The sequence below is a fragment of the Caballeronia sp. ATUFL_F2_KS9A genome (genome assembly GCF_023630765.1).
Lineage (GTDB): Bacteria > Pseudomonadota > Gammaproteobacteria > Burkholderiales > Burkholderiaceae > Caballeronia > Caballeronia zhejiangensis.
In genome coordinates, this window is sequence record NZ_JALQEK010000020.1 from 1 (window position 1) to 54,942 (window position 54,942).

57 protein-coding genes (1 of these 57 only partly in view) are annotated in these 54,942 nt (G+C 63.5%); 23 read left to right on the top strand and 34 right to left on the bottom strand.

What is annotated here, in order from left to right; genetic code table 11:
* The first annotated feature begins 149 nt into the window (after positions 1-149).
* The 3 genes from NCS67_RS12050 (at position 150) to NCS67_RS12060 (ending at position 2,474) form a co-directional block, all read left to right on the top strand.
* Entirely contained in the window at positions 150-950 is an 801-nt protein-coding gene (locus tag NCS67_RS12050) for a DUF1835 domain-containing protein (RefSeq protein ID WP_034473234.1), read from the top strand.
* Positions 951-983: 33 nt separating this feature from the next.
* Complete coding sequence (locus NCS67_RS12055; RefSeq protein ID WP_008352714.1) at positions 984-1,589, top strand: TetR/AcrR family transcriptional regulator; 606 nt, start codon at positions 984-986, stop codon at positions 1,587-1,589.
* A gap of 288 nt (positions 1,590-1,877) precedes the next feature.
* Positions 1,878-2,474, top strand: a complete 597-nt coding sequence (locus tag NCS67_RS12060) for a GNAT family N-acetyltransferase (RefSeq protein WP_235366314.1) — start codon at positions 1,878-1,880, stop codon at positions 2,472-2,474.
* Between the two features lie 75 nt (positions 2,475-2,549).
* On the opposite strand, the gene NCS67_RS12065 is transcribed toward NCS67_RS12060, so the two are convergent.
* A complete protein-coding gene (locus NCS67_RS12065; RefSeq protein WP_008352710.1) occupies positions 2,550-3,053 on the bottom strand; it encodes an Lrp/AsnC family transcriptional regulator in 504 nt (167 codons plus the stop codon).
* A 145-nt stretch (positions 3,054-3,198) separates the two neighbouring features.
* On the opposite strand from NCS67_RS12065, the gene hppD reads away from it, so the two are divergent.
* Complete coding sequence (gene hppD, locus NCS67_RS12070) at positions 3,199-4,302, top strand: 4-hydroxyphenylpyruvate dioxygenase (RefSeq protein WP_250435286.1); 1,104 nt, start codon at positions 3,199-3,201, stop codon at positions 4,300-4,302.
* Between the two features lie 94 nt (positions 4,303-4,396).
* Here the strand turns inward: hppD and NCS67_RS12075 are convergent, their stop codons facing one another.
* Positions 4,397-4,606 carry a hypothetical protein gene (locus NCS67_RS12075; RefSeq protein WP_008352707.1) on the bottom strand — a complete coding sequence of 70 codons (210 nt, stop codon included), beginning with the start codon at positions 4,604-4,606 and terminating at the stop codon, positions 4,397-4,399.
* Positions 4,607-4,951: 345 nt separating this feature from the next.
* Between NCS67_RS12075 and NCS67_RS12080 the strand changes: the two genes are divergently transcribed.
* The gene (locus tag NCS67_RS12080; protein WP_250435287.1) at positions 4,952-8,527 is read left to right on the top strand and encodes an indolepyruvate ferredoxin oxidoreductase family protein; all 3,576 of its coding nucleotides are present in this window, start codon (positions 4,952-4,954) and stop codon (positions 8,525-8,527) included.
* A gap of 69 nt (positions 8,528-8,596) precedes the next feature.
* Here the strand turns inward: NCS67_RS12080 and NCS67_RS12085 are convergent, their stop codons facing one another.
* Complete coding sequence (locus NCS67_RS12085) at positions 8,597-10,870, bottom strand: NADP-dependent malic enzyme (RefSeq protein ID WP_034473239.1); 2,274 nt, start codon at positions 10,868-10,870, stop codon at positions 8,597-8,599.
* Between the two features lie 251 nt (positions 10,871-11,121).
* The gene (locus tag NCS67_RS12090; protein WP_250435327.1) at positions 11,122-12,363 is read right to left on the bottom strand and encodes an MFS transporter; all 1,242 of its coding nucleotides are present in this window, start codon (positions 12,361-12,363) and stop codon (positions 11,122-11,124) included.
* Between the two features lie 321 nt (positions 12,364-12,684).
* Between NCS67_RS12090 and NCS67_RS12095 the strand changes: the two genes are divergently transcribed.
* A complete protein-coding gene (locus tag NCS67_RS12095; RefSeq protein WP_008352701.1) occupies positions 12,685-13,371 on the top strand; it encodes an orotate phosphoribosyltransferase in 687 nt (228 codons plus the stop codon).
* Positions 13,372-13,453: 82 nt separating this feature from the next.
* Here the strand turns inward: NCS67_RS12095 and NCS67_RS12100 are convergent, their stop codons facing one another.
* Complete coding sequence (locus NCS67_RS12100) at positions 13,454-14,167, bottom strand: response regulator (protein WP_008352699.1); 714 nt, start codon at positions 14,165-14,167, stop codon at positions 13,454-13,456.
* 292 nt (positions 14,168-14,459) lie between these two features.
* On the opposite strand from NCS67_RS12100, the gene NCS67_RS12105 reads away from it, so the two are divergent.
* The 3 genes from NCS67_RS12105 (at position 14,460) to argC (ending at position 16,791) form a co-directional block, all read left to right on the top strand.
* Positions 14,460-15,050 carry a YbhB/YbcL family Raf kinase inhibitor-like protein gene (locus NCS67_RS12105; protein ID WP_008352697.1) on the top strand — a complete coding sequence of 197 codons (591 nt, stop codon included), beginning with the start codon at positions 14,460-14,462 and terminating at the stop codon, positions 15,048-15,050.
* A 126-nt stretch (positions 15,051-15,176) separates the two neighbouring features.
* Positions 15,177-15,791 (top strand): flavodoxin family protein, encoded by a 615-nt coding sequence (locus NCS67_RS12110; RefSeq protein WP_008352694.1) that lies wholly within the window; start codon positions 15,177-15,179, stop codon positions 15,789-15,791.
* Positions 15,792-15,837: 46 nt separating this feature from the next.
* Positions 15,838-16,791, top strand: coding sequence for an N-acetyl-gamma-glutamyl-phosphate reductase (gene argC / locus NCS67_RS12115; RefSeq protein ID WP_008352692.1), 954 nt, complete (start codon positions 15,838-15,840; stop codon positions 16,789-16,791).
* Between the two features lie 235 nt (positions 16,792-17,026).
* Here the strand turns inward: argC and NCS67_RS12120 are convergent, their stop codons facing one another.
* From NCS67_RS12120 to NCS67_RS12135, 4 genes are all read right to left on the bottom strand, one after another.
* On the bottom strand, positions 17,027-17,392 hold the full coding sequence (locus tag NCS67_RS12120; protein ID WP_008352689.1) for a response regulator: 366 nt from the start codon (positions 17,390-17,392) through the stop codon (positions 17,027-17,029).
* A 7-nt stretch (positions 17,393-17,399) separates the two neighbouring features.
* Positions 17,400-17,840 carry a hypothetical protein gene (locus tag NCS67_RS12125; protein ID WP_034473244.1) on the bottom strand — a complete coding sequence of 147 codons (441 nt, stop codon included), beginning with the start codon at positions 17,838-17,840 and terminating at the stop codon, positions 17,400-17,402.
* Positions 17,841-17,992: 152 nt separating this feature from the next.
* On the bottom strand, positions 17,993-18,622 hold the full coding sequence (locus tag NCS67_RS12130; protein WP_250435288.1) for a LysE family translocator: 630 nt from the start codon (positions 18,620-18,622) through the stop codon (positions 17,993-17,995).
* Between the two features lie 68 nt (positions 18,623-18,690).
* Positions 18,691-19,686, bottom strand: coding sequence for an NAD(P)-dependent oxidoreductase (locus NCS67_RS12135; RefSeq protein WP_279613006.1), 996 nt, complete (start codon positions 19,684-19,686; stop codon positions 18,691-18,693).
* On the opposite strand from NCS67_RS12135, the gene NCS67_RS12140 reads away from it, so the two are divergent.
* Positions 19,685-20,440, top strand: coding sequence for a Mut7-C RNAse domain-containing protein (locus NCS67_RS12140; protein WP_250435329.1), 756 nt, complete (start codon positions 19,685-19,687; stop codon positions 20,438-20,440). The two genes, NCS67_RS12135 and NCS67_RS12140, sit on opposite strands and share 2 nt — an antisense overlap.
* 9 nt (positions 20,441-20,449) lie before the next feature.
* On the top strand, positions 20,450-20,758 hold the full coding sequence (locus tag NCS67_RS12145; protein ID WP_175979598.1) for a hypothetical protein: 309 nt from the start codon (positions 20,450-20,452) through the stop codon (positions 20,756-20,758).
* 48 nt (positions 20,759-20,806) lie between these two features.
* On the opposite strand, the gene NCS67_RS12150 is transcribed toward NCS67_RS12145, so the two are convergent.
* The 6 genes from NCS67_RS12150 to NCS67_RS12175 all read right to left on the bottom strand — a co-directional run bounded on the left by NCS67_RS12150 (position 20,807) and on the right by NCS67_RS12175 (position 25,640).
* On the bottom strand, positions 20,807-20,962 hold the full coding sequence (locus tag NCS67_RS12150; protein ID WP_250435289.1) for a type II toxin-antitoxin system YoeB family toxin: 156 nt from the start codon (positions 20,960-20,962) through the stop codon (positions 20,807-20,809).
* An 11-nt stretch (positions 20,963-20,973) separates the two neighbouring features.
* The gene (locus tag NCS67_RS12155; protein ID WP_250435290.1) at positions 20,974-21,261 is read right to left on the bottom strand and encodes a hypothetical protein; all 288 of its coding nucleotides are present in this window, start codon (positions 21,259-21,261) and stop codon (positions 20,974-20,976) included.
* Between the two features lie 205 nt (positions 21,262-21,466).
* Positions 21,467-22,756: an MFS transporter gene (locus NCS67_RS12160; RefSeq protein ID WP_250435291.1), complete on the bottom strand. Its 1,290-nt coding sequence runs from the start codon at positions 22,754-22,756 to the stop codon at positions 21,467-21,469.
* A 170-nt stretch (positions 22,757-22,926) separates the two neighbouring features.
* A complete protein-coding gene (locus NCS67_RS12165) occupies positions 22,927-23,244 on the bottom strand; it encodes a high-potential iron-sulfur protein (protein ID WP_250435292.1) in 318 nt (105 codons plus the stop codon).
* A gap of 132 nt (positions 23,245-23,376) precedes the next feature.
* Entirely contained in the window at positions 23,377-24,477 is a 1,101-nt protein-coding gene (locus NCS67_RS12170; protein ID WP_175979601.1) for an NAD(P)/FAD-dependent oxidoreductase, read from the bottom strand.
* Between the two features lie 185 nt (positions 24,478-24,662).
* Positions 24,663-25,640 (bottom strand): AAA family ATPase, encoded by a 978-nt coding sequence (locus NCS67_RS12175; protein WP_008352674.1) that lies wholly within the window; start codon positions 25,638-25,640, stop codon positions 24,663-24,665.
* 330 nt (positions 25,641-25,970) lie between these two features.
* Between NCS67_RS12175 and NCS67_RS12180 the strand changes: the two genes are divergently transcribed.
* Both NCS67_RS12180 and NCS67_RS12185 read left to right on the top strand, forming a co-directional pair.
* A complete protein-coding gene (locus NCS67_RS12180; RefSeq protein ID WP_250435293.1) occupies positions 25,971-26,492 on the top strand; it encodes a hypothetical protein in 522 nt (173 codons plus the stop codon).
* 50 nt (positions 26,493-26,542) lie between these two features.
* Positions 26,543-27,349, top strand: a complete 807-nt coding sequence (locus tag NCS67_RS12185; RefSeq protein WP_008352672.1) for an endonuclease/exonuclease/phosphatase family protein — start codon at positions 26,543-26,545, stop codon at positions 27,347-27,349.
* A gap of 6 nt (positions 27,350-27,355) precedes the next feature.
* Here the strand turns inward: NCS67_RS12185 and NCS67_RS12190 are convergent, their stop codons facing one another.
* Positions 27,356-27,751 (bottom strand): response regulator, encoded by a 396-nt coding sequence (locus tag NCS67_RS12190; RefSeq protein WP_008352671.1) that lies wholly within the window; start codon positions 27,749-27,751, stop codon positions 27,356-27,358.
* 189 nt (positions 27,752-27,940) lie between these two features.
* Between NCS67_RS12190 and NCS67_RS12195 the strand changes: the two genes are divergently transcribed.
* Positions 27,941-28,537 carry an alpha-ketoglutarate-dependent dioxygenase AlkB family protein gene (locus NCS67_RS12195; RefSeq protein ID WP_175979604.1) on the top strand — a complete coding sequence of 199 codons (597 nt, stop codon included), beginning with the start codon at positions 27,941-27,943 and terminating at the stop codon, positions 28,535-28,537.
* Positions 28,538-28,543: 6 nt separating this feature from the next.
* Here NCS67_RS12195 and NCS67_RS12200 read toward each other — a convergent pair whose 3' ends face one another.
* Complete coding sequence (locus NCS67_RS12200) at positions 28,544-28,933, bottom strand: RidA family protein (RefSeq protein ID WP_008352667.1); 390 nt, start codon at positions 28,931-28,933, stop codon at positions 28,544-28,546.
* A gap of 129 nt (positions 28,934-29,062) precedes the next feature.
* On the opposite strand from NCS67_RS12200, the gene NCS67_RS12205 reads away from it, so the two are divergent.
* The gene (locus NCS67_RS12205) at positions 29,063-29,557 is read left to right on the top strand and encodes an MgtC/SapB family protein (RefSeq protein WP_051996639.1); all 495 of its coding nucleotides are present in this window, start codon (positions 29,063-29,065) and stop codon (positions 29,555-29,557) included.
* On the opposite strand, the gene NCS67_RS12210 is transcribed toward NCS67_RS12205, so the two are convergent.
* The 3 genes from NCS67_RS12210 to arsC all read right to left on the bottom strand — a co-directional run bounded on the left by NCS67_RS12210 (position 29,554) and on the right by arsC (position 31,811).
* The gene (locus NCS67_RS12210; protein ID WP_250435294.1) at positions 29,554-30,726 is read right to left on the bottom strand and encodes a GGDEF domain-containing protein; all 1,173 of its coding nucleotides are present in this window, start codon (positions 30,724-30,726) and stop codon (positions 29,554-29,556) included. The two genes, NCS67_RS12205 and NCS67_RS12210, sit on opposite strands and share 4 nt — an antisense overlap.
* Before the next feature lie 246 nt (positions 30,727-30,972).
* Entirely contained in the window at positions 30,973-31,263 is a 291-nt protein-coding gene (locus tag NCS67_RS12215) for a hypothetical protein (protein WP_008352663.1), read from the bottom strand.
* Positions 31,264-31,388: 125 nt separating this feature from the next.
* Complete coding sequence (arsC, locus tag NCS67_RS12220; protein WP_008352660.1) at positions 31,389-31,811, bottom strand: arsenate reductase (glutaredoxin); 423 nt, start codon at positions 31,809-31,811, stop codon at positions 31,389-31,391.
* 408 nt (positions 31,812-32,219) lie between these two features.
* Between arsC and NCS67_RS12225 the strand changes: the two genes are divergently transcribed.
* Entirely contained in the window at positions 32,220-32,522 is a 303-nt protein-coding gene (locus tag NCS67_RS12225; protein ID WP_250435296.1) for a hypothetical protein, read from the top strand.
* A 202-nt stretch (positions 32,523-32,724) separates the two neighbouring features.
* Positions 32,725-33,540: a DUF72 domain-containing protein gene (locus NCS67_RS12230; protein ID WP_250435298.1), complete on the top strand. Its 816-nt coding sequence runs from the start codon at positions 32,725-32,727 to the stop codon at positions 33,538-33,540.
* A 7-nt stretch (positions 33,541-33,547) separates the two neighbouring features.
* Here the strand turns inward: NCS67_RS12230 and gudD are convergent, their stop codons facing one another.
* The 4 genes from gudD to garL all read right to left on the bottom strand — a co-directional run bounded on the left by gudD (position 33,548) and on the right by garL (position 38,244).
* The gene (gudD, locus tag NCS67_RS12235) at positions 33,548-34,879 is read right to left on the bottom strand and encodes a glucarate dehydratase (RefSeq protein WP_008352656.1); all 1,332 of its coding nucleotides are present in this window, start codon (positions 34,877-34,879) and stop codon (positions 33,548-33,550) included.
* A gap of 35 nt (positions 34,880-34,914) precedes the next feature.
* The gene (locus NCS67_RS12240) at positions 34,915-36,249 is read right to left on the bottom strand and encodes an MFS transporter (protein WP_502801854.1); all 1,335 of its coding nucleotides are present in this window, start codon (positions 36,247-36,249) and stop codon (positions 34,915-34,917) included.
* A gap of 265 nt (positions 36,250-36,514) precedes the next feature.
* A complete protein-coding gene (locus tag NCS67_RS12245; protein WP_268811673.1) occupies positions 36,515-37,525 on the bottom strand; it encodes a 2-hydroxy-3-oxopropionate reductase in 1,011 nt (336 codons plus the stop codon).
* The gene (gene garL / locus NCS67_RS12250) at positions 37,459-38,244 is read right to left on the bottom strand and encodes a 2-dehydro-3-deoxyglucarate aldolase (protein WP_175979608.1); all 786 of its coding nucleotides are present in this window, start codon (positions 38,242-38,244) and stop codon (positions 37,459-37,461) included. Before garL ends, NCS67_RS12245 begins: the two co-directional genes overlap by 67 nt.
* Positions 38,245-38,625: 381 nt before the next feature.
* On the opposite strand from garL, the gene NCS67_RS12255 reads away from it, so the two are divergent.
* Positions 38,626-39,327, top strand: coding sequence for a FadR/GntR family transcriptional regulator (locus NCS67_RS12255; RefSeq protein ID WP_239295474.1), 702 nt, complete (start codon positions 38,626-38,628; stop codon positions 39,325-39,327).
* A 280-nt stretch (positions 39,328-39,607) separates the two neighbouring features.
* The gene (gene chrA / locus NCS67_RS12260; protein WP_175979610.1) at positions 39,608-40,813 is read left to right on the top strand and encodes a chromate efflux transporter; all 1,206 of its coding nucleotides are present in this window, start codon (positions 39,608-39,610) and stop codon (positions 40,811-40,813) included.
* A 62-nt stretch (positions 40,814-40,875) separates the two neighbouring features.
* Here chrA and glmS read toward each other — a convergent pair whose 3' ends face one another.
* The 5 genes from glmS to NCS67_RS12285 form a co-directional block, all read right to left on the bottom strand.
* Positions 40,876-42,693 (bottom strand): glutamine--fructose-6-phosphate transaminase (isomerizing), encoded by a 1,818-nt coding sequence (glmS, locus tag NCS67_RS12265; RefSeq protein ID WP_034473249.1) that lies wholly within the window; start codon positions 42,691-42,693, stop codon positions 40,876-40,878.
* Positions 42,694-42,775: 82 nt separating this feature from the next.
* Positions 42,776-44,137, bottom strand: coding sequence for a bifunctional UDP-N-acetylglucosamine diphosphorylase/glucosamine-1-phosphate N-acetyltransferase GlmU (gene glmU / locus NCS67_RS12270; RefSeq protein WP_008352645.1), 1,362 nt, complete (start codon positions 44,135-44,137; stop codon positions 42,776-42,778).
* A gap of 96 nt (positions 44,138-44,233) precedes the next feature.
* Complete coding sequence (gene ttcA, locus NCS67_RS12275) at positions 44,234-45,205, bottom strand: tRNA 2-thiocytidine(32) synthetase TtcA (RefSeq protein WP_175979612.1); 972 nt, start codon at positions 45,203-45,205, stop codon at positions 44,234-44,236.
* Entirely contained in the window at positions 45,202-45,603 is a 402-nt protein-coding gene (locus tag NCS67_RS12280; RefSeq protein WP_008352641.1) for a dihydroneopterin aldolase, read from the bottom strand. The genes ttcA and NCS67_RS12280 overlap by 4 nt, the downstream gene beginning before the upstream one ends.
* A gap of 27 nt (positions 45,604-45,630) precedes the next feature.
* Entirely contained in the window at positions 45,631-46,473 is an 843-nt protein-coding gene (locus NCS67_RS12285; RefSeq protein ID WP_250435300.1) for an SDR family oxidoreductase, read from the bottom strand.
* A 13-nt stretch (positions 46,474-46,486) separates the two neighbouring features.
* On the opposite strand from NCS67_RS12285, the gene NCS67_RS12290 reads away from it, so the two are divergent.
* Together NCS67_RS12290 and NCS67_RS12295 are read left to right on the top strand one after the other, a co-directional pair.
* Complete coding sequence (locus tag NCS67_RS12290) at positions 46,487-47,692, top strand: class I SAM-dependent methyltransferase (protein ID WP_250435302.1); 1,206 nt, start codon at positions 46,487-46,489, stop codon at positions 47,690-47,692.
* Positions 47,693-47,702: 10 nt separating this feature from the next.
* Positions 47,703-47,897 carry a DUF2905 domain-containing protein gene (locus tag NCS67_RS12295; protein WP_008352638.1) on the top strand — a complete coding sequence of 65 codons (195 nt, stop codon included), beginning with the start codon at positions 47,703-47,705 and terminating at the stop codon, positions 47,895-47,897.
* 740 nt (positions 47,898-48,637) lie between these two features.
* Here NCS67_RS12295 and NCS67_RS12300 read toward each other — a convergent pair.
* From NCS67_RS12300 to NCS67_RS12315, 4 genes are all read right to left on the bottom strand, one after another.
* A complete protein-coding gene (locus NCS67_RS12300) occupies positions 48,638-49,873 on the bottom strand; it encodes a multifunctional CCA addition/repair protein (protein WP_008352637.1) in 1,236 nt (411 codons plus the stop codon).
* Positions 49,870-50,490, bottom strand: a complete 621-nt coding sequence (locus NCS67_RS12305; RefSeq protein WP_008352636.1) for a glutathione S-transferase family protein — start codon at positions 50,488-50,490, stop codon at positions 49,870-49,872. The genes NCS67_RS12300 and NCS67_RS12305 overlap by 4 nt, the downstream gene beginning before the upstream one ends.
* 18 nt (positions 50,491-50,508) lie before the next feature.
* Entirely contained in the window at positions 50,509-51,465 is a 957-nt protein-coding gene (locus tag NCS67_RS12310) for a complex I NDUFA9 subunit family protein (RefSeq protein ID WP_008352635.1), read from the bottom strand.
* 121 nt (positions 51,466-51,586) lie between these two features.
* Complete coding sequence (locus tag NCS67_RS12315) at positions 51,587-53,554, bottom strand: lytic transglycosylase domain-containing protein (protein ID WP_250435304.1); 1,968 nt, start codon at positions 53,552-53,554, stop codon at positions 51,587-51,589.
* A 19-nt stretch (positions 53,555-53,573) separates the two neighbouring features.
* On the opposite strand from NCS67_RS12315, the gene NCS67_RS12320 reads away from it, so the two are divergent.
* A complete protein-coding gene (locus NCS67_RS12320) occupies positions 53,574-54,203 on the top strand; it encodes a 5-formyltetrahydrofolate cyclo-ligase (protein ID WP_250435305.1) in 630 nt (209 codons plus the stop codon).
* On the opposite strand, the gene NCS67_RS12325 is transcribed toward NCS67_RS12320, so the two are convergent.
* On the bottom strand, positions 54,200-54,712 hold the full coding sequence (locus NCS67_RS12325; protein ID WP_008352632.1) for a winged helix DNA-binding protein: 513 nt from the start codon (positions 54,710-54,712) through the stop codon (positions 54,200-54,202). The two genes, NCS67_RS12320 and NCS67_RS12325, sit on opposite strands and share 4 nt — an antisense overlap.
* A 182-nt stretch (positions 54,713-54,894) precedes the next feature.
* Between NCS67_RS12325 and pxpB the strand changes: the two genes are divergently transcribed.
* Positions 54,895-54,942, top strand: partial view of a 5-oxoprolinase subunit PxpB gene (gene pxpB, locus NCS67_RS12330; protein WP_008352630.1) — the 5' portion only. Its footprint extends 606 nt past the window's final position; 48 of the gene's 654 nt are visible here — the first part of the coding sequence; the start codon lies at positions 54,895-54,897; its stop codon lies off the right edge, out of view.

Consider the following 54,942-nt stretch of genomic DNA (forward strand, 5'->3'; position numbering starts at 1 on the left):
TTCGTGCTGACCTGCCAGTGCCATCCGGTGAGCGAGCGCGTGGTTGTGAGCTTCGACGAGCGGTAAGCGACGTCCCGCCGGCATTCGATTCGCGTAAACTAGGATCGCTCACCCGAGCGGTCCTTTCGTCTTTCCGGCAGCCGACACCGATGAACACGATTCATGTCACGAATGGCGATAGCGCGGCCCAATCGCTCACCGAAGCCCTGCTGCGCGCGGAACGCGATGAGCGCGTCATTGCGCTGCGCGACGATCTCGCTGTCGGTCCGCTTAGGGACATCGACGAATCGGTGCTCGCGCGCGCCACGTTCTGGCGTCAGATCATAACGAGCGGCATCGACTTCGAAGACGAACTCGAACAGCAACAGGCGCTCTTCACCCGCCTCGCGCGCGGCGACGGACAGATCGTCGTGTGGCACGGTCAGAGCGCGGCGGATCAGCTCACGTTGCGACGCGTCGCCTATCATCTGCGCAATGCGCCGCAGCGCCTGAACGAAGCAAAACTCACGTACGACGATCTGTCGATCGGAACCGACGACAGCGAGCCGCAACGCGTCAGCCGCGAAGACCGCGCGACGGCCGTCGGCATGTTCTCGCCGAAGCAACTGGTCGCGAAGCTGCCGACCGCCGCGCCCATTTCCGTGCTGCGCATCAGCCGGCTCGCGCTCGAATGGCAGGAAGCGAAGTACGCCAACGCGGAAACGCGCCGGCTGCGCGACAACATGCTCGTATCGGGAACGTGGACCGACGTCGACGAAGCGCTGCTCGATCTCGCCAGTCCAGAATGGAAGCCGGCCGCCCGCATCGCCGGCGCGGCGATGGCACAGCGCTTCGATTTCCTGCTCTCCGATGCCGTCGCGTTCTGGCGTTGCCGCGAACTCGTGATGGCGGGACGGCTTAAAATCCGCGGCACGCCGTCCGAAATCAGTCAGGCCGAACTGCGCCGCTGAATCCATATTTATAAGAACGCATTCTTCGAACACATGGCCCGTACCAAAGCGCCCGATCACGAGACGCAACGCGAACAGATCCTCGAACTCGCCGCCGCGAAATTCGCGCAGACGAGCTATCCCAGTACCTCAATGGCCGATCTCGCCGCGGCGAGCGGCACGTCGAAAGCCCGCCTCTATCACTATTACGAGAGCAAGGAAGCGATCCTCTTCGATCTGCTCGATCGCTACACGAAGCGGCTGATGCTGATCATCGCGGAGGTCGAAGGCGCGAGCCAGCGGCGCGGACTGGGCGAGCGCGAGGCGTTCGCCGAGCTCGTGCGCGCGTTCCTCGCCGAATATGAGACGTCGCACAGCCGGCACGTTGCGCTGCTGAACGACGTGAAGTATCTCGAAGAGGCGCAGCGCGAAATCGTCCTCGATCGTCAGCGCGACATCGTGGCGGCGTTCGCGCGACAACTGGCGCGCGCGTATCCGAAACGCGCGACCAAGGACAATCAGACCGCCCTCACGATGATGGTGTTCGGCATGATCAACTGGACGTTCACCTGGCTCAAGCCGGGCGGAAAGCTCGGCTACAGCGAATTCGCCGAGCAGGTCGTCGACATGATCGAAAATGGGTTAAACGTCGACCGTTAGAAAATGCTGCGGCACAACAGACTCACCGGTCGGTGAACCGTTGCGTTCACGCCAATCTGTTAAGCGACTGATTTCATTGACCTAAATTGATTTCAGCGCTCGTTTAGAACGTCACGCCTAATCGGTTTTAAGGGTTTTCCCGTACTCGCTTCTCCCAGATCGGCTAGAATTCGTTTTGCTTTGCAGCACGCTGCATGACGAATCGAAGGAGAAACGACCGTGGAACTGACTATCAACCGCACTGCCGAGCAGATCGTCGCGCACGATCAGCCGCTCAAAGACGCGCGTATGCCGGTTCTCGTCCGCGAGTTGTCTTCGGCGGATCGCGAGCGTCTCCTCACGCACTTCCTCGCGCTCGATGAAGACGACCGTCTTCTGCGGTTCGGCCAGATCGTGCCGGACCACGTCATCGAGAACTACGTGCGCAACATCAATTTCGCGGACGACAAGGTGTTCGGTGTCTTCGGCAGCGCGCTCGAATTGATCGGCGTCGGCCATCTGGCCTATCTGCCCGCCGAAGGCGACAAGCGCACCGCCGAGTTCGGCGTGTCGGTGCTCGAAAGCGCCCGCGGCCGCGGCGTCGGCTCGAAGCTCTTCGAGCGCGCCGCCATGCGCAGCCGCAACACGCACGTGTCGGTGCTCTACATGCACTGCCTGTCGCGCAACTCGACCATGATGCACATCGCGAAGAAGTCGGGCATGAAGATCGAGTACGCGTACGGCGAAGCGGACGCCTATCTGTCGCTCGCGCCGGCCGATCAGACCAGCATCATGGCCGAAATGCTCCAGGAACAAGCGGCCGTGTTCGACTACGCGATCAAGCGCCAGGCGCATCGTGCGTCGCAGGTTTTTCAGGCGTTCGTTCCGACGGCGGACGCAGCTTAACCATCATCGAGAACAGCGCGGGGTTTGCGCTGCGAGCGGGACCAGCAAGGGCGGCATCGACCGCCCTTTTTCATTTCAGCGCAACGGCAGAACCGTCGTCTCCTTGATGCGCTCCAGCGAGAAGCTCGAGCGTACGTCGATCACCGATGGATGATGCAGCAACTCGTCCTGCACGAAGCGCGAAAAGTCATCCATGTCGCGCACTTGCACGCGCAGCAGAAAGTCCATCTCGCCGGTCATCGCGTCGCACGCGACGACTTCCGGCCATGAACGCACGGCTTCGCGAAAGAGATCGCCGTGCGTCGGCGCCTTCGGCGTGCCCGCCGCGGCCTGCGTGCCGCCGCGCTTTTCCAGACGCACGTTGATATAGGCAAGCAAGCCGAGCCCGAGTTTTTTTGCGTCGAGCAACGCGACGTACCCGCGAATGACGCCGATCTCCTCCAGCCGACGGATGCGCCGCAAGCACGGACTCGGCGACAGATTCACGCGCTCGGCGATCTCCTGATTCGACAGCCGGCCATTTTCCTGAAGGATCGCAAGAATGCGGCGGTCTATCATGTCCAATTCGGGTTCGGCCATTTCATAGCTCCGGAATGCACTCGATTAGCAGTATCGTGCGCAATCTTATGGATGCGCGATTTGTTTCGCAAGTTTTTGCCATCGCCATCTGACTAAACTGTCTTTACGTCGCGCACACGCGCCGCACGCCAATCAGGAGACATGCATGACCGCAACGACTTGGGACAATCCCGTCGGCACCGACGGCTTCGAGTTCATCGAATACACCGCGCCGGATCCCGTCGCGCTCGGCAAACTGTTCGAGCAGATGGGCTTCACGGCGATCGCGAAGCATCGTCACAAGGATGTGACGCTGTATCGGCAAGGGGAAATCAACTTCATCGTGAACGCGGAGCCGGATTCCTTCGCGCAGCGCTTTGCGCGTCTGCACGGGCCGTCGATCTGCGCGATCGCATTCCGCGTCGCCGATGCCGCCAAGGCGTATCAGCGCGCGCTCGAACTCGGCGCCTGGGGTTTCGACAACAAGACCGGTCCGATGGAGCTGAATATCCCGGCGATCAAGGGCATCGGCGATTCGCTGATCTATTTCGTGGATCGCTGGCGCGGCAAGAACGGCGCGCAGCCGGGCAGCATCGGCGATATCAGCATTTACGACGTCGATTTCGAGCCGATCCCGGGCGCGGAGCAGAATCCGGTCGGCCACGGCCTCACGTATATCGATCACCTGACGCACAACGTGCATCGCGGCCGCATGGTCGAATGGGCGGAGTTCTACGAGCGGCTCTTCAACTTCCGCGAAGTGCGTTACTTCGATATCGAAGGCAAGGTGACGGCAGTGAAGTCGAAAGCGATGACCTCGCCCTGCGGCAAGATCCGCATTCCGATCAACGAGGAAGGCTCGGAGAACGCCGGCCAGATTCAGGAATATCTCGACGCGTACCGCGGCGAAGGCATTCAGCACATCGCGCTCGGCACGGGCGACATTTACGGCACCGTCGACGGACTGCGCGGCGCGAAGATCGCGCTGCTCGATACCATCGACACGTATTACGAACTCGTCGATCGTCGCGTGCCGGGGCATTGCGAATCCGTCGCGGAACTGAAAAAGCGCAAGATTCTGATCGACGGCACCAAGGACGAAATCCTGTTGCAGATCTTCACGGAGAACCAGATTGGGCCGATCTTCTTCGAGATCATTCAGCGCAAGGGCAACCAGGGCTTCGGCGAAGGCAACTTCAAGGCGCTGTTCGAATCGATCGAACTGGATCAAATGCGCCGTGGCGTGCTGAAGGACACCACCGCGAGCTAAGAAATACGAGCGGCACAAAAAAAGGGACATGAATTTCATGTCCCTTTTTCCATTCCGGCGACCCGCTTTGTCGGCGCGGACCGCGACGATCGGGTCAGCCCGCCGTCTCGTCGTCGCTGCTTTCGGATTCGCGGCGCTGTTGGGCGCCAGCCTGAACCGACTGAACGCGCACTTGCGCGACCTGTGCAACCGACGACGCCCCGAACGGCGAGGCATTATTCGCCCGTGCGCCGCCAACGGGCGCGCTAATGGCGAAAAAGGCTGCCGAAACCATCAAGAAATTCTGGATGTGGCGTTGTTTCATCGTTATCTCCTTCTAACTGCTTGCGTACAACTCGCTTTCGGAAGCCAAAACGTGCTTAAAAAGATGGCACGGGATTTCCGGAAGCGCCATTTTAGACAGGGATGAGCGGCAGGGTTCCGCAGATCGGTCGGTTTTACACGATGTAACAAAACCTTCCCGATCACGGTCAAATCGTCAAGGAATTGACGCAAAGCGCAACCAAGCGAGGAATTTTTAACGGGTTTGTCCCACTGTCTCGAAAACCCTTAGACCGGCAAACTGGAATCCCGGCCCGACCGTTCATAAGACGCGACGGCCCGAAACATGCTTTGGTGATCCCAAACCTCGGGTGGAGGAAGACACATAATGAACGCCCCGCTAGACGCAGAACAAAGAGCTTCGCTAGAAGCCGCGCTGAAGTCCGTCACGCTCGACGACAAATACACGCTCGAACGCGGCCGCGCCTACATGAGCGGCATCCAGGCGCTGGTGCGTCTGCCGATGCTCCAGCAAGAGCGCGACAAAGACGCTGGTCTCAATACGGCCGGATTCATCTCCGGTTATCGCGGTTCTCCCCTCGGTGGTCTCGATCAGTCGCTCTGGAAGGCGAAGAAGCATCTCGCCGGGCATCAGATCGTGTTTCAGCCGGGCGTGAACGAAGATCTGGCCGCCACCGCCGTGTGGGGCTCGCAGCAAGTCAACCTGTACCCGAGCGCCAAATACGACGGCGTTTTCTCGATGTGGTACGGCAAAGGTCCGGGCGTCGATCGCTCGGGCGATGTCTTCAAGCACGGCAACTCCGCTGGCTCCGCGAAGCACGGCGGCGTTCTCGTGCTCGCCGGCGACGACCATGCCGCGAAATCGTCGACGCTCGCGCATCAGTCGGAGCACATTTTCAAGGCGTGCGGACTGCCGGTGCTGTTTCCGTCGAACGTGCAGGAATATCTCGATTTCGGCCTGCACGGCTGGGCGATGTCGCGCTACTCCGGCCTGTGGGTCGCGATGAAATGCGTGACAGATGTCGTCGAGTCGTCGGCTTCGGTCGATATCGATCCGCATCGCACGCAAATCGTGCTGCCCACCGATTTCGCGATGCCCGACGGCGGCCTGAACATCCGCTGGCCCGATCCGCCGCTCGTGCAGGAAGCGCGTCTGCTCGACTACAAGTGGTACGCGGCGCTGGCCTATGTGCGTGCGAACAAGCTCGACCGCGTGGAGATCGATTCGCCGCACGCGCGCTTCGGCATCATGACCGGCGGCAAGGCGTATCTCGACGTGCGTCAGGCGCTGACCGATCTCGGCCTCGATGACGCGACGTGTTCGCAAATCGGCATTCGTCTCTACAAGGTCGGCTGCGTGTGGCCGCTGGAAGCGCAAGGCGCGCAGGAATTCGCGCGCGGGCTGGAAGAGATTCTCGTCGTCGAAGAAAAGCGCCAGATTCTCGAATACGCGATCAAGGAAGAGCTGTACAACTGGCCGGATGCCCAACGTCCGCGCGTCTACGGCAAGTTCGACGAGAAAGACGGCGCCGGCGGCGAATGGTCCGTGCCGATGGGCAACTGGCTTCTGCCCGCGCACTACGAGCTGTCGCCCGCGATCATCGCGAAGGCGATCGCCACGCGCCTCGAAAAGTTCGATCTCCCCGCCGACGTGCGTGCGCGCATCGCGACGCGCCTCGCCGTGATCGACGCGAAGGAGAAATCGCTCGCGCGGCCGCGCGTCGAGGCGGAGCGCAAGCCGTGGTTCTGCTCGGGCTGTCCGCACAATACGTCGACGAACGTGCCGGAAGGATCGCGCGCGATGGCCGGAATCGGCTGTCACTACATGACGGTCTGGATGGACCGCAACACGAGCACGTTCAGCCAGATGGGCGGCGAAGGCGTCGCGTGGGTCGGCCAGGCGCCGTTCTCGAACGACAAGCACGTCTTCGCGAATCTCGGCGACGGCACGTACTTCCATTCGGGCCTGCTCGCGATCCGCGCGGCGATCGCGGCGAAGGTGAACATCACCTACAAGATTCTTTACAACGATGCCGTCGCGATGACGGGCGGCCAGCCCGTCGACGGCGTGCTGACCGTGCCGCAGATCACGCATCAGCTCGCGGCGGAAGGCGCGGCGAAGATCGTCATCGTCACGGATGAGCCGGAGAAGTACACGGCGAACGTCGGACTCGCGCCGGGCATCGACGTGCATCATCGCGATGAACTCGACGATATCCAGCGCCAGTTGCGCGACATTCCGGGCACGTCGATCCTGATCTACGACCAGACCTGCGCCACCGAGAAACGGCGTCGCCGCAAACGCGGCGCGTTTCCCGATCCGGCGAAGCGCGTCGTCATCAACGAGGCCGTGTGCGAAGGTTGCGGCGATTGCTCGGTGAAGTCGAATTGCCTGTCGGTGGAACCGCTCGAAACCGAGTACGGCACGAAGCGGCAGATCAACCAGTCGACGTGCAACAAGGACTATTCGTGTCTGAACGGCTTCTGCCCGAGCTTCGTCACGGTGGAAGGCGGGCAGTTGAAGAAACCGAAGGCGACGAGCGTCGCGAGCGATGCGATGCCCGCCGTGCCCACGCCCGAGCTGCCGGAAATCGGGCGGCCGTATGGCGTGCTGGTGACGGGCGTCGGCGGAACGGGCGTCGTGACGATCGGCGCGCTGCTCGGCATGGCGGCGCATCTGGAGCAGAAAGGCGTCACCGTGCTCGACGTCACCGGTCTCGCGCAGAAAGGCGGCGCCGTGATGAGCCACGTGCAGATCGCGAATCGTCCTGCCGATATCCACGCGACGCGCATCGCGATGGGCGAGGCGGATCTCGTCATCGGCTGCGACGCGATCGTGACCGCGAGCAACGAATGCGGCTCGCGGATGCAGCCGGACCACACGCGTGTCGTCGTGAACAGCGCGCAAACGCCGACCGCCGAGTTCATCAAGAATCCGAACTGGAGCTTTCCGGGCGCGAGCGCCGAGGCGGATATCCGCGCGGCGGCGGGCGAGCACGTCGCGCTCGTCGATGCCAACCGCTTCGCCGTCGCGCTGATGGGCGACGCGATTTATACGAATCCGTTCGTGCTCGGGTTTGCGTGGCAGAAGGGCTGGGTGCCGCTGCGGCATGAATCGCTGGTGCGCGCGATCGAATTGAACGCGGTGCAGGTCGAGAAGAATCTCGCGGCGTTCGAATGGGGACGACGCGCGGCGCACGATCTTTCGTCGGTTACGCGGCTCGCTCACGGGACGCAAACGCAAGACGCGCCGGGCAAGATCATCGCGCTGCATACGCCGAAGGCGCTCGATACGCTCATCGACAAGCGGCTCGACTATCTCGCGAAGTATCAGAACACGGCTTATGCGGCGCGGTATGGGCGGCTGGTCGCGTCGGTGCGCGCGAAGGAAGCGGAACTCGGAACCGGTGATTATTCGTTGACGGAAGCTGTCGCGAAGAATCTTCACAAGCTCATGGCTTATAAGGACGAGTACGAAGTCGCGCGCCTGTATGCCGATCCGGTTTTCCTCGACAAGATTCGCGGGAGCTTCGAAGGCGACTGGAAGATCAAGGTGCATCTCGCGCCGCCTTCCTTGTCGAAGAAGGATTCGCATGGGCATCTGGTGAAGAAGCAGTACGGCCCGTGGATGATGTCCGCGATGCGTATTCTCGCTCGTTTCAAGTTCCTGCGCGGGACGGCGCTCGACCCGTTCGGACGCACGGAGGAGCGGAAGATGGAGCGCGCGTTGATCGGCGAATACGAAGCGCTGGTGAAGGAGCTGATCGGCGGATTGACGGCAGAGAAGCTGCCGCTCGCGATCGAACTGGCGAATCTGCCGGATTCGATGCGCGGGTATGGGCACATCAAGGAAAACAACGTGAAGGCCGCGAAGCTGAAGTGGGAGAAGTTGCTGGGACGGTGGCGCGATCCGCAGGGTGACGAAAAGCGACAAGTAGCCTGACGCGCTGGCTCAAAAAAAACGGCGATCCTTTCCGGATCGCCGTTTTTCTTTCAGCGCAGCAAATAAACCTTACTTCGCCACGCGCGCATTCGCGCTCGCCACCGCCGTCATATTGATGATCCGACGCACGGTCGCCGCCGGCGTGAGGATATGAACCGGCTTCGCGGCACCCAACAAGAACGGCCCGACCGTCACGCCTTCGCCGCTCACCATCTTGAGCAGGTTATATGTGATGTTCGCCGCCTCGACGTTCGGCATGATGAGCAGATTCGCCTCGCCATGCAGCGTCGTGCCGGGGAACGAAGCCTTGCGCACGGCTTCCGACAAAGCCGCGTCGCCGTGCATTTCACCGTCGATTTCGAGATCCGGCGCGCGCTCGGCGATCAGCTTGCGCGCTTCGGCCATCCGGCTCGCCGATGCGCTCGGCACGCTGCCGAAGTTCGAATTCGACAGCAGCGCGACCTTCGGCTGCACGCCGAAACGCTCGATCTCGCGCGCGGCGAGAATCGTCATGTCGGCGAGCTGTTCGGCCGTCGGCGTCTCATTGACGTACGTGTCGCTGATGAACAGATTGCGCCCTTGCAGCATCAGCAAGTTCATCGCCGCGAAGTTGTTGGCGCCTTCGGCCTTGCCGAGCACCTGATCGATGAACTTCAGATGATCCTGATACGTGTCGATGAGACCGCAGATCATCCCGTCCGCGTCGCCGGTATGAACCAGAATCGCGCCGATCAGCGTGTTGAACTTGCGCAGCGCGGCCTTCGCGCTTTCGGGCGTCACGCCCTGACGCGCGGCGATCTCGTGATACGCCTGCCAGCTCTTCTGATAACGCGGATCGTCTTCCGGATTCACGATCTCGAAATCGACGCCTGGCTTCAGCTTCGAGCCCATCTTCTGCAGACGCATCTCGACAACCGCCGGACGCCCGATGATGATCGGCTTCGCGATCTTCTCCAGCAGCACGAACTGCGCGGCGCGCAGCACGCGCTCGTCCTCGCCTTCCGCGAACGCGATGCGCGCCGGCGCCGCCTTCGCCGCCGCGAACACCGGGCGCATCACCATGCCCGTGCGATACACCGTCGCGCCGAGCGTCTCGCGATACGCGTCCATGTCCTTGATCGGACGCGTCGCCACGCCCGAATCCATCGCGGCTTGCGCGACAGCCGGCGCGATCTTGATGATGAGGCGCGGATCGAACGGCTTCGGAATCAGATATTCCGGACCGAATTCCAGCGAATGACCTTCGTATGCCTTCGCGACTTCATCGCCCTGATCGGTCTCTTCGGCGAGTTCCGCGATCGCGCGCACGCACGCGAGCTTCATCTCTTCGGTGATCGTCGTCGCGCCGACATCCAGCGCGCCGCGGAAGATAAACGGAAAGCACAGCACGTTGTTGACCTGGTTCGGATAGTCCGAACGGCCCGTCGCGACGATACAGTCCGGACGCACGCGCTTCGCTTCTTCCGGGCGGATTTCCGGCTCGGGATTCGCGAGCGCGAGAATCAGCGGCTTGTCGGCCATCGTCTGGACCATCTCGGCCTTCAGCACGCCCGCGCTGGAACAGCCGAGGAACACGTCGCAGCCGTGCATCGCATCGGCGAGGGTGCGCGCGTCGGTCGACGCCTGATAGCGCTCCTTCGACGCATCCAGATTGCCGCGGCCTTCGTAGATCACGCCCTTCGAATCGATCACGAGCGTGTTCGACTTCTTCAAACCCAGATGCACGAGCAGATCCAGACACGCGATCGCCGCCGCGCCCGCGCCCGAGCAGACGAGCTTCACTTCCTCGAGCTTCTTGCCGACCACTTTCAGGCCGTTGAGAATCGCCGCCGAAGCGATGATCGCCGTGCCGTGCTGATCGTCATGGAAAACGGGAATCTTCATGCGCTCGCGCAGCTTCTTCTCGATATAGAAGCATTCCGGCGCCTTGATGTCTTCGAGATTGATGCCGCCGAGCGTCGGTTCGAGCATCGCGATCGCATCGACGAGTTTGTCCGGATCGGTTTCAGCCAACTCGATGTCGAACACGTCGATGCCCGCGAACTTCTTGAACAGGCACCCTTTGCCTTCCATCACCGGCTTGGCCGCGAGCGGGCCGATGTTGCCGAGTCCCAGCACGGCCGTGCCGTTCGTCACGACGCCGACGAGATTCGCGCGCGACGTGTACTTCTGCGCGTCGAGCGGTTCGTCGTAGATCGCCATGCAAGCGGCCGCGACGCCCGGCGAATACGCGAGCGAGAGATCGAGCTGGTTGGATAGCGGCTTGGTCGGAGTAACCGAAATCTTGCCGGGGCGGGGATTCTGGTGATACGCGAGGGCGCTTTGCTTGAGTTGTTCGTCCATGATTGACCTGAGACGTTTGGGAATTATTTGAACAGGGTTCACACTGCCGTCGACCGTGCTGCAATGAATTCGGAAATGTGAATCGATGGACCAAGTATCACGGCTCGGCACGTCGGATAGACGCAACGTGCCGCTCGGAAGGATGTGACGAGCGGACGGAGCCTTGGTTTTTTTGGGACGTCCAGTGTACACCGCGCACTTGAAATGACGCGATGCAACGTTTCAGCGCAATTTCGTCCGATGAAGCACGCTCAGACGAGCTCGGCGCCGCGCTTTTCGGGGATCAGAAAGAGCGTCGCGATGACATCGAGCAGATAGATCGACGCGAGGAACGCGAGCGCGACCGCGAACGAATAGCGCGCCGCCAGCGCGCCGACCGCGACCGGTCCCAGACCGCCCACCGCGCGCCCGATGTTGAACAGCACGTTCTGCGCTGTCGCGCGCGCTTCGGTCGGATAGATTTCGGAGATCAGCGCGCCGTAGCCGCCGAGCATGCCGTTCACGAACACGCCCATCACCGCGCCGCCGATCAGCAACGCGGACGGGCTCGTCAGATTGGAGTAGACGAAGACCATCGCGACCGCGCCGATCTGATAGACGAGAAACGCGGGCTTGCGCCCGAAGCGATCCGCCGCGAGACCGAACAGCCAAATGCCGAGCGCCATGCCGAGCACGGTGGCCGCGGTCCAGAGACCGGATTTCGTGAGCGAGTAGCCGAACGTCTTCGACAGATAGCTCGGCAGCCAGATCATCAGCCCGTAATAGCCGAAGTTCTGCACCGAGCACAGAATGATGACGCCGATGCTCGCGCGCGCGGTGCGGGCGTCGTCGAAGAGACGTTTGAGCGGCAGCTTGCGGGCGCGGTTCGCTTTCGCGGCCGCGCGGCGTTCGGTGAAGAGCGCGGGTTCCTCCACATGCCGCCGCACGAAAAACGACGCCACCGCCGGCAGCAGCCCCACCGCGAACATGCCGCGCCAGCCGATCAGGGGGAGGAGCAACGGCGTGACGAGCGCGGCGGCGAGCACGCCCAGTTGCCAGCCGATTCCGACATACGACGACACGCGCGCCCGCAAACGCGCGGGCCACGCCTCGGCGACGAGCGCCATGCCGATGCCGAATTCCCCGCCCAGCCCGATCCCGGCGATGGTGCGGTAAATCAGAAGATCGCCATAGCCCTGCGCGAGCGCGCATAAACCGGTGAAGACGGCGAACACGAGAATCGTCCAGGTCAACATGCGGACGCGGCCGAAATAGTCGGACAGCATGCCGAACACGATGCCGCCCGCGACCGCGCCGGCGAGCGTCCACGTGACGAGCGCGCCGGATTGCGCGGGCGTGAGATGCAGGTCGGCGGCGATCGCGGGCAGCATGAAGCCGAGAATCAGCAGATCGAAGCCGTCCATCGCGTAGCCGAGAACGGACGCGATGAGCGCCTGCAGCGCGTGGCGCGTGGGCGCGACGCTGGAATCTTGTGTAGAGGGAACGGATGTCATCGGCGATGTGAAGTTGCGCAACGGCGCCGCGAGCTTACGCGCGAGCGGCGCGGCTTCACAACCTGCAAACAATTCGCCCCGCCTCGCCGCCTCGGGTAAAATGGCGGGCTAGCTGTGCATGGGACGGCCTTAAGGCGCCGAACTAAGGCGCCGAACTAAGGCGCCGAACTAAGGCGCCGAAGCGCCAAGTCCCGTCGACACGCGCGCAGGAAACGCCAAAAGCCATCCGAAAGGAATGCTCTTTCCGCGTCGATCCATGCGCCAGGGCCCGCGCGGCCGCCTCCCGCTTTCCAAGCGCCACACAAGTCCAAGGATTCGCCCATGACAGGCTTCGATCGCCAGACGATCTCCGACACCACCGCCAAGATGTTGCTCGAAGTGCAGGCGGTGCACTTCAACGCGGAAAAACCGTACATCTTCACGTCCGGTTGGGCGAGCCCCGTGTATATCGATTGCCGCAAGCTGATCTCCTACCCGCGCGTGCGCCGCGGCCTGATGGAGATGGCCGAAGCGACCATTCTGCGCGACGTCGGCTACGAGCAGATCGACGCGGTCGCCGGCGGCGAGACCGCTGGCATCCCGTTCGCGGCGTGGATCGCCGATCGCCTGATGGTGCCGATGCAATATGTGCGCAAGAAGCCGAAGGGCTTCGGCCGCAACGCGCAGATCGAAGGTTTGCTGACCGAAGGCCAGCGCGTGCTGCTGGTCGAGGACCTGACCACCGACAGCCGCAGCAAGATCAACTTCATCAACGCGCTGCGCACCGCGGGCGCGACGGTGAATCACTGCTTCGTGCTCTTCCACTACAACATCTTCAAGGAAAGCGTGTCCGTGCTGAAGGACATCGACGTCGATCTGCACGCGCTCGCCACATGGTGGGACGTGCTGCGCGTCGCGAAGGAACAGGGCTATTTCGAGACGAAGACGCTCGATGAAGTCGAGAAATTCCTGCATGCGCCGGCGGAATGGTCGGCCGCGCACGGCGGCGCAACTGCGGCTCCGCAATAAATATTGACAGTCGCAAGGCAATGAAAATGCAAAAAACCGCTGATTAAACTCAGCGGTTTTTTTAATTCTGCAAGCGGACGAACTAGAGCGAGTTCGGATTGGAAAGCGAGGAATCGTCGAGCGAGCCGTCGCCGGAATACGCCGACAGGTTCATTAATCCGTTGCTTTGCGCGTACTGAAACAATTCCGAATCGCGCTCGATGCCGAGTTTGCGCATCGCCGTATTCTTTTGCGTGCTGATCGTCTTGATACTGCGCCGCAATTGAGCCGCAATTTCGGTGATCGTCATGCCCGAGACGAACAGGCGCACCACTTCGAGCTCGCGCTTGGACAGGATGACGCTGCGCTGCTGCCCGCTCGCGCCGAGGCCCATGCTGTCGAGCGCGACCTTCACCGACGGCCCGAGGTATTCCTGGCCGCGCATCACGTGCTGGATCGCCCAGCCGATGTGATTCATGTCGTCGGCCTTGTTGATGATCGACATCACGCCGACCTCGCGCAAACGTTTGAGCAACGCCGGATTCTCGAGCATCGTCAGCACGACGAGTTTGACCCGCGGGAACTGCCGTCCGATGTAGCCGAGCAAGGGCATGCCGTCGCCGTACGAACCGCCGGGCATGGCGAGATCGGTGACGAGAACGTCGCAGGGAGACTTCTGAAGCAACTGGATGAGTTCGGTCGACTGACGCGCCTGCCCGACGACGTCAACCTCCGGAAACTTGTTGAGCGCCTGCGTCGCGCCGAAAAGGATCACCGGATGGTCGTCTGCGATAATGACTTTTATTCGCTGGCTCATTTAACTCTCCTGTATTTCAGTCGATTTGTTGCCGCGCGAATCTGCATCGAATTACTCATTTCTACATTCAATAGAGTCGGAAGTCGTCGCCGTCAAGGCGCTGCTTTCACTACGTCCAAACCTGCGAGCGCGCAATGCGCCATCGGTTAAGTCCCAAGGAATCCAAGCTTTAATGCTTTGTTGCAATGTTAAACTGCAAGCTGGTTCGAAGCGCATCACTGAGACAAAAAACATCGTTGCGGCCAGCGAAACGCTGCTATAACGCGCGGCGATACTGACAGGAGTTCAGCCCATGCGCCTCACCGGCCGACGCGTGAGTTCGAGTGGCCATGTCGTATCAGTACTGTTCATCGCCTTGGCGGCGGCGGTTTTTCCCATTTCGCGCGACGCTGCAGCCGATCCGGTCTTCACCGTGACCAGTACGGATCTCGCGCCGGGCAAGACTATCGGGCGCGATCTGCTTTTCGATCAATCCGAGTGCAAGGGCGGCAACCGCTCGCCGCAAATTTCCTGGCATGGCGCGCCTTCGAACGCGCGCAGCTTCGCCGTGACCATCTTCGACCCCGACGCGCCGGGGCGCGGATGGTGGCACTGGGCCGTCGCCGGCATTCCCGCCGGCACGGATCGGCTGCCGAACAACGCGAGCGCTTCGGGCGCGCTGCGCAAGCTGGGCGCCATCGAAGCGCGCAACGACTGGGACACGGACGGCTACGGCGGCCCCTGCCCGCCGCCCGGCAAGCCGCATCGCTACATCGTGACCGTGTACGCGCTCAACAGCGCCGATCTGCGCTTGCGCCAGGGCACGCCCGCACTCATGTTCGAACACGAAATCCGCACAATGGCCATCGCCAGCGCGCGACTCACCTTCACATACGGGCGATAGTCGGACGTCGAGAACCGTGCGGTCGCGCCGGTCGGTCAAAAATTGTTCTTGCTAGACTGGCCCGAACCGTCCGCACGGCGCGCCTTCGGCGTGTGCCGCCGCGCACGGACCGACCTCGGGGACACCATGCCGAACATCGTCATCGTTTATCACAGCGGCTACGGCCACACGAAGAAGGTCGCGGACGCCGTGCTCGGCGGCGCAACGGACGCCGGCGCGAACGTGAAGCTGATCGCCGTCGGCGAGCTCGACGACGCTGGCTGGGCCGAACTCGACGCCGCCGACGCCATCGTTTTCGGCGCGCCGACCTACATGGGCGGGCCGTCCGCCGATTTCAAGAAATTCGCCGATGCAAGCTCGAAACCGTGGTTCGCGCAGAAATGGAAGGACAAGATCGCGGCCGGCTTCACGAATTCGGCGCACATGAACGGCGATAAATTCCTGACGATCTCGTATTTCGTAACGCTCGCCATGCAGCACGGCATGGTCTGGGTCGGCACGGGCATGATGCCGTCGAACACGAAGGCGGCCACGCGCAACGACCTGAATTTCGTCGGCGGATTCACCGGGCTGCTCACGCAATCGCCCGCGGATGCCTCGCCGGAGGAAGCGCCGCCGATCGGCGATCTGGAGACGGCGAAGGTTTTCGGCGCGCGCGTCGCGGCTGTGACGGCGCGCTGGATCGGCGACCGCGCCGCCGTCGACAACGACGGACATCAACCCGCCTCGAATTCGCACTAAAATGTCCGTTTTGCGGCGAGCGCCCGCACGAACCAGCGAGATCGAGATGACCACGAAAGTATTTGTCGACGGACAGGAAGGCACCACCGGCCTGAAGATTTTCGAATATCTGTCGCAGCGCCGTGACATCGAGGTGTTGCGCATCGAGGATGCGAAGCGCAAGGACGTGGAGGAGCGCCGCCGGCTCATCAACGCATCGGACGTGACGTTCCTGTGCCTGCCGGATGTCGCGTCGCGCGAGTCGGTTTCGCTCGTCGCGCCGGACAACACGCGCACCGTGATGATCGACGCCAGCACGGCGTTCCGCACGCAGGACGACTGGGCGTACGGTCTGCCGGAGTTGTCGCGCGCGCAGCGTGAGCGCCTGCGCACGGCGAAGCGCATCGCGGTGCCGGGTTGCCACGCGTCGGCGTTCGTGCTGTCGGTGCAGCCGCTCGTCGCGGGCGGCCTCGTGCCCGCCGATTTCCACGCTCACGCCTATTCGATCACCGGCTACAGCGGCGGCGGCAAGAAGATGATCGCGGAGTACGAAGCAGGCGGCGACGACAAGCTGATGAGCCCGCGCCCGTATGCGCTCGGCCTGACGCACAAGCATCTGCCGGAAATGTCGGTGCGCACGGGTCTGAAACGCGCGCCGGTCTTCACGCCGATCGTCGGACCGTTCCTGAAAGGTCTCGCCGTGACGACGTATTTCTCGCCGGACCAGCTCGCGCGCCCGGCGAAGCCGCAGGACGTGCGCGACATGCTCGCCGAGTATTACAACAACGAGCCCTTCGTGCGCGTCATGCCGTTCGACGCTGAGAGTAACCTCGACGCCGGCTTCTTCGACGTTCAGGCGTGCAACGAAACGAATCGCGTCGATATTTTCGTGTTCGGCAACGACGAGCGCTTCGTGACCGTGGCGCGCCTTGACAATCTGGGCAAGGGCGCGTCGGGCGCGGCGATCCAGTGTATGAATCTCGCGATCGGCGCCGACGAAGAGACGGGGCTCGCCCGCTGATCGAGCTTCAGCCGAATCAAAAAAGGCCGATACGCTACGGGGCGAATCGGCCTTTTTCGTATCAGTCGGTGCGGCGCAGCATCGGAAGGTACCGACGAAAAAAAGCCCGCCAAGGTTGACGGGCTGAATCCATATCAGTGGAGACATGGAGGAGACAGGAGTAAATATACCAAGAATATTGGTGCATCGCAACATGGCCGTTGCGGCGCGCTGACGCCCGACACGCCGACGAAACTCAGGGCTGCATCATCGAAAGGATGAACTGGAGCTGATCCGCGGAAATCGGCTTGACGAGATGCATGTCGAAACCTGCGTCGAGCGTCATTTCTCGATGCTGGGGCTGCCCCCAGCCGGTGAGCGCGACGAGCATCAACGCGTGGCCGTTCGGCAGCTTGCGCAACTGGCGCGCCGCCGCAAGTCCGTCGACGAGGGGCATGCCGAGATCGAGGATCACGACTTCGGGGTCGAACTGCGCGGCGACTTCCACAGCCTGCGCGCCGTTCGCCGCGAGCGCGACCTCGTGGCCCATGCCGGTCAGCAAGTTCGCGAGACCGGCGAGCGCATCGTCGTCGTCGTCGGCTATCAGGATGCGCTTGCTCATGATGGCCTCAGCGGGAACCGTAAATTTCGAGTGTCAGCTTGTTCGACCCGGCCTGCGCCGCCGTAATCTCGGTGCGCGCACCGCGTGCGCCCAGATAGAAGTGCTGGCGCGCGGGCGAATTCTGATCGTGCGTCGCGTCGGGCACGCACGAGGCGATGTCGGCCGCGACGCCCTGCAGCGAATCCGCGCTCGATCCGCCGCGCGGCGTCCATGTGCATCGATAGTTGGTTTGCGAAGCGGCGCACTTCGCGTCGTCGCCGTAGGGAAGCGCGATCGCGCGGCCGTCGAAAGCGGAAAGCGACGAGAAATTCGGCGCGGCGGACAGCACGCGTTTGAGCGCATCGCACGGATTCGGCGTGTCGTCGGCGCGCGCGCACGTCGTCGAAAGCATGCCGAAGCAGAGCGGCAAGAGCGCGGCGAAAACGGCGCGTCGGCCTGTCTCATCCATGAGCGCCTCCTTTTAGCTGTTCTTTTCGTTTCGCCGCGAACCGGCGAGCGCGACTATGCGCTGCCGATTCGCGTATGTCTGTTCGAAAGCGAATGAAGCACTGAAAACGGCAGCAAGTCACGCACCCGTTTTTGCAGACGTTTGGAAGCGCGTTAGTGACGCACGAGCGCCATCATCGCGCCGAAGCCGATGAACACGCCGCCCGTCAGCCGGTTGAACGCCTGCGCGACGCTCGCGCTTTTCAGTTTGTCGCCGATGCGCGCGCCGAGCCCCGCGTACACGGCGTACCAGCTCACCTCGATGACGGCGAACGTCGACACGAGCACCGCGAATTGCGGCAAGACCGGCCGGCTTGCATCGATGAACTGCGGCAGCAGCGCCGCCGCAAAGAGAATCGCCTTCGGATTGCTGCTCGCGACGAGAAAGCCGTTGCGAAAAAGCGTGAAGGGTCTGAAAGCATGCGCGCCGCCGGTTCCGTCGCGCACGTCGATCGCGCCCGCCTTGGCGCGCCAGCTTTTCACGCCGAGCCAGACGAGATACGCCGCGCCGATCAGACGCAGCGTGTCGAAGAGGCGCGGCCACGCTTCGAGAAACACGCCCAACCCCGCCGCCGACACCGACAACATGATGACGAGCGCCGTCAGACAGCCGGCCATGGTGGCGGTCGAGCGCTCGAGACCATGCCGTGCGCCGTGCGTCATGACGAGCAGCATGTTGGGGCCGGGAATCGCGGATACGACGAAGACGGTGGCGACGAACAGCCACCAGAGATGCAGGCTCATTGCGGCGTGGCAAGGACGGAAACGGGATTCGAATTATGCCGTTTGACCGCCTTCGCCACGACATCGATTTACGACTCGCGCCCCGCGCGGCGCGCGGCCACCTGACCGAGCACGGCGAAATCCTTCTCGCCGTCGCCGTGGGCGAGCGCATCGACGAGGTTGTCGCGCACGACGCTCGCCACCGGCAGCGGCACGTTGACGGCATCGCCCGCGGCGATCGCGAGACGCACGTCCTTTAGTCCGAGACGCGCCTTGAAGAGCGCGGGCTCGTAGCGCCGCTCGGCGATCATCTTCCCGTATCCCTGATAGACCGGTCCCGGAAACAGCGAATTCGTGATGACGTCGAGCAGCGTCTGCGATTCGATGCCGTGGCCGCTCACGAGCGCCGCCGCCTCGCCGAAGCTCTCGATCGCCGACGCCAGCATGAAATTCGCGGCGAGCTTGAGCACGTTCGCGTGCTGCGGCTCGCTGCCGACGCGCCACGTTTTCTGGCCGAGCGCATCGAGGACGGGCTGCACACGGTCGATCGCTTCGCTCGCGCCCGCCGCGAGAATGTTGAGCTTGCCCGCCGCCGCGACGTCCGGCCGGCCGAGCACCGGCGCGGCGACATACGCGACGCCGTGCTGCGCGTGCAATTCGGCGAGCTCGGTGGCGAGCGCCGCCGAGATCGTCGCCATGTTGACGTGCACCAGGCCTTTCGGCGCGTGCTTGAGCAGGCCGCCATCGACGAGCACGGAGCGCAGCGCGGTATCGTCGGCGAGCATGGAGAACGCGGCGTCGCCGGCGAAAGCCTGCTCGGGCGTATCGACGACCGACGCGCCCTGATCCGCGAGCGCGCGCGTTTTGTCGCGCGAGCGATTCCAGACGCGCACGCTGTGCCCCGCCTTGAGCGCGCGCTCCGCCATCGCGCCGCCCATTTCCCCCAATCCGATGAATCCGATATCCATGCTCGTGTGCTCCTTTGCCTTGTCCGCTTGCCGCGCGCGCAATGCCGCGCGGACCGAGCGCCAGTAAAGCACATCGCCGGAAAGCGCGCAGAAGCGCGCAATGCCATACTGCTGCATGGTCAAGGCGCGCTTTCACTTCCATCGCGAACTGAACGATTTCCTCGCTCGATCCCTGCGCGGGCACACGTTCGCGTGCGCGTGCGCGAAGTCTTCGTCGACCAAGCACATGATCGAGGCGCTCGGCGTGCCGCATACCGAAGTCGATCTGATCGTGAAGGCCGGCCGCGCGGTTGGATTCGACGCCCCGATCGAGCCGGACGATCTCATCGAGGTTTATCCCGCGCGTCACGCGCCCGCCGGAATGGAGAACGGCGCGCTGCTGCTGCGCCCGCCGCTCGACGCCGCGGACCTGCGTTTCATCGCCGATGCGCATCTCGGCGGACTCGCGCAATTGCTGCGACTGGCGGGCTTCGACACGCGCTACGACAACAACTTCCCCGACGATGAAATCGAGCAGCTCGCGCAGGACGAAGCGCGCATCGTGCTCACGCGCGATCGCGAATTGCTCAAGCGCCGCACCGTCTTGCGCGGATGCTACGTGCGGACCCTGCAAGCCGACGAACAGTTCCGCGAAGTCTCGGAGCGCTTCGATCTCGCGCCGCACGTCCGCGCGTTCCGTCTCTGCCTGATGTGCAACGCGCCATTGCGTCCGGCCGCGCCCGGCGAGATCGACGGCCGCGTGCCCGAGGGCGTACGTGAGCGGCATGCGCGCTTCGTGACCTGCGATGTGTGCCATCGCGTGTTCTGGGAAGGCTCGCACTGGCGGCGCATGCGGGCGCGCATCGATGCGCTGGCGGAGGCGGGTCGCTAGTTCCGTACAATGTCGGACTTGCAATCAATCGTCGCATCGGAGCATCGCGTGAACAAATTCGAACTGGAACAGAACAAGGCATTCAAACTCGCCAACGACCTCAAGCAGGGCGGCCGGGCACGCGTGGGCGCAGCGGATGCGCAGAAGCTCGATCGGCGTGAACAGCGCAAGCTCGATCAGGCGAAGGGGCTCGTGCCGTTCGCGTGCAAGCTCGATGAAAAGCTCGTCAAGCAGTTGAAGGAACGCGCCGAAGCGCATGAAGGCGGGATGACGGAAGTGCTGGCCGAGTTGCTGGCGAAGGCGGGGCTGGAGCGGTAAGCGCTGGTTGTCGCCGTGGTGGCCGCGGCAGCGAACGATGCGCGGCGACTACGCTTTGTCGTGCCTGAGCGGTTCCGGCTTGCCCGTTCCCTTGAACGGGCTGCGGCAGGACTCATCGATCAGGCTCGTCAGCTTCTCGAAGGTCTTTGCATCCGAACTGCGCCACTGGTGATAATCACACCAGCACGGCATCAAGAACTTCACGCCGCGCCCCATCATCCGGCCTGCTTCGTTCGTTTCGCGAACATATTGAGAAACGACGATTTCGGCGCCCGCGTCCTACGTATGCGCCGCGCTCGCAGAGGCTTCCCACCTTGCGACGTTTCCTCCTCTTCCAGATATGCCGGCGTAAGAAAACTGACGCCCTGCGCCTCCATCAACTCGAACGTCTCGTCGACTGTCCGCCGGCAAAGCTCGTTTTCGACCTCTTGAAGCCGCGCAATGTACAGCGCCAGCCTGTCCTTCGGAACCACGACGAGCTTCTCCGAATCCAGCAACGGCATCTCGCCCCATTCGCTCGACAACCGCCCCGCTGCCCGCCCCGCTTCATACTTACGCTCGATTAATTCAACAGTCCTAACCATTTTCCGCCCTCGCATTTGCACGACGATGGGCCGATTATGACCGCCAACGTTCGCCCCATGCCACCTGTCCGAACGGGTTAGGAAGAATCGCCTGCCCGCGCCCGGCCGTGTAGTCGGCTTGCGCCTAACGCGTGAGGTCGCGCGCTTCGTCGACATCCGCATGGCGCGTCGCCGGGATGCACGCCACCGCGATCAGCGAGAGCACGAGCCCGCCCATCACATAGAACGTGGGTGCGAGTTGCGATTCGGTCACGCGGATGAGCCACGTCACGATGAACTGTCCGAAGCCGCCGAAGATCATCACCGCGATGTTGTACGCGAGGGAAAGCCCTGTCGAGCGCACGTGCGCCGGAAACAGCTCCGCGATCAGCGCGCCGAACGGCCCGTAGTATCCCGACAGCGCGATCGACAGCAGCGCCTGCACGACAACGAGCCGCATCACGCTCGGTTCCGCCGCGAGCCACGCGAAAAGCGGATAGATGATGACGAGCGTGATCGCGAGCGACCACAGCGACAGCCCTTTGCGCCCGATGCGATCCGACCACGCGCCCGTGACCGGCGACAGCACCGTCAGCAGAAGATTGCCGACGATCAACGCCGTGAACGACTGACCGAACGGCAGCTTCAATTGCTTGACGGCGAACGTCGGCAGATAGGCGATCAGCACGTACACGCTAACCGTCAACGCGATCACCGAGCCGAGCCCGCACAGCACCTCGCGGCCATGCGTGCTGAACACTTCGCCGAGCGTCGCGCGGCGCGCGGTTTTCTTCGCGTGCAGGAACGCTTCGGTGTCGGCCATGTTGCGGCGAATGTACAGCCCGACCGGCCCGATCACGAGACCGAAGATGAACGGCACGCGCCATCCCCATGAATCGAGCGCTTCGGGCGACAGTCCGCGCGAAATCGCCGAGCCGACGATCGCGCCGAGCAGGAGCGACGCCGCCTGGCTCGCCATCTGGAAACTGCCGTAGAAGCCGCGCTTCGAAAACGGCGCCGCTTCGATCAGCAGCGCGGTCGAACTGCCGAACTCGCCGCCAGCGGAAAATCCCTGCAGCAGCCGCGCGAACACGATGACGAGCGGCGCGCCGATGCCGATCGCCGAATAAGGCGGGGCTATCGCGAGCAGGAGAATGCCGAGCGTCATCAGTCCGATGACGAGCGTCAGCGCCGCCTTGCGCCCCGCGCGATCCGCATACAGGCCGAGAACGATGCCGCCCACGGGACGCATCACGAACGCGACGCCGAAGGTCGCGGTGGTCAGAAGAATCGACGAATAATCGCTGCTGCTCGGAAAGAACAAGCGGGCGATGACGACCGTCATGAAGCCGAACACGGTGAAGTCGTACCACTCCAGCGCGTTGCCGATGACCGCCGCCATCACGGCGCGCGCGTTCAATGCTCTTCCTGGCATGCGATCCCCCAAGGTCAGTGGGTGTCCGCGCTTTAAAGATGCGAACGCGCAGCTCTTTTTTCCTTGGCGAGTGTAAAGACGGTTTTTCTCCCGATCAAGCTAATTGCGAACGAAGAAAAGCGCGCCGTGCCTTTCGGCCGGGCGCGCTTCGGCTCGGGCGCGAGCCGCGCTTATGCCTTTTTCACATAGGCGCTGCACCAGCCCTTCGCCGCGACCTGCTTGTTGCTGAACATCGGGCACGGCGCGTAGGCGTCCGTCGGCTTGCCCTGATAGAACTGACAGTTGCCGCAGTCCTGCCCGGCGGCGTACTTCGCGAACTTGGCCTTGTCGACCTTGCTCGCGTCTTCCTTGTAGCCGAGTGCCTGCGCGGTGGGATCGCTTTCAGCGACTTTCGGGGCGTCGGCGGAGAAGGCCGCTTTCGAGCCGAGCGCGAACGTCGATGCGACGCCCACGCTGGTAATGAGAAACGTGCGACGTGATGTCTTCATGGTGACTCACTCCATGTTGTATTGGGGGATAGCGCCGTTCTTGGCGACGGCGATACCCGAGCATAGCAACCTGAAAGCGAGTCGACGACGCCAAATGTTAGAGATAAGGCATGGCGGAAAGTCGCATGACAGTCAGCGCGCCATGTCGGCGACGCGTTCGGCGATCGCGAGCGATGCCGTCAATCCCGGCGATTCGATGCCGAAGAGGTTCACGAGTCCCGGCACGCCGTGCGCCGATTTGCCCTGGATCACGAAATCCGCCGCCGCCTGGCCCGGACCGGACAGCTTCGGACGGATGCCCGCGTACGCGGGTTGAAGCGCGTCGTCGGGCAGACCCGGCCAATACGCGCGGATCGCGGCGTAGAAGGAATCGGCGCGACGCGGATCGACGTCGTAATTGAGCGCCTGCACCCATTCGACGTCCGGACCGAACTTCGCCTGCCCGCCGAGATCGATCGTCAGATGCACGCCGAGGCCGGCTTCGTTCGGCATCGGATAAATGAGCCGCTCGAACGGCGCGCGTCCGCTCACGCTGAAGTAGTTGCCCTTCGCGAAGTAGAGCGGCGGCACGTGACGATCGTCCAGTCCGCGAATGCGCCGCGCGATCTCGTTCGCATGCAAGCCCGCACTGTTGATGAGAAACGATGCCCGAAAGCGCGCCGGCGACTCGCCACCCGTCTCGACGATGAAGCAGCCTTCGCGCGCATCGATCGACGTGACCGGCGTATGGAACACGATATTCGCGCCGTGATTCTCCGCCTCGCCCTGCAGCGCGAGCATGTACTGATGACTGTCGACGATGCCCGTCAGCGGCGACCACACCGCCTCGACGCATTGAAGTTGCGGCTCCATCTCGGCCGCCTGTGCGCCGCTGATGCGCACGAGTCCCTTCACGCGATTCTCGATGCCCTTCTGTTCCAGCGCCGCGAGTTGCGGCACCTGATTGCGCGCCGTCGCGACGAGCAGCTTGCCGCATTGCCGGTGCGGCACGCCGTGCTCCTGACAGAACGCGTAGAGCATGTCGCGCCCGCGCACGCACAGTTCGGCCTTCAGCGACCCGCGCGGATAGTAGATGCCTGCGTGAACGACTTCGCTGTTGCGCGAGCTCGTGCCAATGCCGATGCCCTCGCCCGCCTCCAGCACGATGACTTCGCGGCCGCGCTTGGCCAGCGCGCGGGCGATCGCCAGTCCGACGACGCCCGCCCCGATTACTACGCACTCGATCCGATCCATGTCTTCTTCCGCGGCAGATTTGTCCCAACTATTTTACGTTCGGGACTATTGCGCGTTACACAACAAATGCACGCCGATTAGATCGTTTTCCGGTGCAATTCAGAAAAAGGCAAGAATCTGGCCGCCAGATGTCAAAAACGACAGGTTTTGGCGGCCTTTCCGGCAATTTCGCGAACGGCGCGCTTTCAGAAGCCGATCGCTTTTTTGCGCAGGTTGCGGTCGATCTGAATGTCGCGCGCTTCGACGTGATGCCGTCCGTCGATACGCGCGTTGCCGAACGCGTTCAGCATCGCGCGCCGCATGCCGCGCGGCGACGCCTGCGTGAGCGCGTCGAGCGGCGCGTCGCCGAGTGTTTCCGGAAAACGCGCGCCCCACGAATGAGCATTGCGGATTTCGGCGTAAATCGACTGCGCGATGCGCCGCGCGCCGTCGCGATCGGGCGGCGGAATTTCGTAGACGTTCATGCGATTCATCAGGGGCTCGGGAATCGCGCGCGCGTCGTTGGCCGTCGCGATCCACACGACGTTGCCCGCGTTGATCGGCACTTCGGCGAATTCGTCGACGAAAGTCTGCGCCGTGTCATGCTCCAGCAGCGCATAGAGCGCGCCGAGCGGATCGTATTGCGCGTCGCCGGTGGCCTTGTCGATTTCGTCGACGGTCATGACGGGATTCGCGTAGCTGCCGTTCACGAGCGCATCGAACACCTTGCCGGGCTTCGCATTGCGCCATTGCGACGACGCCCCCGACAGGATCCAGCCCGCCGTCAGCGAGCTCATCGCGACATAGTGATTCGACGTGCCGAGCAGCCGCGCGAGCTGCTTCGCGAAGTGCGTCTTGCCGATGCCCGGCTCGCCGAGCAGCAGCATCGGCATGAGTTCGAGGCGATCGTCGGTTTCGAGGCACAGCGCGATCTGCTTGCGGATATCGGCGAGCGGCTCCTCGAAATTCGGCAGATCCGCGGCGAGATCGTCCACCGACGGCATGCGGTTCGGCTTCACGCAGAAACGCAGATTACCCACTTTGAGCATTTTTTCGTAAGTGGCGCGCAAGGCGTCGTTCGCGCCTTCGGAGAGATCGTTGAGCGCGGACTCCACATCGTCGAGACTGTAGACCTTGCTGAACGATGCCACTGCGAGTTCCTGTTTGACCACGGCCGTCGTCATGTCATACCCCGTCAATTTTTATGGTCGACGAGTCCAGTGTATCGACGCCAAAACCGCACGCAAGCGAGCAGTCGAACGCGTGTGCTGCTAATCGCGATGCGCGCAAAGCGTGCGAGTATCATCGTCGGACGACGCGGCGAGCGGGTTCGAAATCTGCTTCGCGTCAGGCCAGGTTGAGATTCGTTTCGTTCGTCCACAATTGTGTGTTGCGCGGTCTGGCTGAACCGTACCTGCGCCGCCGTGTCACAACGAATTCGCCGGAGAACGCCGATCCAGCGACGCGCCAGCCGCGCCGCCATCCGAACAGTCCGCGCGCAGGAGTCGCTTTCAATGCATAAAACGATACGCACCGTCTTTCTGAATGCCGCGCTCATGACAGGCGCCGGTCTTGCCGCGCTTAACGCGCAGGCGCAGACCGCGCCATCGCAACCGGTGACCTGGGAGTTGCAGGTCGTGCGCGACGGACAACAGATCGACTCGTTTTCCGGCACGACGAACGTCGGACAGGCGCGCACCGACACGCATCACAACAAGGTGCAGAATCGCGTCGGCTGCGCGGATCAGCCTGCCGGCGACATCGATCTGCAACGCACCATCACCGTTTCGCCGACGCGCGCGAACGCCGACGACATCACGCTCGCCATCGACGCGCAGGAAACCTTGCAGGACGACAGCTCGCGCGCATCGCCCTCGGGCTGCAAGCTGCCGCCGGTGCCGCGTCAGGTGAGCGGATCGCATCCGGGCTTGGCGCTCAAGCCAGGCGAATGGGCGCAGTGGCAGCTCATCGACAGCAATCCGTCGCTCGCCTACCGGGTACGCGCGAGCCTGGGGTCGCCGGCGGCGGCGCAATGACAACCGCGGTGACATAGACTCAAGAGGCCGCCGCTCGAGACAAAGAACGCATGCGAAACCCAGAACATCTTCCGCCAGGCCCGTCCGCTCATTCGGCCACGCCGGATTTCACGGCGGTCAGCTGGAATCTGCACAAGGGCCGCTCGCCCCTCGGCCTGCGCGCGTGGACCGCGATGCAACGGTGGGTTCAGACCACCAACGCCGACGTCTATTTTCTTCAGGAAGCGATGGCGCGGCGCATGCCGCAGCCCGTGCTCGCAAGCGGCTTCGGCAAGCCGTTCGACGCGCCGCTCGACGATGTCTGGCATTGCCAGGCGACCGAGATCGCCACCGCGCTCGAATTGCAGATCGCGCTCGGACCGAACGTGTTCAAGCCGTCGTGGCGGCATGGCAATGCGATTCTCTCGCCGCATCCGCTCGATCTTTCCGGGCGCTGGGACATCTCCGCGCATCGTTTCGAAAAGCGCGGATTGCTGGTCGCGCGCGCGACCTTCGCCGGTCAGGCCATCACATTGCTGTGCGCGCATCTCGCGTTGACGCGGCAGGCGCGGCTGCGTCAGATGAACTGGATCGCGCACTGGATCGCGAAGGAAGCGCCGGAAGGTCCGCTCATGCTGGCGGGCGATTTCAACGACTGGCGCAACGACTCCGTGCCGCTTTTCGGCGAACTCGGCATGAGCGAAGTCGCGACGATGCTCGGCGAATCGGGCCGCACGTTTCCGGCTTTCTCACCGGCGCTCGCGCTCGACAAGATGTTCGTGCGCGGCCTGAAGCCGGTCGAATGGCTCGTGCCGACGCAGGACACCGCGTGGCTGTCCGATCACCTTCCGTACATGGCGCGGCTGCGCGTGGAGTGAGCGCGCTCAGGGCTTCGTGAGCAGCGCTTCCAGATCGGCGATGGTGACGGGCTTCGTCAGATGATGATCGAAGCCCGCGTCGAGCGCGCTGCGACGATCGGCATCGCTGCCCCAGCCGGTCAATGCAAGCAGCAGCGCGCTTCGGGTCGCGTCGCGCTTTCTCATTTCGCGCGCGACGTCGAAGCCGCTCATGCCCGGCAATCCGATATCGAGCACGACAACGTCCGGTTTGAAATCGTCGAGCGATGCGAGCGCGCGCGGGCCGTCATGCTCGGTGCGGACTTCATGGCCGAGCGCTTCGAGCAGCATCGACATGGCAAGCGCCGCATCGACGCTGTCGTCGACGAGCAGGATGCGGCGGCCCGGCACCGTGCCGCCGCTTGCTTGGGCGGTGGTGTTCATGCAGTTCCCCGTTGCCGTCGTCGCGCGAAAAGGCCAAAGCGGATGTTCCGACCCTCGCACGACGTTATTGAGATGATTGGGGCAATGTAGCACAGCGGGTTCGCGGGCAAGAAAACGACTCCGCAATCACGCCGCCCGGCGGCTCTGCTATCGTGAACGTTCCTTCCGCCGCCGTCTCGCACCACAGTCATGTTCGATCTCTTCGACGACATTCCCAAGCCCGACATCGCGTGGCATCCGGACTGGATCGACGCCGACGCGGCTTCCGATCTGATGGGCGCCCTGATCGCGGAAGTCGCCTGGCAGCAGGACACGATGACCACGCCGGGCGGCCGCGTGCCGCTGCCGCGCCTGACCGCGTGGCAAGGCGAACCGGACGCGGTCTATGTCTATTCCGGCATCCGCAATGTGCCGCAGCCGTGGACGCCCGCCGTCGCGCAACTTCGCGAGCGCGCCGAGGCCGCCTGCGATGCGCGCTTCAACAGCGTGCTGCTCAACCGCTATCGCAGCGGCCTCGACAGCATGGGATGGCATGCCGACAAGGAACGCGAACTCGGGCCCGAGCCGGTGATCGCATCGGTGAGTCTCGGCGCGACGCGCACCTTCGAGTTTCGTCACGCGCGCACGCACGCGACGCACACGCTCGCGCTCACACACGGCAGCCTGCTCGTGATGCGCGGACGCACGCAGCGCGAATGGGTGCATCGCGTGCCGAAAGAGCCGGGGGCGCGCGGCGAGCGCATCAATCTCACTTTCCGCTGGGTCGATGCGTCGAAACGGAAGTAATCGCGCTCAAGGACGTTTCGCGACGAAATCGATCTCCACGAGCGCATCGCGCGCAAGCCCCGTCACGCCGATGCACGTTCGCGCCGGCAGCGGCTTCGGCAGAAAGTATGAGCGATACACCGCGTTCATCGCGTCGTAGTCGCGCTTGAACTCGGTCAGAAAGATACGCACGCTGACCACATTGTCGAGCGTCAGCCCGACGCCGTTCAGCACGAGAATCAGGTTGTCCATCACGCGGCGCGTCTGCGCGGCGACGCCTTCGGGCAACGGCGCGCCGTCGTCGTTCGGATCGGTCGGCATCTGACCGGTGAGGAACACCCAGCCGTCGGCTTCGGCTGCGTGCGAGAAAGGGCCGACGGGCGTCGGCGCGGCATCGACCATCGTGAATTTCGGCATCTGAGTCACTTCGTCTCCCCGTTTTGCGTTCGATATAAAGCAGAACCGGCACGTTAGCGCGCCAAAATTGCGCGCGCGCCGGCGCCGCATGCGAAGATGGCCCGGCTTACGATTACCTTTTCACACGCGATGCTTCCCTATCCCATTCTCGCCGACGCCGTGTTGCGCATGCTGGCCGCGATGCTGATCGGCTGCATCATCGGCATCGATCGCGATCTGCACGGCAAGCCGACCGGCATGAAGACGCTCGGGCTCGTGTCGCTCGGCGCGTGCATCGCGACCATGTGCGCGCAAGGCTTCTCGATGACGCTCTCCAACGACGCCGACGTGTCGCGCGCCGTGCAGGGCATCGTGACGGGCGTCGGCTTTCTCGGCGCGGGCGTGATCCTGCAGAATCCGCGCGAGAATCGCGTGCGCGGGCTCACGACGGCGGCGTCGATCTGGGTGACGGCGGCGGTGGGCATCGTCTGCGGACTGGGCGTCTGGAGCCTCGCGTTCATCGCGATGATCCTGATGATCGCGCTGCTCACGATCGGGCGCGTCGTCGAGAAGCGTCTGTTGCGTCGCTGGATGAGCAAGCCGGAAGACGAACGCCAGAAATACGCGGACGTCGAAGAGGCTTAGGCGAACGCGTCGGCGGCGGGCGCTTTCACGCGATTGCGGCCCGCGACCTTCGCGGCATAGAGCAGGCCGTCGGCGCGCGCCATCAGCGATGCGAGCGGCTCGCGCCCGTCCCACATCGCAATGCCCGCGCTGAATGTGTAATGCAGCAGGCCGCCGGGCGCGGCGCACGGCGTCGCCTCGACGGTCTTGCGCAGCCGCTCGACGAGCGCGGTGACATCGTCGATGCGCGCCGCCGTGCAGAAAAGACAAAACTCCTCGCCGCCGATACGCCCGAACGCATCGTCTTCGCGAATGCGCGCGCGCACGATCGACGCGAAATGGCGCAACACTTCGTCGCCCGCCGCGTGACCGTAGCGGTCGTTCACGCTCTTGAAGTGATCGATGTCGATGACCGCGACGAACTCGCGCTCGCCTTCCTGCCGCGCCCGCGCGAGACGCTCGCCCGCGCCGGCCAGCAATGCCTTGCGCGAAAGCGCGCCGGTGAGATCGTCGAAGCGCGCAAGCCGTTCGAGCCGCTGCGCGAGACGGTCGTGCGCCATCATCACGAGGCCGATGCACAGCGACGGCAGCACGAGAATGCCGAGCGCGAGAAACGTGATCTGCATCACGCCGGGCTGCAGCAGCGATGTCTGCGCGGGCGGCTCCACGACGTAGATCGCGCCGCGCACCGTATGGCCGAGCGCGCCGAGCGCCGCCGCGCCGGCGACGAACAAGTAGTTATAGCGCGGCCGTTCCCTCGGACGCTCGATCAGCACGCGTCCGGCGATCGCGAAATCGCACGCGGCATGAAACGCCGACACGATCACCACGCGCGCATTCACATCCGGCGTCACATACGTGAAGTAGACGATGCCCGCCATCACGCCGAGCCACATGATCCAGCCGGCCCAGCGCTGCGCGGGACGCATGCGAACGTCGAAGAAATCGTTGCAGCCTTCGTAGATGAGCAGGACCGTCGCGGCGAGCAACTGATTCGCGACGACGATGCCGAGCCACGCCGGCGCCACGTTCTGCACGGCAAAAAGCAAGAGCGAAACGATTGCGATGACGTTCGCCCCAAGCCAGCGCGGCACGCCCGCAATCGCGTGCGAGAGCAGCGAGATCAGCACCAGTATCGAGAGGATGCTCGACAGCGCGGTGACGACGAGAATGCTGACGGGACTGAACATCGCTGAAAGTGGACGGGATATCGCTCGTGCTTTGAGCAAACGACGCCGCACGCGCGGTTCGACGAAAGGTTCGCTAAAAGGGATTCGCGGCGAAAGAGCACGAGTATCCGACAACACCGACGTGTTTACGGCTCGAATCGGCGTGCCTTGAACAGGTCGACCTGCGTCATGGCGTCGCATGACGCATGTAAAAACGCGGCGCAGCCTTTCGGCGCGCCGCGTTCGAACGCGGATTCCCGCGCGCTTTTACCATTCATGACGCTCGCGCCAGCGTTGCTCGCGGCGCATCTCGTGATGCCAGCGGCGCTCGCGCCATTCGTGACGACGCCATTCGCGCTCGCGCCAGCGTTCGTCGCGATCGCCGTATCCATATCCGTAATAGCCGACCGGCACCGCGGGCTGCGCGTACACGGGCTGCGTGTAGACCGGCACGCCCACGCCCACCGCCACATCGACGTGCGCGTTCGCCGATGCCGATATCGCAAGTGCCGCGAGCCCCGCCAGCCCGATCGCCGTACCAAGAAGTTTCTTCTTCATGCCGCTTTCTCCTTGCACCGAGTGCCGTGTGAGTCAGTGCAGTCTAGAAAGCGATGACGGATACAGGTGCAACGGGTTTGCCAGAAAGGTAACGTCAGGTAACGGTCAGCGAAAACGAAGGTGTCCTAGCGCACACGCTTGCCGGAACCGTCGATGACGACTTCGCCATCTTCCTTCGTGAACGGCCCCTTCTGCGCTTCGGGCAGGATATCGAGCACGAGCTCCGATGGCCGGCACAGCCGCGCGCCCTTCGGCGTATCGACGAACGGACGGTTGATGAGAATCGGATGCGCGAGCATCGCGTCGATGAGTTGTTCGTCGCTGAGGCTCGGATCGTCGAGGCCGAGTTCGGCGTATGGCGTGCCCTTCTCGCGCAGCGCTTCGCGCACCGACAGTCCCGCGCGCGCGATCAGCGCAACGAGCGTCTCGCGGCTCGGAGGATGCGTCAGATACTCGATCACCGCCGGCTCGATGCCCGCGTTGCGGATCAGTGCGAGCGTGTTGCGCGAAGTCCCGCACTTCGGGTTGTGATAGATGGTGACGGTCATGGCGGCGATGTCCCTGCGTTCGTGGATTAGCCATCGCATTCTAGGCGATGGCGCGATCGACAGCTTCGCGTCACGCACGCGACCGCGAGCGCCATGCGCGTTCAATTGTCCTGTTCAATCGCGGAGCGACGGCCTATAACGAAGAGTGCAGCGCGGCATGCGTCTTCTGCGGACCCGCGGGTCCCATTCGCCGGCAAGCGCACCGGCGCTCCGTCTGCATCACATTCGAACAAGTCCGGGAAACCCGCCGCGGCAGGCTCGCCGGGAACCGGCGCCAATATCCGCTCGCCAGCGCCATGCATGGCACATGCAGCACTCGTGGCACGTTCCGTGCGGATCAACGATTCGAATCAGCGAACAGCGTTGCGCGGCGTACACGCGAACGCGCCTTTCGATCAAGGAGTCGACATGAAATCACGTATCGCCATGGCGGCGCTCGCCGCCTCGTTACTCGCCACTGCCGGTCTCGCATCGGCTCAGCAGTCCTACTACCGCACCGCGCAGGTTCCGGGACAGGCCACCGCCGACACCTGGACCGATCCCGGCGCGCCCGCGCAAAACGCCATGCAGGGCCAGTCGACCGACACGTCCTACGGCGGCTCGCCGATGACACGCGGCGCGGCCGGCGCAACCACGATGGGCACGATGGACAGTCCGGCCTCCAAGCCCTGCACGCGCGGGCCGCAATGCAATATCTTCTTCGGCCAGTGAATTTTTTAGACTGCGCCAGCATAGGTGCATGACCCGGCGCGTCCGTTCGGTGAGAACGGACGCGCTTCCCTTATCCACGGAATGGCCAGCATGCACTGCGACGAATCTCCCGCACCTCTCTTCGACGAAGGCTTCAACCAAGTCGTGACCGAGACGCGCGAGCCGGACGGTTCGCTCGATGCCGGCCGGAAGTAAGCGCGCGATGGCCACCTCGAAAAGCAAGACCGCGCGCATTCGCGTCGGCGTCGGCGGATGGACGTTCGAGCCGTGGCGCGGCACGTTCTATCCGGACGATCTGCCGCAAAAGCGCGAACTCGAATACGCGAGCCGCGCGCTGACGTCCATCGAAGTGAACGGCACGTTCTACGGCGCGCAAAAGCCCGCGACGTTCATCAAGTGGCGCGACGAAACGCCCGACGACTTCGTGTTCTCGCTGAAGGCGCCGCGCTACGCGACGAATCGCCGGGTGCTCGCCGAAGCGGGCGATACCATCGAGCGATTCTTCGGCAGCGGCGTGCTCGAACTGAAGGACAAGCTCGGCCCGATCAACTGGCAATTCGCGCCGACCAAGACGTTCGATCCGGAGGACTTCGAACGCTTTCTCGAACTGCTGCCCGCGAAAGTGGAAGGCCGCGCGATTCGTCACGCGGTCGAAGTTCGGCACGAGAGCTTTTGCGATGCGGCCTTCGTTGCGCTCGCGCGGAAGTATCGCGTCGCGGTGGTCATCGCGGGGGATTCGAAGTATCCGCAAATCGCGGATATCACCGCGCCGTTCGTCTATGCGCGCATCATGGGCACGACCGACAAGCAGGCGAAGGGCTATGCGAAAGCGGCGCTCGATCGCTGGGCCGAGCGCGCGAAGACGTGGTCGTCGGGCGGCTCGCCGGACGACTTGCAGACCTTCGGCAAGGCTGCGCCGAAAGCCGCATCGCGCGATGTGTTTCTCTACGTCATCAGCGGATTCAAGGAGCGCAATCCCGCGGCGGCGATCGCGCTCATCGAACGTCTGAAAGGCTAAAGAACCTCTAGCGGACGAGACACGGCTTCTTGTTGTCGAACTTCCAGTTCGGAATCAGATATTGCATCGCGACGCCGTCGTCGCGCGCGCCGAGTCCATGCTGCTTGTACAGTTCGTGCGCCCTCTCGACTTCGTCCATATCCAGTTCGACGCCCAGGCCCGGCGCTTCCGGCACCTTCACTTTCCCGCCGACGATCTGGAGCGGATCGCGCGTCAAACGCTGGCCGTCCTGCCAGATCCAGTGCGTGTCGATAGCGGTGATCTTGCCCGGCGCGGCAGCGGCGACGTGCGTGAACATCGCGAGCGACACGTCGAAGTGATTATTCGAATGCGAGCCCCACGTCAGGCCCCAGTCGTTGCACATCTGCGCGACGCGCACCGAGCCTTGCATCGTCCAGAAATGCGGATCGGCGAGCGGAATGTCGACCGATTGCAACTGGATCGCATGACCCATCTGACGCCAGTCCGTCGCGATCATGTTCGTCGCCGTCGGCAGGCCGGTCGCGCGGCGGAATTCCGCCATCACTTCGCGGCCGGAATAGCCGTTTTCCGCGCCGCACGGATCTTCCGCGTAGGCGAGCACGTCGTGCTTGTCGCGGCACAGGCGGATCGCTTCGGCCAATGACCACGCGCCGTTCGGATCGAGCGTCACGCGCGCATCCGGAAAACGCTCGGCGAGCGCCGTGACGGCTTCGATTTCCGCATCGCCCGCGAGCACGCCGCCCTTCAGCTTGAAATCGTTGAAGCCGTAGCGCGCTTGTGCCGCTTCGGCCAGACGCACGACCGCCTCAGGCGTCAGCGCGACTTCGGTACGCACGCGGTCCCAATCGTCCTTGCCGTCCGCGCCGGACGCATACGGCAGATCCGTCTTGTGGCGATCGCCGATGTAGAACAGATAGCCGAGCATTTCCACTTCATCGCGCTGCTGGCCTTCGCCGAGCAAGGCCGCGACGGGCACGCCGAGATGCTTGCCGAGCAGGTCGAGCAGCGCGGCTTCGAGCGCGGTGACGGCGTGGATCGTCGTGCGCAGATCGAAGGTTTGCAGGCCGCGGCCGCCCGCGTCGCGATCGGCGAACTTCGTGCGGACCTGATTCAGCACCGCATGCAGATTGCCGACCGATTGCCCGACGACGAGCGAGCGCGCATCGTCGATCGTCTGGCGGATGTTCTCGCCGCCCGGCACTTCGCCGACGCCCGTGTTGCCCGCGCTGTCCGTCAGGATCACGAGATTGCGCGTGAAGAACGGACCGTGCGCGCCGGACAGGTTCATGAGCATGCTGTCGCGGCCCGCGACCGGCACGACGCGCAATTCGGTGACTTTCGGAGTGTTCGTGGACATGAGCGTGATCCTTCCCAGAGAGGTTGAAGCGGGTTTCAGTGCGCGCCTTGATGCGCGACGTGGCCGTCCGGCGTGCGATCCGAGCGGCGGTTGCGCGTGAAGAAGACCGCGACCGCCGCGATCAGCGATGCGACGCCGAGGCCGTACAAGCCGCCCGACACCGAGCCCGTATGTTGTTGAAGATAGCCGAAGGTCGCAGGCGCGAAGAAACCGCCGAGATTGCCGACCGAGTTGATGAGCGCGAGCACGCCAGCCGCGACGCGCGCATCGAGATAGCCTTGCGGAATCGGCCAGAACAGCGACGACGCCGCCTTGAAGCCGATCGCGGAGAAGCAGATGGCGACGAACGACAGCACCGCGTTGCCGGTCGTCGATGCGAACAGGCCACATGCCGCGATCACGAGCGCCACGGCGACCCACGCCTGCTGGAAGCGCCAGCGCGCGGAGAGCAGCGCGAAGCAGTACATCGCGACGATCGCGATCATCCACGGAATCGTGTTGTAGAGGCCGACCTGGAAATCGGTGAGGCCGCCCATCTTGCGGATGATCGTCGGCAGCCAGAAGGTTGCGGCGTAAATCGTGAGCTGAATCGCGAAATACATGAAGCAGAACAGCACGATCTGCGGATCTTTCAGCAGCTTGATCGCGGGAATGTGGCCGCCGGTGGCCGCTTCGCGTTCCGCCTGTTCGGATGCGATCGCGTTTTGCAGCGCGCGTTGCTCGTCGACGGAGAGCCAGTGAGCATCGCTGATGCGCGATTTCAGCAGCATCCAGCTCACGCCGCACAGGATGACGGAGAACCCGCCTTCGATCAGAAACATCCACTGCCAGCCGTGCAGGCCGAGACCGCGAATCGACAGCAGACCGCCCGTGATCGGGCCGGACAGAATCGATGCGAACGCCGAGCCGCCGAGGAAAATCGCGATCGCCTTGCCGCGTTCCTTCTGCGGCAGCCATTGCGTGAAGTAATAGATGACGCCCGGGAAGAATCCCGCTTCCGCGACGCCCAGGAGAAAGCGCAGCACGTAGAACGACGTTTCGTTCTGCACGAAGGCCATCATCGCCGCGACGACGCCCCACGTACCCATGATGCGCGTGAGCCACGCGCGCGCGCCGTACTTCTGCATCAGCACGTTGGACGGCACTTCGAACAGCGCATAGCCGATGAAAAACAGACCGCTGCCGAGACCGTACGCCGCCGCGCCGATGCCGAGATCGGTCTGCAAATGCGAGCTCACGAAACCGACGTTCACGCGATCGATGTAGTTCGCGATGAACATGATGAGGAACAAGGGCAGCACATGGCGCTTGACCTTGGCGCTGGCCGATTCGAGCAGATCGGCGGCTGGCGTGGCGGGAATCGTCTTCAAGGGATGTCTCCGGATCGCGTCTCGTGGTACGTTGTCTGATGACATTGTATGGCGAGATGCTTTCGGGGCCAATCGCGTGTTTACCCTTTCTCGGCTCTAGGCTTGTCATATATGGCTTACACGCCTGCGGACACGGAGCGCATGTGCGGACGCTGGCCTTTTAAACTAGGACGTCTGACAACTGCAGAAGCACAAAACCGGTTGCGAAAACGACACTGCCGGCGCGAGGCCGGCAGTGTTCAACGAAGACGGGAAAGGCTGACGCTTACTTCTTGTCCTGCCCGATCTCGTGATTCGCCATGATCTCGAGCGCGCGGACCATGCCCGAGTGATCCCACGCCTTGCCGCCGTGCGCGGCGCACGCATTGAACAACTGCATGCACGTCGACGTGTTCGGCAGCGCGACGCCGAGCGATTGCGCCGTCGCGAGCGCCAGATTCAAATCCTTCTGATGCAGCTCGATACGGAAGCCCGGATTGAACGTGCGCTTCGTCATGCGCTCGCCGTGCACTTCGAGAATGCGCGACGACGCGAAGCCGCCCATCAGCGCGGTGCGAACCTTTTCGGCATCGACGCCGGCCTTCGATGCGAGCAAGAGCGCTTCGCCGACCGCCTCGATGGTCGCGGCGACGATCACCTGATTCGCGACCTTGCAGACCTGTCCCGCGCCGACTTCGCCGATCAGCGAGATGTTCTTGCCCATCAGGTCGAAGAGCGGCTTGACCTTGTCGAACGTGGCTTGCGCGCCGCCGACCATGATCGTCAGCGACGCGGCCTTCGCGCCGACTTCGCCGCCGGAGACGGGCGCGTCGAGATAATCCGCGCCCTTCTCGCGCACTTTCGCCGCGAATTCGCGCGTGGCGATCGGCGAAATCGAGCTCATGTCGACGACGATCTGACCGCTCTTCAGCTTGCTCGCGACGCCGTTCTCGCCGAACAGCACGCGTTCGACGTCCGGCGTGTCCGGCACCATGATGAAGATGACGTCGGCCTGCTCCGCGACGGCCGCGGGCGAATCACAGGCCGTGGCGCCCGCGCCGGTCAGATCGGCGGGCACGCCGCTGCGCGTGAATGCCGCGAGCTGGACGCCGCCCTTGAGAAGATTGGCCGCCATGGGATTGCCCATGATGCCCAGTCCGATGAAGCCTGCCTTTTGCATGTATCGCTCCTTGATGTCGATTTTCGATGCCGGTTTGTCGAGCGCGACGCTCAGTCCGGGATGAAATGTTTGCGCACGCCCTGCGCCGCGTTTCTGAGCATCCCCAGATCCGCGCACACGGCGACGAATGTGCTGCCCATTGCCAGATAGCGCTCGGCGTCTTCCTGCACGGGCGCGAGAATGCCGCTCGGCTTGCCGGCCGCGTGCGCGCGCTCGAACACATGTGCGATGACCGCCTGCACGTCCGGATGGTTCGCTTGGCCGATGTGACCGTACGATGCCGCGAGATCCGACGGTCCGACGAACAGCGCGTCGACGCCTTCGACCGCGATGATCTCGTCGATCGCTTCGACCGCCGCGCGGCTCTCGATCTGCACCGCGACGCTGATATTGTCGTTCGCGACCTGGAAGTAGTTCGGAACCGTGCCGTAGCGATTGCCGCGATGCCCGACCGACACGCCGCGGATGCCCTGAGGAGGATAACGCGTCGCGGCGACGGCGCGCTCGGCATCGGCGGCGCTGTCGACGAACGGAATCAGGAAATTGACGACACCGCCGTCGAGCAGCTTCTTGATCGCGACGGGATCGTTGGCCTGCGGGCGCACGACAGGCGCGCTCGGGCTGTCTTTCAGCGCCATCAATTGCGGGATGAGCGTGAGCGCGTCGTTCGGCGCGTGCTCGGCGTCGAGCAGCATCCAGTCGAATCCGACCACGCCGACGAGTTCGGTGACGATCGGACTCGCCAGCGACATCCAGCATCCGATCAGCCGCTTGCGCTCGCGCAGCGACGTTCGGAATGTATTGGGCAGCGGTTGATATGGTGACGAAGACGGCATGATGCCTCCCTGTGACGACGGCGATCTGATTGGAAAGCGGCAAGTCCGAACTCACGTGGTTATCGGACGTCTTAACACAGGGTACTGTGGAAACGCGGGAAAACGACAGCGGCGTAAACCCTGCATTCCTTTAGTTTAAGAGATTTCTGCTAAGAATCGTCTAATTCTACTTATACGATGTCTTATATCAATTCGCAGGACATGCGGGCTGCGTCGAATTGACGAAGCGTTCCCCACGCAGGAAGATGCGTCGTCGGACATCCCCACGCGCGAGGCTTATCGCGCCATGCGCGTCGACCGATCCTAAGCGAAGCCAAGACGTCCGACAACGGGCGTAAACGCCGCGCTTCCCAGAACAATATCCATCAGCAGCGAATCACCATGGCCAGTCTCACCGATAAAGTCGTCGCAACTCTGATCGAGGATATCGAACGCGGCGTTCTCCGTCCCGGCGACAAGATCCCGACCGAAGCCGCGCTGATGAAGCAACTGTCGGTGAGCCGGTCCGTGGTGCGCGAGGCGGTGTCGCGCTTGCAGGCGGCGAACGTCGTGGAAACGCGGCACGGCGTCGGCACGTTCATCCGCTCGCCCGAGGAACGCGAATCGGTGCGTCTCGCGGATGCCGACCTGTCGAACTTGCTGGACATCATGGCGATCATCGAATTTCGCATCGATCTCGAAGGCGCCGCCGCCGCGCTCGCCGCCGGCAGGCGCACCGACGCGCATCTGAAGCAGATCGCCGCCGCGCTCAAGCGCTTCGAGGAGCAACTCGCGAACGGAAGTACGGACGTGCTGCAACACGACGTCGAGTTTCACTTGCAGATCGCGCGGGCGAGCGGGAATCGCTATTTCCACGACGTGCTTAGTCAGATGGGACGCGGCGTCAGTCCGCGCACGCGGCTGGGCAAGGCCGAAATCGCGGAGCTGGATCAGATCGAACGTCTGCGCTGTGTGCTGAGCGAGCACAAGGCGATCTATCAGGCGATCGTGCGTCAGGACCCGGACGATGCCCGCGCCGCGATGCGCATGCATCTGAGCAACAGCCGCGAACGGTTGAGACACGCGCATGGCGCTGCCGCCTGAATGAGCGCCGATGTTTTGGGCAGTGCCGCCACGTTGTCTGAGTAAACAAAAGAGTTCGTATGTATACGTGGTAGTAGTTAACAAGCTCGCCGCAAATCGGTGGATAACTGGCAATGCGCTTTTTACGTCAGAGGTTTACCGCGCCGACAACTCCGGTATGGCGGGCGTGGTTTCGGCCTGAACTCGGGACAACTTTCGCGTCGTTTCGACGGACGTCGAGTTGTTCAGAAAGCGCCAACAGTTAACGCGACGATGTGCCAACAAGGTTGTCCACAGGACGATGGCTTTGCATGAACCGAAGTCCGCGCGCGGAACGCCGTTCGAAGTGTTCGCGACGTTTCTCAAACTCGGCCTGACATCGTTCGGCGGACCGGTCGCGCACATCGGCTACTTTCGCGCTGAATTCGTCGAACGCCGGAAATGGCTCGACGACACGAGCTTCACCGATCTCGTCGCGCTATGTCAGTTCCTTCCGGGGCCGGCGAGCAGCCAGGTCGGAATCGCGATCGGCTTCGCGCGCGCGGGATGGATCGGCGCGCTGGCGGCATGGACCGGCTTCACGTTGCCGTCCGCGATTGCGCTGATTCTCTTCGCCCTCGGCCTGGCGCACTCGGCGCAGCTGATTCACTCCGGAATCGTGCACGGTCTCAAGCTCGCGGCGGTCGCCATCGTCGCGCAAGCGGTGTGGGGCATGAAGACGTCGCTGTGTCCGGACCGGTTGCGGGCCGGCATCGCCGTGGCCGCCGCGTTGATCGCGCTGACCGTGCCGTCGGCCGCCGGGCAATTGGGCGCCATCGCGTTCGGCGGAATCATCGGCTGGCGGATGTTGACGCTGACGCATCTGGCGTCGGCGAAGCATCGGCGATATGGCATCGGCAGAACGCAGGGCGCGATGCTGCTCGCGGTTTTTTTCGTGCTGCTCGCTTTGCTGCCGGGCGTCGCCGGTTGGACCGGCGCGAACTGGCTCGCGATGGCGTCGGTGTTTTACCGGTCGGGCTCGCTCGTTTTCGGCGGCGGGCACGTCGTGTTGCCGCTGCTTCAGGCGAGCGTCGTGCCGAACGGATGGGTGCCCAACGATGTTTTTCTCGCCGGATATGGCGCGGCCCAAGCCGTGCCGGGGCCGCTCTTTACCTTCGCCGCGTTTCTGGGCGCGGTGATGCCCGCGCCGCTCGGCGGATGGATCGGCGGTTTCGCGATGCTCGTCGCCATGTTCCTGCCCGCGTTCCTGCTCGTGCTCGGCGCACTGCCGTTCTGGGAGACGTTGCGTCAGCGGGACGCGATACAGCGCGCGATGGGCGGCGTGAACGCGGCGGTCGTCGGCATTCTCGGCGCGGCGCTGTACGACCCGGTCTGGACGAGCGCCGTGCATTCGCGTGCGGATGTCGCGCTGGCGTTGGCCGCGTTCGGTTTGCTCGTCGTGGGGCGCGTGTCTCCGGTGATCGTCGTGGCGCTGACCGCGATCGGCGGATGGGTGATCGGCGCGTGAAAATGAAAAAGGTCCGCGACATGCGCGGACCTCTTTATTCTTTTTCAGCCGATCAACCGACCTTATTCCACCGTCACCGACTTAGCCAGATTGCGCGGCTTGTCGACATCCGTCCCGCGCGCACACGCCGTGTGATACGCGAGCAACTGCAGCGGCACGACGTGCAGGATCGGCGACAACGCGCCGTAATGCTCCGGCATGCGGATCACATGGATGCCGTCCTCGCTGACGATGCGCGTATCGGCATCCGCGAACACGTACAGTTCGCCGCCGCGCGCGCGCACTTCCTGCATGTTCGACTTCAGCTTTTCGAGCAGCGCGTCGTTCGGCGCGACGGTCACGACCGGCATCGCCTCGGTGACGAGCGCGAGCGGCCCGTGCTTCAGCTCGCCCGCCGGATACGCTTCAGCGTGGATGTACGAAATTTCCTTGAGCTTCAACGCGCCTTCGAGTGCGATCGGATAATGCAGGCCGCGGCCGAGGAACAGCGCATTCTCCTTGCGCGCGAACTCTTCCGACCACGCGATGATCTGCGGCTCCAGCGCGAGCACGCTGTTCAGCGCAGCCGGCAAGTGGCGCAGTTGCGTGAAGTACGCCGCTTCGCGCTTCGCGTCGACGTGACCGCGCATCTTCGCGAGCGTCACCGCGAGCACGAAGAGACCGACGAGCTGCGTCGTGAACGCCTTCGTCGATGCCACGCCGATTTCGGTGCCCGCGTGCGTCAGGAATGCGAGTTCGGTCTGGCGCACCATCGCGCTCGTCGCGACGTTGCACACGGCGAGCGTGTGCTTGTGGCCGAGCGACTGCGCGTGCTTGAGCGCGGCGAGCGTGTCGGCGGTTTCGCCCGATTGCGAAATCACGACGACCAGCGCCTTTGGATTCGGCACCGATTCGCGATAACGATATTCGCTCGCGATCTCGACCTGCGTCGGAATCTTCGCGATCGATTCGAGCCAGTATTTCGCCGTCACGCCCGAGTAGTAGCTCGTGCCGCACGCGAGAATGAGAATGCTGTCGACCTGCGAGAACGCGTCGCGCGCCGCTTCACCGAAGAGGCTCGGGCTGAACTCGTCGGCTTGCGGAATCGTGTCGGTGATCGCGCGCGGCTGCTCGAAGATTTCCTTTTGCATGAAATGGCGATACGGCCCGAGCTCGACCGCGCCGCCGTACGCCGTCACCACGCGCACTTCGCGCTCGGCGGGTACACCTTCGCGATCGACGATCTTCACGCCTTCGAGACCGATCTCGACAACATCGCCTTCTTCGAGGAACGCGAAGCGGTCCGTGCTGCCGGCGAGCGCGAGCGCATCGGAAGCCAGGAAGTTTTCGCCCTCGCCCACGCCGACGACGAGCGGCGAACCCTGACGCGCGCCGACGACCGTATGCGGCTGATTCCGGTGCATCACCGCGATCGCATACGCGCCGTGCAGTTGCTTCACGGCCTCGCGCACGGTTTGAAAGAGATCGCCGCGATACATGCTGTGAATCAGATGCGCGATGACTTCGGTGTCGGTCTGCGACACGAACTCGTAGCCCTTGCCCTTCAGCATTTCGCGCAGCGACTCGTAGTTCTCGATGATGCCGTTGTGCACGAGCGCGACGGTATCGCGCGAGAAGATCGGATGCGCGTTGTCGGTGACGGGCGCGCCGTGCGTGGCCCAGCGCGTGTGCGCGATGCCGGTCATGCCGCCGAGGTTCGTCTCGCGCACTTGCGCGTCGAGATCGGATACGCGCGCGACGCTGCGCGCGCGGCGCGGCTCGCCGTTGCTCAGAACGGCCACGCCGCACGAGTCGTAGCCGCGATATTCGAGCCGGCGCAGACCTTCGACCAGCACCGAGACGATGTTACGTTGCGCTACCGCGCCGACAATTCCGCACATGGACGTTCTTCCTCTGAGACTTGCATTCGAAAGCGCGATGCACGATGCGCCGCGCGCGTTGGGCTGAATCTGACGTACAGCCTTACGACTTCTTCTTGACCGGGCGCACGTAGCCCGTCTTGCTCACTTGCGACTTCTCATTGAGCACCAGCTCGCCTTCGCCAACGTCCTTCCATACTGTCGTGCCGGCCGCGATCGTCACGCCGCGGCCCACGCGCACCGGCGCGACCAGTTGCGTATCCGAGCCGACGAACACGTCGTCCTCGATCACCGTGCGATGCTTGTTCGCGCCGTCGTAATTACAGGTGATGGTGCCCGCGCCGATGTTCACGCGCGCGCCGACATCCGAATCGCCGATATAGCTGAGATGGTTCGCCTTCGAGCCGCGCCCGAACACCGCGTTCTTCACTTCGACGAAGTTGCCGACATGCGCTTCATCGCCGAGCGTCGCGCCCGGACGCAGCCGCGCGTACGGACCGAGCACGACGTTCGCGCCCGTCTTGCCGCCTTCGATGTGCGTGTACGCATCGATTCGCGTGCCCGCGCCGATGGTCGCGTCGCGGATCACGCAGTTCGGGCCGATCGTCACGTTGTCGGCGAGCGTCACGCGTCCTTCGAAGACGCAATTCACGTCGATCGACACATCCGCGCCGCATTCGAGCGTGCCGCGCACGTCGATGCGCGCCGGGTCCATCAGCGTCACGCCCGCATCGAGCAGCGCGTTCGCGACGTTGCGCTGATGGATGCGCTCCAGCTCCGCGAGCTGGATCTTGCTATTCACGCCGAGCGTTTCCCATTCGGCGTCCGGCTGCGCGGTGACGACTTCGACGCCCGCTTCGATCGCGCGCTCGACGACGTCCGTCAGATAGAACTCGCCCTGCGCGTTGTTGTTCTTCAGCGACGCGAGCCACGATTCGAGCGTGCGCGTCGGCGTGATGACGATCCCCGTATTGATTTCCGCGATGCGCCGTTCCTCCTCGCTCGCATCCTTTTGCTCGACGATCTTCTTCACCTTGCCGGCGGCGTCGCGCACGATGCGCCCGTAGCCCGTCGGATCGCCCACGTTCACGGTCAGGACGCCGTAGCGCTCCGCGCCCGCGGCGGCGATCAGACGTTCGAGCGTGCTCGCACGCGTGAGCGGCACGTCGCCGTACAGCACGAGCGTCGGAACCGATGGATCGAGCAGCGGCAGCGCCTGCTGCACGGCGTGTCCCGTGCCGAGTTGTTTGTCCTGCAGAGCGAACTGGACGTCCGGCGCGCCGACGGCCTCGCGAACCTTGTCCGCGCCATGTCCGACGACGACGACGAGCCGCGTCGGCGACAGCGTGCGCGCCGTATCGATGACGTGCGCGAGCAGCGGTTTGCCCGCCAATGGATGAAGCACTTTCGGCAGGGCGGAGCGCATGCGCTTGCCCATGCCGGCAGCCAGAATCACGATGTTCATCGCTGAAAGCCTTGCTGGTATGACGAGCCGCCAATTTATCACGCGGCTCTTTGGCGCAATGCGGCGAAACCCACGCTGCGCCTTATTGGATAAAGGTTACAGGTCGTCGAACTGCACAATTGAAACCGTGCCGGACGTTCCTGACGGTTCGGTCGCACACGGTTCCTCGTCGAACGCGATATCGCCTTGCGGATCGGCCTCGCCCGTCGCGCGCAATCCGGCGAACGGGAAAAGTTTGCTGTCCATCAGATGCGACGGCACCACGTTCGACAGCGCGTTGAACATGTTTTCCACGCGCCCCGGAAAACGCTTGTCCCATTCTCGGACCAGCGCCTTCATTTCCGCGCGCTTCAGATTCGGCTGGCTGCCGCACAGATTGCACGGAATGATCGGGAATTCGCGCAGTTCGGCGTATTTTTCGAGATCGACTTCCTTCACGTACGCGAGCGGACGAATGACGATGTTCTTGCCGTCATCGGATTGCAGCTTGGGCGGCATGCCCTTCAGCTTGCCGCCGTAGAACAGGTTGAGCAGCAGCGTCTGCAGGATGTCGTCGCGATGATGTCCGAGCGCGATCTTCGTCGCGCCGAGCTCGCCCGCGACTCGATACAAAATGCCCCGGCGCAGTCGCGAGCAGAGCGAACATGTCGTCTTGCCTTCCGGCACGAGCCGCTTGACGATGCTGTACGTGTCCTGATTCTCGATATGAAACGGAATGTCGAGCTTGCTCAGATATTCCGGCAGCACGTGTTCCGGAAAGCCCGGCTGCTTCTGATCGAGATTGACGGCGACGATCTCGAAGTTGATCGGCGCGCGCTCGCGCAGGCGCATGAGGATGTCGAGCATCGCGTAGCTGTCCTTGCCGCCGGACAGGCACACCATGACCTTGTCGCCTTCCTCGATCATGTTGAAGTCGCCGATCGCCTCGCCGACCTGGCGCGCGATGCGCTTGAACAGCTTGTTGTTCTCGTACGCTTCCTTTTGCTGGCGCTTCGTCAGCGCCTCGCGCACCGGCTTTTGCGCTTCTGCGGTTTCGGCTGCGGCTTCGATCGTGTCGCGCGCGTTCATGCTCGTTCCTCTTTGATGCGGAAGACTTCGACGCCGACCGCGTCGCAATCGGGATAGACGTCGGGCTTTTCCGTCGACACGGCCACGGCGCGCACGTTCGGATGCGCGAGCAGCGCGGCCGCGACGTCGTCGCACAGCGTTTCCTGCAAATGGATGTGTCCGCGCTTCACGCGCTCGGCGATGGTCGAGCGCATGAAATCGTAGTCGACGACTTCGGCGAGCTTGTCGGCGACGGGCGTCGACAGCGCGAGCGGCACGTACAGCTCGACGTTGATGACGACACGTTGCTCGCCGCGCTTTTCGAAGTCATGCACACCGATGTTGATGCGAACTTCGTAGTTACGCAGAAAAAGCCGCCGGCAATCGGTCAGCCGGGGATGCGAAAGTGCGGCAAGCATGTTGGTTCCAATATTCAGTGGCGCGTTTCAGGACTTTTGCGCGCCGATCATGTACATGACGTCGCGCGGACTCGGCACGAGATGCTGGCCGCCGTCGACGACGAGCGTCGTGCCGGTCACGCCGTGCGCGTTCGCGAGATAACACGCGGCCTGCGCGACGTCGTCGACCGTCGATGCGCGGTTGAGCGGCGTCACGCGATGCGCCGTCTCGAACGACGCGGGCGTCTGGCCGGCGGAAATCAGCGTCAGACCGGGCGCGAGGCCGACGACGCGCAGTTTCGGACCCAGCGCCTGCGCGAGCGCGATGGTGGCGTTTTCGAGCGCCGCCTTCGTCAGCGTGTACGACAGGTAGTCCGGGTTCATGTTGTACAGCTTCTGATCCAGCACGTTGATGACGACGCCGCGTTGCGCGTCATCGACGGTTGCGGCCTCGGGCGTGATCTCGTGCAGCATGCGCGCGAGCGTGAGCGGCGCCGCGACGTTGACGGCGGTCATCTCGAGCAGCTTCGCGTAGCCGAAGTCGATGGCCGTATCTTCGTCGAAACGCGACGCGCAGTTCACCACGCAGTTCAGACCGCCGAACGCTTCGGCGCACGCCGGCACGAGCCGTTCTACCTCGGCCTCGACGGCGAGATCCGCTTTCAGTGCAACCGCGCGGCGCCCGAGCGACTCGATATCCGCGACGGTTTCGCGCGCTTCATGCGCCGAGTGGCCGTAATGCACGGCCACATCCCAGCCTTGCCGCGCGAATTCGAGCGCGACGCCGCGCCCGATGCGTTTCGCCGCGCCGGTCACGAGCACGGCGCGCGCACGCGAAACGGAACCGGATGACGACGTGTTGACGGAAGAAAACGGCGTGGAAGCGCTCATTTACAATACTGGGATGAATCCGAATGCCAGACAATCCGATAGTTTACCTGCTCCGGGCGCCGACGCGCTCGCGCAGTCCGAAGCGCTCACCGACCTGATCCGCGGGCGCATTGTCGCGGCGGGCGGCTGGTTGCCGTTCGACCGCTATATGGACCTCGCGCTGTACGCGCCCGGCCTCGGCTATTACGGCGGCGGAGCAATGAAATTCGGCCGCCGCGCGGAAGACGGCAGCGATTTCGTCACCGCGCCGGAACTGTCCCCGCTTTTCGCGACGACGCTCGCGCGGCCCGTCGCGCAGGCGTTGCTACAGAGCGACACTCGGCAATTGATGGAATTCGGCGCGGGCACCGGCAGGCTCGCGGCGGGCTTGATGAACGCGCTCGCCGAACTCGATGTGGCCTTCGACAGCTACACGATCGTCGATCTTTCGGGCGAGTTGCGCGAACGTCAGCGCGAGACCATCGAGAAGGACGCGCCGGCGCTCGCCGCGAAGGTGAAATGGCTCGACGCGCTGCCCGATGCGTTCGAGGGCGTCGTGATCGGCAACGAAGTGCTCGACGCGATGCCTGTGCGTCTGGTCGTGCGCAAGCTCGGCGCGTGGCACGAGCGTGGCGTCGTGGCGCTGAACGACCGCTTTGCCTTCGATGACCGGCCGATCGCGCCGGACGCGCAGGTCGAACTGATCGATGCCGCCATCGATGAAGCCAACGACGAGCCTTTTGCCGAATATGTGACGGAGACGCACGAGGCCGCGCTCGCGTTCACGAAGACCGTCTGCACGATGCTTGTGCGCGGTGCGGCATTTTTCATCGACTATGGTTTTCCGCGACGCGAGTTCTATCACGCGCAGCGCGCGGCGGGCACGCTGATGTGTCACTACCGGCATCGCGCGCATTCGGATCCGTTTCTGTATCCGGGATTGCAGGACATCACGGCGCATGTCGAGTTTACGGGCATCGCGGAAGCAGGCGTCGAAGCGGGTGCGGATTTGCTCGGATTTACGTCGCAGGCGCGGTTTCTGATGAATGCCGGCATCACCGATGTGCTCAGCGATCTCGATCCCGCTGATGTGAAGCGCTTTTTGCCTGCTGCGAATGCCGTGCAGAAGCTGCTTTCGGAGGCGGAAATGGGCGAGTTGTTCAAGGTGATCGCGTTTTCGCGCGGCATTCCCGGAATGCTGGATGCGTTTTCGGCCGGCGATCGGTCTCATACGCTATGAGTAAGCGATCATGATCCGCTGGCTGCTCACTACGTTTATCGCGCTCGCGATTCTTTCGGGGTCGCTGCCGTGGCTCAAGAAGATCGGCATCGGGAGGCTTCCCGGAGATTTCACGCTGCGGATATTTGGGCGGGAATATTCGTTTCCCTTTATGTCGACGCTGCTGTTGTCGGTTTTGTTGTCGTTGATTGCGCGGGCGCTTTGAGGGTTTTTTGCTTTTGCTTTTGCTTCTGCTTTCGTTTTCGCCGGATCCCGTTTTCGCGTCGGTCTATTAGCACTGCCCCTGTGCGGGGCGGCACTCACTTTCTTTGCTGCTGCAAAGAAAGTAAGCAAAGAAAGCAGCTACTGACACGCCCGCGGTCACACGCAATTTGGGTAGTCCTCTCGTCCATCGTGGGCTGCCTAACGAGTGCCCTCATAGGCCCCATCGGGCTTGGCTCGCGCACGGTCTGCCACCTCGCACCACACACCAAACTGGTTCAGCACCAAACAGCTCCGGCCCGCTTCGCGGCCGACCGGTGAATCGGGTCTGCGTGTGCTTCGCTACTAACGTCTTAATCTCGCTGCACTTGCCGCACGTTGGTTTCCCTTGCATACCGGGCGGCAGCGCGTAGCGCTGTGCCGAAGCTCTTTCGAGCTGAACCAGCGTTCTCAACGGTTTCGGGCGGCGGACCGTGCGCGATCCAAGCCCGGTTATTGTGATGAGGGCACTCTTTAGGCGAGTGCCGCCTGTGACGAGAGAACTACCCAAATTGCGTGTGACCGCGGGCCTGAAGAGCTGCTTTCTTTGCCTACTTTCTTTGCAGCAGCAAAGAAAGTAGGTGCCGCCCCGCACAGGGGCAACGCTAATAGACCGACACGAACACGGGATCCGGCGAAAACAAAAAAACTAACGAACCGCAGGACAAAGCAAAACAAAACAAAACAAAGCAAAACAAGAAGCCGTCAAACCCCCAAAGCGCCTTTCACCGCCGCGACCCGCGCATCATGCACGGCATCCTTGATCTTGGAAGGATTAGAAGCAAACGCCTGCGCAACGGCCCCGGCATCGACCGCACGAGCCGCAACCAACGCCTCCCGCAAACGCTCAGCCTGCGGATAAGCCTGCTGCTCCAACCCAAGCCGCCCACGCGCATCCGCGACACAAGCCTGTAGCGCTTCAGCAAACCGCGCAGGCTTGCGTATCGCATCCGATCGCTCGAACAGCCTGACGAGCGCCGCCGCGCCCATCTCCATCACGCGATGAATATTCCCGTGCTCACGCGCGACGAGCATCGCCAGATCGCGGCATTCGTTCGGCACGCGCAAGCGCTCGCACAAAGGCCGCAAGAGGTCGACGCTGCGTCCCTCATGGCCGATATGCCGCGGCAAAACATGTTCCGGCGTCGTCGCCTTGCCAAGATCGTGCGTCAGCGCCGCGAAGCGCACCGGCAATGCGAATCCCTGCGACGCCGCGTAGTCGAGCACCATCATCACGTGCACGCCGGTATCCACTTCCGGGTGATAGTCCGCGCGCTGCGGCACGCCCCACAACGCATCCACCTCCGGCAGAATCCGCGCGAGCGCGCCGCATCCGCGCAGCACGTCGAACATGCGCGACGGCTTCTTTTCCATCAGCCCGCGCGACACTTCCTGCCACACACGCTCGGCGACGAGCGCATCGACTTCGCCCGCCGCGACCATCCGCTTCATCAGCTCGGCGGTTTCGGGCGCGACATCGAAATCCGCGAAACGCGCCGCAAAACGCGCGAGTCGCAGAATACGCACCGGATCCTCGATGAACGCATCGCCGACATGCCTGAACAACTTGTTCTTCAGATCGCTCTGCCCGTCGAACGGATCGATCACCGGACCGGTCAGCTCGCCCGCCGGCGTGACTTCGCGCGCCATCGCGTTGATCGTGAGATCGCGGCGCGCGAGATCTTCCTCGAGCGTCACATCCGGCGAATAGTAGAACTGGAAGCCGTGATAACCCGCCGCCGTCTTGCGCTCCGTGCGCGCGAGCGCGTATTCCTCGTGCGTCTGCGGATGCAAAAACACCGGAAAGTCCTTGCCGACCGGCCGATAACCCTGCGCCACCATCTGCTCCGGCGTCGCGCCGACGACGACATAATCGCGATCCACCACCGGCACGCCGAGTAATTCGTCGCGGATCGCGCCGCCGACTGCGTAGATGTTCATCGCGCTTCCTCGCGCGCGCCGTCGATCCACGCCGCGACCGCGGGCAGCGCCGTCACGCGCTTCGCATAATCGAGCGACGTCGCGCTCAGTTCAGGCGCGTAGGTGTTGAAGCGCATGACGACCGGCGCGAACATCGCGTCCGCGATACCGAACTCGCCGAACAAAAACGGCCCGCCCGATTTCGCCAGGCACTCCGCCCAGATCGCCTCGATGCGCGCGATGTTCGCGAGCGCGCCCGGCGTCGCGCCCGCGCCCGGCGCGCGCGTCGTGATTTCCATCGGCATGTTCTCGCGCAAGTCCGCGAAACCCGCGTGCATTTCCGCGCTGATGCTGCGGGCGCGCGCGCGGAGAGCCGCATCGCGTGGCCACATCGCGTGTTCGGGATGCGCCTCGGCGATCGTTTCGACGATCGCGAGCGACTCCCACACGGAATCGCCCGCATCGGTGATGAGGCACGGCACCTTGCCGGACGGCGACACTTCGAGAATCTTCGCTTTCGTGTCGGGCTGGCCGAGGCGGATCAGCGTCTCTTCGAACGGGATGCCGAAATGTTTGAGCAGCACCCACGGGCGCATCGACCAGGAAGAATTGAACTTGTCACCGATAACGAGTTTCATGCGATCACAAAAAGAAGATTAACGATGCGCGGTTGCGCGATATCCGTTGAAGCGCGAGCGCGGCGAGTTGCCGCTCAGATACAGCGGCGCGATGGTCTCGATGCTCGCCGGCTCGTCGATGCCCAGTTCCGGCGCAAGCGGCCCGCTCGCGATGCTCGGCGTCTTCATCGAATCGAGATTGTCGCGCGAGATGACGGGCTGGCCGGGCGCCATTTCCATCGTCATCGCCTGCAGGCGGCCGAGGCTCTCCGGCAGCTTGATGATGCGCGAATGCTTGCCGATGGTCGCGCCCGCGAAACGCACCAGTTCCGCGAGCGTGTAGACGCTCGGCCCGGCGAGCTCGTAGACATGGCCATTGGCGGCGTCGAGATCGAGCACGTTGACCATCGCCTTCGCCACGTCGCCGACGAAGACCGGCTGAAACTGCGCATCGGCACAAGCGAGCGGAATCACCGGGAACATGCGTTCCAGAAACGCAAACTGATTCAGCAGATTGTCCTCCGGACCGAACACGACGGAACTGCGAAAGACCGTCCAGTCGAGTCCGGATTCTCGGACGATCTTTTCGCCGTCGCCCTTCGAACGCAGATACATGCTCGGGCCCGCCGGATCGGCGCCGATCGCGCTCATATGCAACAGACGCCGCACGCCCTTCGCCTCGCACGCGGCGGCGATCTTGCGCGGCAGTTCGACATGCGCTTTCGCGAACTCCGGCCCGTACGGATCGTCGCGCCGTCCCTGAAGAATGCCGACGAGATTGATCACGGCATCGCTCTGATCGATGAACGCGGCGAGTTGCACGGGATCGTGCACATCGGTCTCGATGACATCGACGGGCAACAGCGTGAGATGCGCGGCGTTCGAGCGCCGTCGCGTCGCGACGCGCACGTTCTTGCCGAGATCGACGAGCGCATTGACGAGATGGCTGCCGATGAATCCCGAACCGCCGATCAACGCTATATGTTGGTGTCGCATAGTTCGCCTCTTGGGTCGCGGCCTGACGAATGCGGCTTCAGTTCAGAACGCCGGCGCAGAAATGAAAACGCCCGCGCGTCCTGTCGTTCGACGCGCGGGCGTGAAGCTTCGTTTCAGACGGTCAGGGTGCGATGTAGCCCAGACGCGCCTTCAACGACTGCGGACGGCCTTCGAACAGCGCCGCGTAATAGACGGTGTTCGACAGCACGTTCTTCACGTAATCGCGAGTCTCGGTGAAAGGGATCGTTTCAGCAAAAACCGCGCCCTCGACGGGTGCGCGCAAGTCCTGACGCCACTGCTTCGGCCGGCCCGGCCCCGCGTTGTAGCCAGCGGTCGCGAGCACGGGCGAGTTATCGAATTGATTGTAGATCATCGACAGGTAATTCGTGCCGAGCAGGATATTGGTGTTGATGTCGTTCATCTGCGCGCGCGACACCGTGCCGAGACCGATCTTCTTCGCGACGAGTTGCGCCGTGCCCGGCATCAGTTGCATCAGGCCGCCCGCGCCGACTTCCGACCGCGCGTTGATGATGAAACGCGATTCCTGACGGATCAGCCCGTACGCCCATTCGATGTCGAGATTGGTGTCCTTCGCGTCGCGCTCGACGATATCGCGGAACGGCGACAGATAGCGCAGCGTGAAATCGTGCTCGGCTTTCGTCTTGTCGGCGGTGTTGACCGTGCGGTCGAACATCTCGATGCGCTTCGCATACTGCGCGGCGGCGAGCAGTTGACGATCCGTCATCGTGCGCAGCGGCCAGTTCCATTCGCGGTTGCCTTCGAGCCGCATGTTCAGCGCGTAGAAACGCTGCGACAGCGCGAAGCCCGGCACCGATTGCATCTGCTCGATCTCGGCGTCGGACACCGTGGTGCGCGGCGGCACCGTGATCTTCTGACCGAGCTCTTCGAGCGCGAGCTGGCCGTAGAAGTTGTATTGATCGGCGATGCTCTGGAATTCCTGATTCGCCGTGGCCGTATCGCCGGCCTGCTTCACGGCGCGCGCGTGCCAGTAGACCCACGACGGCTGCGCGCGCAGTGTGGGCGGCATCTGTTCGATGGACCAACGCACCATGTTCCAGTCGCCGATGAGGAGCGCGCTGCGCGTGCGCCATTCGTACGCCGGGTTGGACAATTGCGCGTTCGCCGACAGCCGATACCAGTCGGCCGCCGACGGCATGCGCTTGATCGCCGCCTGATAGCCGATCGTGCCCCAGCCGGTCGCGCGCTCCGCGGGCGTGAGACTCGGCGCGACGGAACTGAACGTGGCGGCGGCCATCGCCGGATCGTTGCGGGCGAGGCGCGTGACCGCGAGCAGCGTCAGCTGATGCGCCGGCGTGTTGGGCATCACGCCGCGCGCGAGATAGAGCGGCGGCTTGTTGACGGCGTCGTCGAAGAGCGAATCCTTCGGCTTTTCCTGGCCGAGCGCGTCGACGATATTCGAACCCGTCGACGTGTAGTTCTGCTCGTAGGCAAGGCGGATCTGCTGCCAGACATCGTCGCTCGTGAACTGGCCGGACGCCGCGAGCGCGCCGATCAGATCGACGCAACCGTCGCCATACCATTTCGGCTCGACGAGCAGCGCGCGCGCCGCATCCGCGACGTTCTCGCCGCGCGACAAACGCGCTTCGAGCGCATAGCACTTGACCTGCGTGTCGTCGTTGAGAACGAAACGGGAATACTGCTGCTCGAAGTTCTTCCAGTCGTGACGGCCGCCGAGCACGACGAGATAGTCGTTGCGCAGGCGGTCTGCAATCGCCTGGCCGTCGTAGCGCTGCAGGAACGAGAGCACCGGCGCGTCGGGCGCGTCGAGGCGCGCGTGGCCCTGCGAATCGAAAAGCTGCGGCTTGATCGTGAAGTATTCGATGTAGCTCGGCGCCGGGTAATCCGGAATCTGGGCGGCGAGCATCGCGGCCTTGCCCGCATCGTTCGCGCGCGCGGCATCGCGCAGCTGCAGGAAGACGCGGTCGTCGGACGTGGGGGAGAAATCTGCATCGGGACGGACGGCGGAGGCCGTGCCGCAGGCGACGAGCGTCGCGGCGGCAAGGGCTGCGCCGACCGCGAGATATACTCGGTTGAGGCGTTTTGACATCTTTATTTCTGGAGCGCGAATGGTCTTGAACCGGGTCCTGAGATCGGAGGAAAGCATAGCACGCAACGTTTGCGACGAACCCAAGCGTGAGCCGAAAAGCGCCTTGCGCGCGACCCTTCTCGCGAAGCGCGAGGCGCAACAGGAGCAAGCCGGCCAGGACGCACGAAACGAGGCGCTCGCGATCCGTCTTCAGGAAGTGCTCGCGCGGCACGAAGCGCGCAGCGTCGGGTTCTACTGGCCGGTCGCGGGCGAATTCGACGCGCGCGACGCGCTCACGCGCTGGCTCGCCGCCGACGCCACGCGCAGCGCCGCGCTGCCGGTCGTCGTGAAACCGCACGCGCCGATGGTCTTCCACGCCTGGCGCGCCGACTCGCCGATGAAAGAAGGCCGCTACCGTATTCCGGTGCCCGCTGAAGAGAAAGCCGTGGTGCCCGAACTGCTGCTGATTCCGTGCGTCGGTTTCGATGCGGACCGGTATCGGCTGGGCTACGGCGGCGGCTATTACGACCGCACGCTCGCCGCGTGGCCTAACGGCGCGCGGCCGATGACGATCGGCGTCGCGTACCAATCGGGTCTGTGCGCGACCTTGCCGCGCGAGACGCACGACATGCCGCTCGACGCGATCGTCACCGAATCCGCTGTCTATTAGAGCGAGGCCGCCGCGCGCGCGGCCGTATCGTAAAGGCCGGAGGCGTTGCGCATCAGTTGCGCGGCCTCGCCGATCTGCTCGTTGGTGAGGCCGCTTTCGCGCAGCGTCTCGATCAGGCAGGCTTCGCGCACTTCGCGATACTTGCCGCACAGCTCGCGGCCCGCCGGCGTCGCGGAAAAGAACACTTCCTTACCGGATTTCTCGCTCTGCACATAGCCGCGAGCGACGAGTTTTTTCAGCGCATACGTGGCAACGTGCGTGTCCTCGATGTTCAGCACGAAGCAGATGTCGGCGAGCTTCTTCTTGCGGTCGCGATGGCTCACGTGGTGCAGCAGCGACACTTCCACCGCCGTCATGTCCTTCGCGCCCGCCGCGGACATGCAGCGCACCATCCAGCGATTGAACGCGTTGCCCGCCATGATGAGGCCGTACTCGAACTCCGACAATTCCGCGCTGGCTTCGGAGACGAGATGCTCGGACGAAACGATCTTGGTGGGATGGCGCGGCATGGCGGTGACCGAATTGAAGTGCGTTGGAGTGTAGCGCAACGTCGATTTTGCGAGCGACGGCGCGCCTCGGCGAAAACCTGTATTGATAATTTCTTGATAATTTATTGACAATGTAACATTCTGCGACGGTGCGGCGTTCATCGAATCGACGAATTTCGCGCATCGCAAAGGCAAATTGAGGCATGACAAGACCACGTATTCATTCGCTGGGCGACTCCGCGCTCGTGTGC

What these genes read in the sequence shown, in the direction of transcription:
- NCS67_RS12170 (WP_175979601.1), bottom strand. Translation starts at nt 24,477, where the DNA reads ATGGATCGGATCGAGTGCGTAGTAATCGGGGCGGGCGTCGTCGGACTG.
- argC (WP_008352692.1), top strand. Translation starts at nt 15,838, where the DNA reads ATGACCACGAAAGTATTTGTCGACGGACAGGAAGGCACCACCGGCCTG.
- NCS67_RS12060 (WP_235366314.1), top strand. Translation starts at nt 1,878, where the DNA reads ATGCCGGTTCTCGTCCGCGAGTTGTCTTCGGCGGATCGCGAGCGTCTC.
- NCS67_RS12225 (WP_250435296.1), top strand. Translation starts at nt 32,220, where the DNA reads ATGAAATCACGTATCGCCATGGCGGCGCTCGCCGCCTCGTTACTCGCC.
- NCS67_RS12095 (WP_008352701.1), top strand. Translation starts at nt 12,685, where the DNA reads ATGACAGGCTTCGATCGCCAGACGATCTCCGACACCACCGCCAAGATG.
- NCS67_RS12185 (WP_008352672.1), top strand. Translation starts at nt 26,543, where the DNA reads ATGCGAAACCCAGAACATCTTCCGCCAGGCCCGTCCGCTCATTCGGCC.
- NCS67_RS12315 (WP_250435304.1), bottom strand. Translation starts at nt 53,554, where the DNA reads ATGTCAAAACGCCTCAACCGAGTATATCTCGCGGTCGGCGCAGCCCTT.
- NCS67_RS12295 (WP_008352638.1), top strand. Translation starts at nt 47,703, where the DNA reads ATGATCCGCTGGCTGCTCACTACGTTTATCGCGCTCGCGATTCTTTCG.
- NCS67_RS12200 (WP_008352667.1), bottom strand. Translation starts at nt 28,933, where the DNA reads ATGCCGAAATTCACGATGGTCGATGCCGCGCCGACGCCCGTCGGCCCT.
- hppD (WP_250435286.1), top strand. Translation starts at nt 3,199, where the DNA reads ATGACCGCAACGACTTGGGACAATCCCGTCGGCACCGACGGCTTCGAG.
- NCS67_RS12290 (WP_250435302.1), top strand. Translation starts at nt 46,487, where the DNA reads ATGAATCCGAATGCCAGACAATCCGATAGTTTACCTGCTCCGGGCGCC.
- NCS67_RS12210 (WP_250435294.1), bottom strand. Translation starts at nt 30,726, where the DNA reads ATGTTCAGTCCCGTCAGCATTCTCGTCGTCACCGCGCTGTCGAGCATC.
- glmS (WP_034473249.1), bottom strand. Translation starts at nt 42,693, where the DNA reads ATGTGCGGAATTGTCGGCGCGGTAGCGCAACGTAACATCGTCTCGGTG.
- NCS67_RS12195 (WP_175979604.1), top strand. Translation starts at nt 27,941, where the DNA reads ATGTTCGATCTCTTCGACGACATTCCCAAGCCCGACATCGCGTGGCAT.
- NCS67_RS12180 (WP_250435293.1), top strand. Translation starts at nt 25,971, where the DNA reads ATGCATAAAACGATACGCACCGTCTTTCTGAATGCCGCGCTCATGACA.
- garL (WP_175979608.1), bottom strand. Translation starts at nt 38,244, where the DNA reads ATGCCGTCTTCGTCACCATATCAACCGCTGCCCAATACATTCCGAACG.
- chrA (WP_175979610.1), top strand. Translation starts at nt 39,608, where the DNA reads ATGGCTTTGCATGAACCGAAGTCCGCGCGCGGAACGCCGTTCGAAGTG.
- NCS67_RS12140 (WP_250435329.1), top strand. Translation starts at nt 19,685, where the DNA reads ATGGTCAAGGCGCGCTTTCACTTCCATCGCGAACTGAACGATTTCCTC.
- gudD (WP_008352656.1), bottom strand. Translation starts at nt 34,879, where the DNA reads ATGTCCACGAACACTCCGAAAGTCACCGAATTGCGCGTCGTGCCGGTC.
- NCS67_RS12280 (WP_008352641.1), bottom strand. Translation starts at nt 45,603, where the DNA reads ATGCTTGCCGCACTTTCGCATCCCCGGCTGACCGATTGCCGGCGGCTT.
- NCS67_RS12080 (WP_250435287.1), top strand. Translation starts at nt 4,952, where the DNA reads ATGAACGCCCCGCTAGACGCAGAACAAAGAGCTTCGCTAGAAGCCGCG.
- NCS67_RS12125 (WP_034473244.1), bottom strand. Translation starts at nt 17,840, where the DNA reads ATGGATGAGACAGGCCGACGCGCCGTTTTCGCCGCGCTCTTGCCGCTC.
- NCS67_RS12110 (WP_008352694.1), top strand. Translation starts at nt 15,177, where the DNA reads ATGCCGAACATCGTCATCGTTTATCACAGCGGCTACGGCCACACGAAG.
- NCS67_RS12300 (WP_008352637.1), bottom strand. Translation starts at nt 49,873, where the DNA reads ATGAACATCTACGCAGTCGGCGGCGCGATCCGCGACGAATTACTCGGC.
- glmU (WP_008352645.1), bottom strand. Translation starts at nt 44,137, where the DNA reads ATGAACATCGTGATTCTGGCTGCCGGCATGGGCAAGCGCATGCGCTCC.
- NCS67_RS12310 (WP_008352635.1), bottom strand. Translation starts at nt 51,465, where the DNA reads ATGCGACACCAACATATAGCGTTGATCGGCGGTTCGGGATTCATCGGC.
- NCS67_RS12285 (WP_250435300.1), bottom strand. Translation starts at nt 46,473, where the DNA reads ATGAGCGCTTCCACGCCGTTTTCTTCCGTCAACACGTCGTCATCCGGT.
- NCS67_RS12190 (WP_008352671.1), bottom strand. Translation starts at nt 27,751, where the DNA reads ATGAACACCACCGCCCAAGCAAGCGGCGGCACGGTGCCGGGCCGCCGC.
- NCS67_RS12085 (WP_034473239.1), bottom strand. Translation starts at nt 10,870, where the DNA reads ATGGACGAACAACTCAAGCAAAGCGCCCTCGCGTATCACCAGAATCCC.
- NCS67_RS12255 (WP_239295474.1), top strand. Translation starts at nt 38,626, where the DNA reads ATGGCCAGTCTCACCGATAAAGTCGTCGCAACTCTGATCGAGGATATC.
- NCS67_RS12050 (WP_034473234.1), top strand. Translation starts at nt 150, where the DNA reads ATGAACACGATTCATGTCACGAATGGCGATAGCGCGGCCCAATCGCTC.
- NCS67_RS12155 (WP_250435290.1), bottom strand. Translation starts at nt 21,261, where the DNA reads ATGCCGTTGCTGGATTCGGAGAAGCTCGTCGTGGTTCCGAAGGACAGG.
- ttcA (WP_175979612.1), bottom strand. Translation starts at nt 45,205, where the DNA reads ATGAACGCGCGCGACACGATCGAAGCCGCAGCCGAAACCGCAGAAGCG.
- NCS67_RS12165 (WP_250435292.1), bottom strand. Translation starts at nt 23,244, where the DNA reads ATGAAGACATCACGTCGCACGTTTCTCATTACCAGCGTGGGCGTCGCA.
- NCS67_RS12175 (WP_008352674.1), bottom strand. Translation starts at nt 25,640, where the DNA reads ATGACGACGGCCGTGGTCAAACAGGAACTCGCAGTGGCATCGTTCAGC.
- NCS67_RS12230 (WP_250435298.1), top strand. Translation starts at nt 32,725, where the DNA reads ATGGCCACCTCGAAAAGCAAGACCGCGCGCATTCGCGTCGGCGTCGGC.
- arsC (WP_008352660.1), bottom strand. Translation starts at nt 31,811, where the DNA reads ATGACCGTCACCATCTATCACAACCCGAAGTGCGGGACTTCGCGCAAC.
- NCS67_RS12205 (WP_051996639.1), top strand. Translation starts at nt 29,063, where the DNA reads ATGCTTCCCTATCCCATTCTCGCCGACGCCGTGTTGCGCATGCTGGCC.
- NCS67_RS12065 (WP_008352710.1), bottom strand. Translation starts at nt 3,053, where the DNA reads ATGGCCGAACCCGAATTGGACATGATAGACCGCCGCATTCTTGCGATC.
- NCS67_RS12215 (WP_008352663.1), bottom strand. Translation starts at nt 31,263, where the DNA reads ATGAAGAAGAAACTTCTTGGTACGGCGATCGGGCTGGCGGGGCTCGCG.
- NCS67_RS12145 (WP_175979598.1), top strand. Translation starts at nt 20,450, where the DNA reads ATGTCGGACTTGCAATCAATCGTCGCATCGGAGCATCGCGTGAACAAA.
- NCS67_RS12160 (WP_250435291.1), bottom strand. Translation starts at nt 22,756, where the DNA reads ATGCCAGGAAGAGCATTGAACGCGCGCGCCGTGATGGCGGCGGTCATC.
- NCS67_RS12075 (WP_008352707.1), bottom strand. Translation starts at nt 4,606, where the DNA reads ATGAAACAACGCCACATCCAGAATTTCTTGATGGTTTCGGCAGCCTTT.
- NCS67_RS12325 (WP_008352632.1), bottom strand. Translation starts at nt 54,712, where the DNA reads ATGCCGCGCCATCCCACCAAGATCGTTTCGTCCGAGCATCTCGTCTCC.
- NCS67_RS12120 (WP_008352689.1), bottom strand. Translation starts at nt 17,392, where the DNA reads ATGAGCAAGCGCATCCTGATAGCCGACGACGACGACGATGCGCTCGCC.
- NCS67_RS12135 (WP_279613006.1), bottom strand. Translation starts at nt 19,686, where the DNA reads ATGCAGCAGTATGGCATTGCGCGCTTCTGCGCGCTTTCCGGCGATGTG.
- NCS67_RS12305 (WP_008352636.1), bottom strand. Translation starts at nt 50,490, where the DNA reads ATGAAACTCGTTATCGGTGACAAGTTCAATTCTTCCTGGTCGATGCGC.
- NCS67_RS12100 (WP_008352699.1), bottom strand. Translation starts at nt 14,167, where the DNA reads ATGAGCCAGCGAATAAAAGTCATTATCGCAGACGACCATCCGGTGATC.
- NCS67_RS12320 (WP_250435305.1), top strand. Translation starts at nt 53,574, where the DNA reads ATGGTCTTGAACCGGGTCCTGAGATCGGAGGAAAGCATAGCACGCAAC.
- NCS67_RS12090 (WP_250435327.1), bottom strand. Translation starts at nt 12,363, where the DNA reads ATGACATCCGTTCCCTCTACACAAGATTCCAGCGTCGCGCCCACGCGC.
- NCS67_RS12105 (WP_008352697.1), top strand. Translation starts at nt 14,460, where the DNA reads ATGCGCCTCACCGGCCGACGCGTGAGTTCGAGTGGCCATGTCGTATCA.
- NCS67_RS12055 (WP_008352714.1), top strand. Translation starts at nt 984, where the DNA reads ATGGCCCGTACCAAAGCGCCCGATCACGAGACGCAACGCGAACAGATC.
- NCS67_RS12130 (WP_250435288.1), bottom strand. Translation starts at nt 18,622, where the DNA reads ATGAGCCTGCATCTCTGGTGGCTGTTCGTCGCCACCGTCTTCGTCGTA.